This is a genomic window from Roseinatronobacter bogoriensis DSM 18756, assembly GCF_004366635.1.
GTDB classification, from domain to species: Bacteria; Pseudomonadota; Alphaproteobacteria; order Rhodobacterales; family Rhodobacteraceae; genus Roseinatronobacter; species Roseinatronobacter bogoriensis.
Genome location: NZ_SORN01000006.1, coordinates 112,499 through 170,169, shown reverse-complemented (window position 1 = coordinate 170,169; position 57,671 = coordinate 112,499). Strand labels below are relative to the sequence as shown.

The following is a 57,671-nucleotide window of genomic DNA, read 5'->3' as shown; positions in this document are numbered from 1 at the left end:
ATAGGCGGTTGACAGTGACAGTCGCAGGCAGTGACCGGCAGGCAGATGGTAGGCAATGTCATTGAACGCGAATTCCACGTTCATCGGTGTGCCCGGTGTCATTGGGGAAACGGTTTCATGCCCGTCTTGGTGGGTCAGGTTCAAAACCCCCATTGTGATGAAGGCAACACTTCCATCGGGGCGCAAGTCGCATAGCCGGGCGACGACAAAGCCGCTGGACTGATCGGGTGTCAGCCGCAGGCGCAACCGTGCAGCACCGACAATGTCTTTGCCCGCCTCCAATGGGGCTGTGTCCAATGTCAGGCACAGCGCATCATCTGCACGCTGGTCGTCCGCCAGTTCATCCAGACTGCGCATTCCGGGGCAAAAGCGCTGCCCCGCCAGCCCCACAGTTTGCGGGTTGGATACGACAAGGGGGGCTTTGCCCGGCTCTGCCCCTAGGCCACTTTCCGAAAGGTGCAAAGCCTCGCGCCCAATACGGGGGGAGGGCCAGCTTGGCTCGGATATCCAGCGGCCCTTGCGGGCCAGCATCCGGCGCGCGGGTGACTCCGATTCGATGACATACATCCGGTAGGACATATCTGGCGCTTCGCCTTCGCCTTTCAGCCAGTGGTCGAACCAGGCCTTGACCTCTGCCAGAAAGCCGATCGAGGGTTCGGGCCATGCAACATTGGGGTATTTATGCGCCCAAGGGCCATTCAGGCCCGCCACAGGCGATGACAGCCCCGCAATGGTGCGCGGCACTGCGTTGGAATAGGCATCCGCCCAGCCCCCAACAGCAAGGATGGCCGCCTTGACCGCCCCGTAATCTTCACAGACAGAGGCACGCTTCCAATAAGCATCGCGGCGCTGGTGGGCCAGCCATGTCTCGATGTGCAGGGGCTGGTTCCGCAGCCGGTCCAGCCAGATGTCGCGCCATGCCTCGCCCACGATTTCCGGGTCAGGCGGACGCGAGGAATAGGCGAACATCTGTGATGACCAGCCCTTGTTTTCCGTCAGCAGGCAGCCGCCCATATAGTGGATGTCATCGGCGTAGCGGTCATCAGTGAAGCAGATCGTCACCGCAGCCTTCAGCGCGGGCGGGGCCAGTTGCGCCAGTTGCAACCCGTTGAAGCCCCCCCAGCTGATTCCGATCATGCCGACGGACCCGTTGCACCAGTCTTGTGCCGCCAGCCATTCAATGACCTGCACGCCGTCATCCAGTTCCGCTTCGGAATATTCGTCGCTCATATGGCCGTCAGAATCGCCATTGCCGCGAATATCGACGCGAACACCGACATATCCGTGGCGCGCCAGCCATGCATGGGTCAGCTCGTCCCTGGGTAGGGTTCCATCGCGCCTGCGATAGGGAAGATATTCAAGCACCACGGGTGCAGGTGAAAGCCGCGCGGATTCAGGCATCCAGATACGCGCTGCAAGCCGGGCACCATCGCGCATCTGGATCCAGACGGGATCCAGCACTTCGACAGAGTTTTCCGCGCTCAATCTGTTTTCGGTTTGCAGCATCAGTGCCCCTCCTGTTTTGCTGTGATTAGAGGGGGGGCGGGCAGCAGAGACAATCGCGCGACCTGCGTCTGACTGGCGCGACTAGACGCGAATGGCGACGCGAATGGGGCTTTTACTACGGGTGCCGGGGGGTAGGTCAGGTATGCGCCTGGATTTCACCGCATCCGTTTGAATAGCAGCATATCTTCATAAAACCGCTCCATCCTGGCCAGTCTTTCGCGGGTTTCCTGCCAGTTGCGTTCCTGTATAGCTGAAAGAAGCGCCTCCACCAGTGCAACCATCGGAACGATTGTGTCCCAGGCAGAAGGGACTTCGACATGGCTGGTCAGGATATGCTGTGCGACACCTGCGCTGGGCGAGATCCAGCGGTCTGTCAGCAAGACAATTTCGACGCCCTGTGCGTGGGCGAGTTCGGCAAATTGCATGATCGACGGTTCATAGCGCCGGATGTCACATATCACCAGAACATCACGTTCGGACATTTCCAGCAGGGCCGGGGGCCATGTGTTGGGAAGGCTGGGCAACAGCGTCACATCGCTGCGCATGACATGAAGCGCAGTTGTGAAATACTCCGCGACCGAGCGCGTTAACCGTCCGCCCATCAGATGCACCGGGCGCGACTTGTCGGCCAGAATGCCTGCAACCGTGTCAAATACCCGCAGATCCTGTTGGCTGAGGGTTTGGTTCAGGTTGTCGATCACGCTTGTTGCAAAACGGTTCAACGGGTGGTCAGGCTGCGAGTTGTCTGCCCATTTTTCGTGCTTTGCGATGGGAGAGGCAAGACGTTCGCCCATTTCTTCATGCAATTGCATTCGGAATTCAGGGTAGCCAGAGAACCCCAGTTTCCGCACCAGTCGCACCACAGTCGGCGCCGATACGCCAGCATCCTGTGCAATTTCAGAGACTGACCCCAGCACGGAAAGCGGGAAATTACCCAGCATATGGCTGGCAAGTTGGCGTTCTGCACGCGTCATGCCGGACATGGCCGCGCGCAACTTGTCTTCCAATGTCTGAAACTGTGTCATGACGCCCTGCACCGCGATTGCCTGCAAAATAGACTTTTCATTCTGTAATAAAATTTTCAAAAAAGAAAGAAAAGAAATATACTTGACACAAAAACCTTAACCAGTGCAGCCTGTGACGTGTGCGCAGCTTTGCGCGTTTGGCAGCGGTCAGGGATGTAACGGATGACTCCGCAAGGTGCAGTGGCAGATTGGGCGGGCAGCTTGCTTGGCTGGGATGAATCTGGCGCTGCGGTCCAGCCTGATGCGCCGCCCGCTGTCATTCTGGTTTGTGAACATGCGTCAAACCGTGTCGTGGACCCGTGGATGAATGCGGGCGCGGATTTGCTGGCTTCTCATGCGGCCAGCGATCCCGGCGCGCTGGGGCTTGCGCTGGCGCTTGGTCCGCATCTGGCGCGTGCCTGCGCGGCGGTGGAGTTGATCCACGCCCCGCTGTCGCGCCTGATCTATGACCTGAATCGCAGCCCGGACCGGCCTGATGCCTGTCCGACACAGTCCGAAATTCATCACATCGCATTGAACGAGGGCCTTTCCACGACTGAACGCCTGGAGCGGCTTGAACGCCTTTACCTGCCCTTTCATGGCCTTGTCCGTGCCCGGATCGCACGGGCGCTGGCGCTGGGGCGGCGGCCTGTAATCCTGACGATCCATTCCTTTGCGCCCATCTGGCATGGCGTGCCGCGTAAGGTGGAATTCGGGGTTATTCATGACGATCTGCCAGCGCTGGCCGAACAGATTGTCTTGCAAGCCGGGGGGCTGGGATTGGTGACCGAATTGAACGCGCCCTATTCCGCGGCCGATCACGTTACCCATACCTTGCGCCTTCATGCGCTGCCCTATGGTCTGGACAACGCCATGCTGGAATTGCGCAATGACCTGATCGCCACGCCAGAGTTGCAAGAGGCACTGGCCGCGCGCCTCGCGACTGTTCTGGCCCACGCGATTGACCGTGTGACGGAGGTGGAATGCCCCGCGCTGTGATCGCCTATCTTCGGTTTGTCGAGGCGCTGAATTACCGCGTCGGTCGGCTGGCGATGTGGAGCTTGTTCGTGCTGATGGCCGTGCTGGGCTGGGGCGCGATTGCGCGCGCAGGTTTCACCCCGCAAATCTGGACCGACGAGATGGCGCAATTCCTGCTGCTTGGCTATTTCATGCTGGGCGGGGCCTATGCGTTGCAGATGGGATCTGCGGTGCGCATGGACCTGCTGTATTCGCGATGGTCGGACCGCACCAAGGCCGCCGTCGATGCGATAACCATTTTCACACTGCTGATCTATCTGGGTGTTCTGCTGTGGGGCGGGATTGAAAGCACGCAATACGCGCTGGAATATGGCGAACGTCGGCGTGGGATGTGGCGGCCCTATATGGCCCCGATCAAGATCGTGATGTGTATCGGCATTGTGCTGATGATCCTGCAATGCACGGCTTTTCTGATCCGTGACATCGCCAAGCTGCGCGGGATCAAGATTGAGGAGCGCGCTGCCTGATGTCCTATGAAATGATCGCTGCGCTGATGTTTGGGTCCATGCTGATGGTCATGCTGACCGGCCAGCGCATGTTCGGGGTCATTGGTTTCGTCGCGGTGGTCGCTGCCATCGGGCTATGGGGCGACAGGGGCGGGCATGATCTGGCTTTTGCCCAGACCATCAAGCTGATGAACTGGTTCCCGCTGATGACGCTGCCAATGTTCATTTTCATGGGCTATGTGCTGTCGGAAAGCAGGTTGGCGGATGATCTGTATCGCATGTTCCATGTCTGGTTCGGCCCGGTGCCGGGGGGGCTGGCGATTGGCACAATTCTGTTGATGGTGCTGATTTCAGCCATGAATGGCCTGTCTGTGGCAGGCATGGCAATCGGCGCGACGATTGCGCTGCCGGAACTGCTGAAGCGCAACTATAACAAGCTGATGGTGACGGGTGTCATTCAGGCCGGGTCCAGCCTTGGGATTCTGGTGCCACCTTCGGTGGTTCTGGTGCTCTATGCCATGATCGCACGCCAACCGGTCAGCCATCTGTGGGCCGCAGGGCTGCTGCCGGGGCTTTTGCTGGCGACGCTTTTCATAATCTATATTTGGCTGCGCTGCCGGATGAACCCGGCCCTTGGCCCCGTAATCGACCCGGATGAACTGGCGCAGGTCACACGGTCAGAGAAGTACCGGTTGCTGCTGGCAGGGCTTATGCCGCTGGGCATCTTCGCGGTGATGATGGTGCCTTTCGTGCTGGGCTATACACGTCTGGTGGAAAGCTCTGTCGTGGGGGCGGTGGCCGCGCTGGCCGTCAGCGTTGCCAAAGGACGGATGAGCTGGGCTGTGCTGGAAACCTGCACCCGCAAGACGCTGGCCATCTCTTGCATGTTCCTGTGGATCATCCTCGCCGCCCTGGCATTCGGCGCAGTGTTCGACGGTCTGCGCGCAGTTGATTTCGTGCGCGCGCTGTTCATGGAAAATCTGGGCCTTGGCCGCTGGGAGATCCTGATCCTGATGCAGATTTCCTTTATCCTGATGGGTATGTTTCTGGATGACACAGCGATGCTGGTGATCGTGGCCCCCCTGTATGTGCCGATCGTGCGGATGCTGGAATTTGACCTGATCTGGTATGGCGTGCTGTACACGATCACCTGTCAGATCGCCTATATGACGCCCCCCTTCGGCTATAATCTGTTTCTGATGCGCGCAATGGCCCCGAACGAGGTCACTTTGGGCGATATCTACCGCTCTATCATCCCCTTTGTCGGTGTGATGATCGTGGGGCTGGGCCTTGTGATGGCCTTCCCGCAGATCGCACTCTGGCTGCCGGGGGTTCTGTTTCCCTGAAATCTACAGAAGGCGCGGCAAACGCGCCCCAATTCAACCCCAACCGGAAGGAAAAGACCATGACCACGACAAGACGGAAGTTTCTGACCACGGGTGCCCTTGGTGGTGCCGCCGCCCTTGCCGCCCCCGCCGTCAAGGCGCAATCGCCGATCCGCTGGCGGTTGCAGACCTATGCAGGTGCGGCCCTTGGCGCGCAGGTGGCCAAACCGGCCATCGACATGTTCAACGCCATTGCAGGCGACGAGATGCAGATCGACCTGTTCTATGCCGACCAGCTTGTGCCCACGGAAGAGCTGTTTCAGGCCATGCAGCGCGGCACGATTGACGCGGTGCAATCGGATGACGATTCCATGGCATCGCCCACGGAAGTCACGGTATTCGGCGGCTACTTCCCCTTTGCCAGCCGCTATTCGCTGGATGTGCCCGCGCTGTTTCATGACTGGGGCCTGAACGAGATCTGGGCCGAGGAATACGAGAAGGTTGGCGTCAAGCACATCTCTGCCGGGTCCTGGGACCCGTGCCATTTCATCACCTCCTCGCCCATCACCTCGCTGGCTGAATTGGAAGGCAAACGGGTATTCACCTTTCCGACAGCAGGGCGTTTCCTGTCGCAATTCGGTGTCGTGCCGGTAACCGTGCCTTGGGAAGATGTCGAGATTGCGCTGCAAACGCGCGAGATTGACGGGGTCGCATGGTGCGGGATCACCGAAGCCTATGAGGTGGGTTGGGCCGATATCTGTAGCCACTTCCTGACCAACAACATCTCTGGCGCCTGGATCGGGCATTTCTTTGCCAATATGGACCGCTGGAACGAGTTGCCCGAACATCTGCAAAACCTGATGGCCACCTGTTTCGAGCAGTCGCATTACTACCGTCAGCACTGGTATTGGGCCGGCGAGGCACGTCTGCGCACGGAAGGCGACAAGCTGGAACTGACCTCGATCCCGGATGCCGAATGGGCGGGCGTTGAAGCGGCTGCCCGCGATTTCTGGGAAGAGATTGCGGCGGAATCGGAAACCAAGGCGAAGGTTGTGGAAATTTTCCGCAACTACAATGCGGCGATGGACAAGGCCGGACGGCCCTATCGTTATTCTTGAGGAAAGGCCGGGGGGGCTGTCTGCCCCCCCGGACCCCCCCGAGGATATTTCTGCAAGGATGAATGAGGAAGAAGGGCGAGAGAGCGGCCATGATGACACTGCAAGAGTTGCGCGCGGCGTTTGACGCGCGCGAGATTGACACGGTTCTGGTTGCCGCGCCTGATATGCAGGGCCGCTTGATGGGCAAGCGCTTTCATGCGGCGCATTTTCTGGATTCAGGGTATCAGGAAACGCATTGCTGCAACTATCTTCTGGCGACAGATATGGAGATGCTGACGGTTGAGGGCTACGCCTCTACGTCCTGGGCGAAGGGCTATGGCGATTACGTCATGAAGCCTGATCTGGCGACCTTGCGACCTGTGCCATGGCTGCCGGGCACAGCGCTGGTGTTGTGTGACCTGCTGGATCATCACACGCATGAAGAAATTGCGGTTTCACCGCGCGCGATATTGAAGCGTCAGGTCGCGCGTGCACGCGAGATGGGCTATGCGGCGATGGCTGCGACGGAGTTGGAGTTTTTCATCTTCGAGCAGAGCTATGAGGCGCTGCGCGATGGCGGGACGGATCATTTGACGCCGATTTCAGGTTACAATGAGGATTATCATCTGTTCCAGACCTCGAAAGAGGAGCCGTTGATGCGGGTCTTGCGCAATGGGCTTTATGGTGCGGGCATCCCGGTCGAGAATTCCAAGGGCGAGGCTGAAGCCGGGCAGGCGGAGATCAATATCCGTTATGACGAGATGCTGAAGACGGCGGATTTCCATGTCATTACCAAACAGGCGACCAAGGAAATCGCGCATGGTCTGGGCAAGTCGGTCACCTTCATGGCGAAATATGACCACCGGCGGGCGGGGTCGTCCAGCCATGTGCATCAATCGCTCTGGACGCTGGATGGCCAGCCCGCATTTCTGGACAAGGGCGCGGAATATGGCATGTCGGCAGTGATGCGGCAGTATATGGCCGGGCAACTGGCCCATGCGGGCGAGATTACGGCGCTGCTGGCCCCTTATGTGAACAGCTACAAACGCTTTTGCGTGGGAATGTTTGCGCCGACCAAGGCGGTCTGGTCGCTGGATAACCGGACCGCGGGGTTCCGGGTTTGCGGCGATGGGACAAAGGCGGTGCGTGTTGAATGCCGGATTGGGGGCGCGGATCTGAACCCGTATCTGGCCTGCGCGGGTCTGCTGGCAGCGGGGCTTGCAGGTCTTGAGGGCGCGATGGAACTGGAGGCAGAAATGCGCGGGGACAGCTATCAGAATGCACAGGCGCGCGAAATTCCGAAGACCTTGCGGCATGCGGCGGATCTGCTGGAGGGCTCGGTGATGTTGCGCGCGGCCTTTGGTGATGATGTGGTGGATCACTATACCCGCGCGGCACGCTGGGAGATTGAGGAACATGACCGCGTAGTGACCGATTGGGAACGCAAGCGGTTGTTGGAGCGGGGGTAGGGGGCGCTGCCCTCCTTGGCCTGCGGCCAATTCCCCCCGGAGTATTTTTGGCAAGAAAATGCCTGATTGAGCAGGAGAGATGATGACGACCATCAGATTGATTTCACCCGTTGACGGGTCGGTCTATGCTGAGCGCGATGCCTTGCCGATTGCCGCTGCGCGCGACGCGGTGGCCCGCGCGCGTGCCGCGCAGAGCGCATGGTCTGCAAGGCCGCTGGAAGAGCGGGTTGCGACGGTCATGGCCGGGATAGACGCGCTTGAGGCAATGGCCCCGGAGATTGTGCCGGAACTGGCCTGGCAGATGGGCCGCCCGGTGCGCTATGGGGGCGAATTTGGCGGGGTGCGCGAACGCGCGGCCTATATGGCCGGGATCGCGGCAGATGTTCTGGCGGATGAGGTGATTGAGGAGAGTGCGCAATTCACCCGCCTGCTGGCGCGCGAGCCGCAGGGTGTGGTGTTTGTGATTGCCCCCTGGAACTACCCGTTCCTGACGGCGGTGAATACTGTTGTGCCTGCGTTGATTGCCGGAAATGCGGTGGTGTTGAAACATGCCAGCCAGACGCTGCTGGCGGGGGAACGGCTGGCGCAGGCGTTTTACAAGGCCGGTGTGCCAGAGGATGTGTTTCAGAATGTGGTTCTTGACCACACAACCACCGAAACGCTGATCGCTGAGCGGTGCTTTGATTTTGTGAATTTCACCGGATCGGTGGGCGGTGGGCGTGCGATTGAACGCGCGGCGGCGGGCACATTCACCGGGACCGGGTTGGAATTGGGCGGCAAAGACCCGGGCTATGTGCGCAGTGACGCTGATCTGGATGCGGCTGTTGACGGGCTGATGGATGGGGCGATGTTCAATTCAGGCCAGTGCTGTTGCGGGATTGAGCGGATCTATGTGCATGAAAGCCTGTATGATGCCTTTGTCGACAAGGCTGTGGCCTGGGTGCGCGGGCAGCGCTTGGGCAACCCGTTGGAACATGATACGACGATGGGGCCAATGGCGCATGCACGCTTTGCCGCGATCGTGCGCGGGCAGATCGCGGATGCTGTGGCCGCAGGCGCAAGGGCGCTGATTGATGTGGCCGAATTCCCGGCCGATGATGGCGGGGCCTATCTGGCGCCACAAATTCTGGTCGATGTGACCCATGACATGGCCGTGATGCGCGAAGAAAGCTTTGGCCCGGTGGTGGGGATCATGCCGGTCAGGGATGATGCAGAGGCCATCGCGTTGATGAATGACTGTGATTACGGGCTGACAGCCTCGATCTGGACAGCAGATGCACAGGCGGCGCGTCACATCGGTGGGCAGTTGCAGACCGGGACTGTCTTGATGAACCGCTGCGACTATCTTGACCCGGCGCTGTGCTGGACCGGGTGCAAGGATACCGGGCGCGGTGCGGCGCTGTCATCCCTTGGCTATCATGCGCTGACGCGCGTCAAATCCTATCATCTTAAAAAGGCGTGACTTATGGGACCGAGTGCAAACTGGAGTTATCCAACGACGATCAAGTTTGGCGCAGGGCGGATTTCGGAACTGGCCGCGCAGTGCAAGGCGGTGGGCATGGCGCGGCCCCTGCTGGTTACCGATCGCGCGCTGGCCAGCCTTCCGATTGCGGCACAGGCGCTGGATATTCTGGATGCGGCTGGCCTTGGCCGGGCCATGTTCAGCGAAGTGGACCCCAACCCGACTGAGGCGAATATGCTGGCCGGGCTGGAGATCTATCGCGCGGGCAACCATGACGGGGTGGTCGCTTTTGGCGGTGGGTCGGCGCTTGACCTTGGCAAGATGATTGCGCTGATGGTGGACCAGCCTGTCAGTGTCTGGGAGCTGGAGGATGTGGGCGATTGGTGGACGCGCGCCAACCCAGACACGATTGCGCCGATTATCGCAGTTCCGACCACAGCGGGCACCGGGTCCGAGGTCGGGCGCGCGGGTGTGTTGACCGACAGCACTACGCATCGCAAGAAAATCATCTTTCACCCGAAACTGATGCCCGAAGTCACCATTTGCGACCCGGAACTGACAGTCGGCATGCCTGCCTTCATCACTGCAGGCACCGGGATGGATGCGCTGGCCCATTGTCTGGAAGCCTATTGCAGCCCGCATTACCACCCGATGAGCCACGGGATCGCGCTGGAAGGTATGCGGCTTGTACTGGAAAACCTGCCGCGGGCCTATGCCACACCGGATGATCTGGAGGCGCGCGCGCAGATGATGGCGGCCGCCGCAATGGGGGCGGTGGCGTTTCAGAAGGGGCTGGGCGCGATTCACAGCCTGAGCCACCCGATCGGGGCGGTCTATAACACCCATCACGGCACCACCAACGCCGTTGTGATGCCCAAAGTGCTGGAGTTCAACCGTCCTGCGATTGAGGACCGGATCATCCGCGCTGCGGCTTATCTGGGGATAGAGGGCGGATTCGATGGATTTTTCGCGCATATCATGGCCTTACGCGCGTCCCTGTCCATCCCTGAAAACCTGACCGCGATGGGGGTTGAGGCCGCGAAGCTGGATGAGTTGACGGAAATGGCGCTGCTTGATCCGTCCTGCGGCGGCAACCCGGTAGAGATGACCCGCGACTACACGCGGGCGCTGTTCGAGGCCTGTATGTAAGTGATCGCACAGGTCTGCATCAACGGTTGAGTGGTAGTGACGTCTGGCCGCAGGGCCAGACGCCTTCCACATTTGATCGTCACAGAAGCGGACGAGGTTGCGGTGCCTCAAGATCGGTAAGGGCGATTTGTGCAAGCGCCTTGACCTCGTGGATCGACAGACTGTCATTGTCCCAGCAGACATAGGGCCGCAGCTTGGCGAGGGTCTTGTTGGTATGAACCAGCGACAGGCCCAGAGCGTCGGCCAGATCGCGTTGTTTGAACGGAAAATACGCAACGCCCTGCGGCGCGAGGCCCACCGCCGCGAGGCGCTTGTGTATTTTCAGCAAGGCCCATGCCATACGCTGCGCGGCGCTGCGCTGGCCCAGTGTGGCGATGGTTTCGCCAAGGAAATGTTCCTCCATCGCGGCAATCCATGTCAGGGCATAGGCGCGATCGGGGTTGTCACGAAACAGACTGGCCAGATCGCGTTTGTTGAATCGGCACAGCACCATGGGGCTGGCGGCAATCGCGGTTGCTGCTGCGGTCCCTGATACAATGGCTTGAAGGCCCACGACATCGCCGGGAAAGATGAAATTGACCAATTGGCGCTCGCCATTGGCCAAGTGCTTGAACCTTGCGCCTTGCCCCTCTCTGGCAGTGTAGAGGAATGGATGATCATCGCCTTCGTGGAACAATGCCTCACCTGCACGCAGGGTGATTTCACCCGCCCGGAACTCTTTCATGAATTCCAGGTCTGCTGGTGTGAAATCAGTGAACAGCTTGTGCTTTCGCAATGTGCAGGTTTCGCATGGGTGCATCTGTGACGTCTTCTCAGGTCGATTTTCTCTGCTCAGTGTCAGAACTTATGCGGCGCAATGCCTTGCCGTGGCCAGCGCCAGAAAGCTGACACGCACAGGTTAAGTATTTTCGGCACTACGGAACTGAATGCAAGTGCATTCGTTTCTTTCCAGACCGGGTGCGTGCCTGTATCTGGCGCAGTTTTACTGGCGCCGCTTCGCCCCGCGTTCTTTTGCCTTTGCCGTATGTGCAACATTGATTTGGTGCCACGTGCGCTAGGCTCTAGCCCACCCAAAGCCGTGAAAGGAATGACATGAAAGACCGCGCAGCCTTGCTTCTGGACAGCTTCATGGAGCAGATCAAACCGCGTCATGAAGGCGAGGACGAATTTCTGCAAGCTGTGGAAGAGGTCGCGCGCGATGTGCTGACCGTCGAGAAAGCCAGCAGCGAATTCACCCAGGCCCGCGCATTGGAGCGCCTGTGCGAAGCGGATCGCATCATCAGTTTTCGTATTACTTGGCGCGATGATGCGGGTGCAGTGCACATTAACCGGGGTTGGCGTGTGCAGCATTCCAACCTGCTTGGCCCCTACAAGGGCGGGTTGCGTTGGGCGCCGAATGTGTCGCGGTCGGTCCTGAAATTTCTGGCATTTGAGCAGGCTTTCAAGAACGCGCTGACCGGGTTGCCTCTGGGTGCGGCAAAAGGCGGGGCTGATTTCGACCCCCAAGGCCGGTCGCAAGCCGAAATCGAGCGCTTTGCGCAGGCGTTCATGGCGGAACTTGGCCCCCATATCGGCCCCGACCGCGATGTCCCGGCGGGCGACATCGGTGTGGGCGCGCGCGAAGTTGGCCTGATGGCGCGGGCATGGGTGCAACAAGCGCAGCGCTGGGGCGGGGCCTTGACGGGCAAGCCGCTGCCGCTGGGTGGCAGTGACAACAGGGCAGAGGCAACCGGCTACGGATTGATCCATTTCCTGTCTGCAATGCTGGCAGAGGAAGCGCAAGACCTGGAAGGCAAGCGCGTTGCCCTGTCGGGGCGCGGAAATGTGTCGCGCTATGCCGCGCGTAAGGCGATGACGATGGGGGCGCAAGTGATCAGCCTGTCTGGCCGCGCGGGCACATGGTATGCCCCCGATGGGTTCAGCACTGATGCGCTGGATTGGGTGCTGGAGGCGACAGGAGATGCGGCACAAACGCCACCCGCACACCTTGGGGTGGACTTCAGAGAGGGGGCGCGCCCCTGGGGCTTGTCGCCAGAGATTGCGCTGCCCTGTGCGACGCAAAATGAACTGGATATCGACGACGCTCGCGCGCTGGCCGATGGCGGATGCCGGTTTCTGGCAGAGGGCGCGAATATGCCCCTGACCGCCGCCGCCGAGGCGCAACTGACGCGTGCAGGGGTCATTCAGGCACCGGGTAAGGCGGCAAATGCGGGCGGGGTCGCTGTTTCGGGGCTGGAAATGCAGCAAAATGCAAGTTTTGCGCGCTGGTCACCAGAACGCGTGGAACGCGAACTGCGCGAGATCATGTGCGCGATCCATACCCGCCTGAAAGCCGAGCGCGCGAGTTGTTGCACAGCAGGGGGCGGCATCGACTATAGACGCGCTGCCAATGTCGCAGGGTATCGCAAACTTGCCCGCGCGGTTGTGGACGGGGGGGTGCTCTAGCGTTCAGAACGGCCTCAAACCAGCAATCGGGCATCTTTCCGCAAGCGCCGAACACTAGCTTCAAGGCGCTGGGTCATCCCTTGGCCCCATCAACGGCGGCCTGAACGTGCGCATTTTCGCTTAACTTTTCGTGACAAGGGAACTGTTTCGCGCTCTGGCACGTTTACAGCTTGTGTTCGCGTGCAAAGCGAAGAGGGGGGATGGATCAGAACGAAGATATGCTGATCTGGCGTTTTTTCCGCGCCGATCCTTTGTCGTATGTGCGACAAAGTGGTTTCGCGTCACTGCGGCTGAAGAGGCCGCAAGCGGCGCTTCGCCGTATTGTCTGTTCCGTCTGCGCGCTTCAACAACAGGAGATGAAGATGTCCCGTAAAAACTACAAGGCGACAACCGCATTGGGGCTTTGCCTTGCCATGCTCCCCGCCGGCGTGAATGCGCAATCATCAGATCTGGATGCTGACGCAGCCGAGATGTTCGTGCCAATGGTTCAGGACTGCGTTCTGGACACTTCTGATGAAGGGTGTCAGCAGGTCCGTACGGTCATCACCGAATGCGCGCAAGATCTGGATTTTGCACGCTGCCAATTGCTGTTCGAAGATGCCAATGCGGTGTTTGAAGATGCCGCGCAGCTGGAGCAGGCTCAGACCATGTTGTCAGAGACCAGTGACGCCATTTCACAGATTGATTTCAGTGATGTTGATGCAGACCTTGACGATCTGGCCGAAGCCGCCCGCGCAGATGCCGAGCGGACATTGCTACTTGGTGATGAAAACCTGATGACGCATTCCTCGCCCCCTTTGGCAGAGGGCGAACCGGACGAGATTGACGAAGACCTGCCCCTTGATGGCGATGATGTGCCGTCAGGCGAGGAAACGGAAGAAACCGGCGCGTCAGACTTGACAGAGGATGATAGCGAGTCTGCTCTCGAAGCCGAAGCCGAAGCCGAAGCCGAAGCCGAAGCCGAACAGCGCCTGCGAGAGGCGCTTGAGGCGGAACAGCGTGCAGATGAAGAAGATGCACAGGCTGATATAGATGCAGGCCCCGAGTTGGGCGCAGAAGAAACAGAGATCGCACCAGAGGGCGAGGCTGCTTCTGATGCAGAACCGGACATGCCAGACGCGCCAGAGCGCGACGAAGCCGCTGCCGAAGATGAGGCAGAGCAGCGTTTGCGCGAAGCGCTGGAAGCAGAGCGGCGCGATGCCGAAGCTGAAGAGGCCGCCGCGCGCGAACAGGCCGAGATTGATCTTGAGCGAGAGCGTGAGGAACTGCGCGCCGAAGCCGAGGCAATGGCAGAGGAAGCACCTGAATTGATCGTCGAGGAGGTGACAGAGGAAGAATTCGTCGCCCCCGATGATGCCCCACGCGCGATTGACGCGGAACAGCAAGCCATGATCGACCGCCTGATGGCCGATCCCGAAACCGCAGAGGCACTTATGCTGCTGGGTCAGATGACCCAACAGGATGAGTCAGACACGGGTGAAAGCGGCGGCGTTCTGGCTGCGGCACTCTCTGCCCTGCAACGCGAACGCAGCCAAGAGGTTGAGGAGGGCGTTGACGCTGTGGAAGCGGAAGAGGTCACCGAAGAGGAAATCACGGCAGCAGAGGTTCGCACCAGCCGCGATGATTTCGACTCGCGCTTTGCGCTGGATGTTGCCGCCGGGCAGGCGCGCAGCAGTGACCGCCGCGATCTGGAGCGCGCGGGGCTGGCCGCATTGGGCGCGCTGGCTGTCGGGATGATCGTCAATCAAAACCGCGTTGTGGCCCGGTCCGACGAACGTGTGGTGGTGCAGCGCGATGATGGTGAATATGCCGTCTGGCGCGATGACGATGTGATCCTGAGTCAGGACGGTTCCCAGCGCCGGATCGAGCGCTACGCAGATGGGTCAACCCTGACACGCTGGGCGCGCCCGGATGGGTCGGAAATCATTACCGTTCGCGACGCCACAGGCCGCGTGCAATGGCGTGAGCGGGTGCTGCCGGATGGCACCTCTATCGAACTGGTCGATGACATGCGCGAAGTTCAGGCTATCGATGTGTCCGTTCTGCCCCCGCCGCGCCGCCGCGAGTTGCGCATTACCCAGCGCACTGACCCGGAACTGGCGCTTGCATTGCTGCAAGAGGCAGAGGCTGACGCCCGCGCGCTGGATCGGGCCTTTTCCTTGCGTCAAATCCGTGAAGTGCGCGAGGTGCGCGAGCTGGTGCCGGTGCTTAGCCCCGATCCGATCACATTCGAGATCAACCGCGCCAATGTCCGCCCCGAAGAGGCCCGCAAGCTGGCGCAGGTCGGCCGCCTGATGGAACGGTTGCTTGCCGATAATCCGCGCGAGTTGTTTCTGGTCGAGGGGCATACCGATGCGACGGGTCCTGCGTCCTATAACCTTGCCTTGTCTGACCGGCGCGCGGAATCCGTTGCCTTGGCCCTGACAGAATTTTTCGAGATACCCCCGGAAAACCTGATCATTCAGGGCTATGGCGAACGCTACCTGCGTATCCCCACCGCTGCTGCCGAAGAGCGGAACCGCCGCGTGGCAATCCGGCGCATCACACCCCTGATGGGGCTTTGGTGAAGGTCTAGTGTTCGTCGCTTGACACAAGATACCCGATGACTGCTGGGGGGGACGTTGCGGACATTCAGTTGCGCGGAATCAAGGCCGAAGGCCGCCGCGCATCGCCGGGCCGCCCCCACGGCACGGCGATTGGGCTGCCCCAAGCGCAACGATCTGATCTTTCAGGGATTTGGCCAGCATAAAGCGCTACAGAATAAACCTTGGATCGCCGCACCGCGGCCCGACGCTGCGCGGCTTTGCACCTAGCTTTGCTATGTCCGCAAAGTCCCGCATAGCTGCCTCTCGTGGAAGCATCGCAGAGGGCGCGGGAACCTTTCGTCAGGTGACGAACACTCGCCCATGAAAACGCAGGCTTGATCAGGACACAATAAAAAAAGGCGGCCCGTTTTCGCGGGCCGCCTTTTTTTCGGCGCTATCGCCTGCTTGATGCGGTAACACAACAACTCCACCGCTCTGGGTGCCGGCGACGGTCCCGTCTGGCGTTTACGCCCTCGACAATTCAAGCGGGGGCAAAAGCGCTTCCAGTTCTGCGCGACGGGGTTCATGTTGCGGCGGCAGTTTCAGGCTTTCGCCAAGGCTGGACATCGGCTCATCCGCGTCGAAACCCGGTCCATCAGTGGCAATTTCGAACAACACGCCGCCGGGTTCGCGGAAATAGATCGCGTTGAAATACTGGCGGTCCTTGACCTCGGTCACGCGTTCCCCGCGTGCAAGCAACACGTCGCGCAATTCCTGCTGATGCGCATTGTCGCGCGCGCGAAAGGCCACGTGATGAATGGTCCCCGGACCCGGCCGCGCCTTGACCGGCGCATCCGACTGCCATAGATCGACAATCCGCCCCGGCGCGTCACCCGGCAGCGCATAGCGCGTGCGCGTTCCCTCCCCGTTGCGCTCTGTGCCAACAAAACTGTAGCCGAATACCTCTGTCAGGATGCGGGCGGTGGCGTCTGGTTCGGCCACCCATAGCGTAACAGAGTGGAACTCGCCCCAGGCGTTGGCCTCAGGGTCGGCCACAATCTCGAATAACTGACCATGCGGATCGGTCAGAACCAGCACCTCTGCGCCAAAGCGCGTTGTGATCTGGCCCCCCAGCGCTTGGTGCCACTGCTCAAGTGTGTCGGGCTTGGCGGCATAGGCAAAGGCCTGCGCGGCACCAGCCCCGGCGCGCCCCTGTTCGCGCGACTCGCGGTTGAAGAATGTCAGCACCGACCCGGGCGAGGCGTCCTGCGCCCCATAGTAAAGGTGGTACATTTCCGGCGCATCGAAATTCACTGTCTGCTTGATCAACCGGGTCTTGAGCGTGTGTGTGTAGTAATCCAGATTCTCTTGCGCGGGGCCTGATATGGCCGTGACATGGTGCAGCCCGGCAATGGGCGCATGAGTTTGCGATGTGGTCATGGCGTGCTCCTGTTCATTGACTTGATTTAGATATAGCGTGCTTCCTGCGGTTTCGCATGAAGCATAGGCCAACACTCGCTGTGCCAAGGTGCACAGCCAAGTCACACAAGTTCAGGTATCATAACGCGTGGCGCCCCTGCGTCGTTCATCGACAGGCGTTTTCAGCACACTGGCCTGATAGGCGCGCTGGTCGCAGCCCGCGCGCGGGCAGATGCGGCAGTTGATCCCGATCGGCGTGGCTGCCGCCCCTTGCAATGCGATCCCTTCTGCATAGCCGATTTCGGGCGCATGTTGAATGGTGCACCCCATTGCCACAGCCAGCCGGTTGTCTTGTCCGTAGCGTTCAAATGTCGGACGATCCACAGTGCGCGCAAAGACGAAATACTGCGAGGCGTCGGGCATTTCCACCAGTTGCGGGACAATCCGGCCGGGCAGGCGGAATGTCATATGCACATCCAGCTTGGGGCAGGCACCACCATATTCGGCCAGATGAAAATCGGTGGCGTTGAAGCGCTTTGTGACATTGCCAGCCTTGTCGAGGCGCAAAAAGAAAAAGGGCACCCCCTGCGCCCCTTCGCGTTGCATGGTGGTGGCACGGTGGCAGGCCTGTTCGAAACTGATGCCGAAACGCGTGGCCAGATGGTCGAAATCATATTTCGAGCTTCGCGCCTCGCGCAAAAAGGCGTCATAGGGCATAAGCACGGCAGCCGCGAAGTAATTGGCCAGTTCCACAAGGCAACGGGCACGCCCCTGAATGTCGTCAATCCCGGATACCTGCAAAAGCCCCTCGATCTTGTCGCGGCACTCTATCAGGCCAAGGACATGCACCAGTTGGAACACCCGGTTCGGGTGGTCAAGCGCTTCGGAGAGCAGAACTTGCGCGCGCCCTTGCTCATAGTGGCGCAATGCGCGCGGCAGATCATGAACGCGCACGACCTTGACCTGAATGCCATGCCTGTCGCGCAGCCGGGCCTTGAGCGCGGAATACATGTCATCGGGGGCCGGGGGGGCGCCGTCCCATACCTCGTCCGCGGCCTGTTCCAGCGTGGGAAAGTGGTTGCGCTGACGGCGGAAGAAGTTGTGCACGGCCCCTTCCGGCGAGGCGCTAAAAACTGGCCCGACTTCGCCCGGTTGGGCCGCCAGCGCCAGCAACTGGTCAGATGCGGAAAGATAGGCGCGATGCAGATGAAGAAAGGCTTCCATGAAGGTCGGGGCATGGGTTTGCGCCGCGCGTAATTCGTGTAAATCCGGGCGCGTGTCATCGAATAACGGATCTTGCAGCGCGCCTCGCAGATCGGCCAACCGTGCGCCCGCCCCATCTTCCGAGATGTCGTGCCAGTCCACACCATATTGTTCGAACAGCCGCAGCAGGATAGCAACAGAAACTGAACGCTGGTTGTTTTCCAGCAGGTTTACATAGGCTGCGCTGATGCCCAGCCTTTTTGCCATGCTGACCTGTGTTTCGCCTGCTTCCTGTCGCAAACGGCGCAAATGTGGTCCGATGAACGTCTTGCGCATGATGCCCCCGAAACGTACATTTACTTTGTTAAATTAACAATATTACATAAACTGAAACTTGTAAACTCTCGCATTTACAGCAGAACCCGCTTTCTCTCGCAGCAATGGCCCATCTTCTGGCATACCTCCGTCATCGAAGGAGGATTCGACATGATGACTGGAACCGCCCATCTGTTCATTCCCGGTCCGACCAATGTGCCTGCCGACATACAGCGCGCCATGATCGTTCCGATGCAAGACCATCGCGCACCTGAATTTGCGGAAATCCTGCAACCGGTTCTGGCAGGGCTGAAGCCAGTATTCGGCACAAGTGAAGCGCAGATTGCCTTGCTTCCCGGCTCTGGGACTGCGGCATGGGAAGCGGCCATCACAAACACGCTGTCGCCCGGCGACAAGGTGCTTATGGCGCGTCACGGTCAGTTTTCGGCGCTTTGGGCCGATATGGCACTGGCGATGGGGTTGAAGGTCGAGATCATTGATGTGGCTTGGGGTGCGCCTTGTCCCGTGCGCGAGGTGGAACGCCGCCTTGGGGCAGACCGGCATGGCGAGATCAAGGCCGTTTTCGTTACCCACAATGAAACCGCAACGGGTGTGACCTCTGACGTGGCGGGCATTCGCCATGCCCTCGACGCGAGTTTCCATGATGCGCTTTTGTTTGTCGATGGGGTGTCATCCATTGGGTCGATCCCGTTCGAGATGGACGCATGGGGCGTCGATATGGCGATTGCCGGCAGCCAGAAAGGGCTGATGTGCCCTGCTGGTCTTGGCATTATCGCCGCCAGCCCCCGCGCGCTTGCCGCGATGGACACCAGCACCATGGCGCGCAGCTTTCTGGACTTGCGCGCCATGCTGGCCGCACATCAGGCCGGATCGTTCTGCTTCACCCCGCCTGCGCAACTGTTGCATGGTTTGCGTGCGGCGCTGACACGGCTTCAGACAGAGGGGCTGGCCAATGTCTTTGCACGTCATCAACGCCTTGCAGAGGGTATTCGTGCCGGGGTCGCGGCAATGGGGCTGAAGATGGTGGCCGAGCATCAGATCTTCGCATCTGACACGGTGACGGCGATCCGCACGCCACAAGGTATCGACGCGCGCGACGTGATCGCGATAGCGCGGAACCGGTATAACACGCATTTTGGCGGTGGGCTTGGCCCGCTGGCAGGCAAGGCATTCCGCATCGGCCACCTGGGTGATCTGAATGAGGGGATGTGCCTGACCGCCCTTGGAATTGCCGAATTGTCGCTAAAGGCCGCTGGCGCACCCGTCGTCCTGGGCGCAGGTGTCACCGCTGCCCAACATGTTTACGCGGGCGTGGCACAAGCGCCCGCCCTCTCGATAGCTGCTGAATAAGGATACTTCATATGAGCCACTCTCTCTTCCCGCTGCGTATGCAGCGCCTGCAACGTTCGACGCTTGCTGTGCCCGCTTCTAATGTCACGATGATCCAGAAAGCTGCGGAAAGTGCGGCGGATGTGGTCTTTCTTGACCTCGAAGATGCCGTCGCGCCCCCGGAAAAGGCGCAGGCGCGCAAGAATGCCATCGCTGCGCTGAATGATATTGACTGGGAAGCCAAGGGCAAGACCGTCAGCGTGCGCATCAACGGGCTTGATACGCAATACATGTACCGCGATGTGGTCGATGTCATGGAGCAGGCGGGCGACCGCGTGCATATGCTGCTGATCCCGAAACTGGGCGTCGTGTCGGACCTCTATATGGTCGATGCGATGGTCAACCAGATCGAACAGGCTTGCGGGTTGACGCGCCGCGTCGGTCTGGAAGCGCTGATCGAGACGGCGCTGGGCATGGCCAATGTCGAGGAAATTGCGCGCTATGCTGCCACGTCCGACTCGCGCCTTGAAGCGCTGCATTTTGGCGTGGCGGATTATGCCGCATCAATGCGGGCGCGCACGGTCAACATTGGCGGGCTGAACCCGGCCTATCCGGGCGACCAGTGGCATGCCTCGCTGTCGCGGATGATTATTGCCTGCCGCGCCTATGGTCTGCGCGCGCTGGACGGCCCGTTTGGCGATTTCGCCGATCCCGATGGCTATATTGCCGCGGCCGAGCGTGCAGCAGCGCTTGGGTTTGAGGGCAAATGGGCGATCCACCCCAGCCAGATCGAGATGGCGAACAAGGTCTTCAGCCCACCCGAGGCCGAAGTCACCCGCGCGCGCCGCATCATCGAGGAATTGCGCAAGGCCGAGGCCGAGGGCAAGGGCGCTGCCGCATTGGATGGCAAGATGATCGACGCGGCGTCCGAGAAAATGGCGATGAATGTGCTGTCACTGGCCGATGCGATTTCTGCGCGCGGCGGTGCGGCAAAAGCCGCTGAATAAGGAGAGATTGTCATGGATATTCACGAACATCAGGCAAAGGACGTTCTCAAGAAAATCGGGATGCCTGTTCCGCGCGGCGGTATTGCCTTTGCGCCAGAACAGGCCATGCATGAAGCGCGCAAGCTGGGCTTTCCTGTTGTCGTCAAGGCGCAGGTCCATGCAGGCGGGCGCGGGGCTGCGGGCGGTGTGAAACTGTGCAAGACCGAGGCTGAAGTCAGCGCCTTCGCGCTGTCGCTTCTGGGACGCAATCTGGTGACCAAGCAGACGGATGCGAATGGCAAGCCCGTGCATCGCCTGCTGATAGAGGAAGCCACCGACATTGCGCAGGAAATCTATCTGGGCCTTGTTCTGGATCGTAAATCCGAGCGTATCATGATCGTCGCCTCGCGCGAGGGGGGCATGGAGATCGAGGAACTGGCCGAGGACCAGCCCGACGCACTGGTGCGCATGGTCATTGACCCGGCGATGGGGCTTTTGCCGTTCCAGTCGCGCGAACTGGCCTTCAAGCTGGGCTTCACCGGCAAGCAGGTCGGGCAATTCGCGACCGTGCTGCGCGCCTGCTACCGCGCGTTCCGCGATCTTGATGCCACGATGGTGGAAATCAACCCGCTGGTCGTGACCGGCACGGGCGATCTGATTGCGCTGGATGCCAAGATGAGCTTTGACACCAACGCGCTGTTCCGCCGCCCCGAGGTCGCTGCGCTGCGCGATCCCGGTCAGGAGGACCCGCGCGAAGATGCCGCCGCCGAACATGGGCTGAACTATGTGGGCCTTGATGGCGATATCGGCTGCATCATCAACGGTGCAGGGCTGGCGATGGCGACAATGGACATGATCACGCTTTCTGGGGGGCAGCCTGCAAACTTCCTTGATATCGGGGGCGGTGCCAGCCCAGAGCGGGTCGTCGCAGCCTTCCGCACCGTGTTGTCGGACCCGAATGTGTCGGTGGTCCTTGTCAATATCTTTGCGGGCATCAACCGATGCGACTGGGTCGCGTCTGGTGTGGTGCAAGCGTATCAAGAACTGAACCTGAGCCTGCCTGTCGTGGTCCGGCTGGCCGGCACCAATGTCGAGGAGGGCCGCCGGATTATCGACGAATCCGGCTTGCCGCTGATTTCCGCCGAAACGCTGGCCGAGGCAGCGGCCACCGCCGTCAAAGTCCGTCCTGCAATGGCTGCCTGAAGGAGCACGCAAATGTCCATTCTAATCCAGAAAGACACCCGTATCATCGTTCAGGGCATGTCAGGGCGCATTGGCCAGTTCCATGCCGAAGACATGATCAAGAACGGCACCAATGTCGTGGGCGGCGTAACCCCCGGTCGGGGCGGCGAAACCGTGCTGGGACGCCCGATCTTCAACACCGTGGCAGAGGCGGTCGAGGCTGTGGGGGCGCAAGCCTCGCTGGTATTTGTCCCGCCTCCCGGCGCCGCTGATGCGATCATGGAAGCGGCCGAAGCGGGGCTGGAATTCGCGGTTTGCGTGACCGATGGCATCCCGTCGCAGGACATGATGAAGGTCAAACGCTTCCTGCGCCGCTTCCCGGCTGCGCGCAAAATGCGCTTCATCGGGCCGAACTGCGCGGGCGTCATCTCTCCCGGCAAGGGGTTCATGGGCATCATGCCCCCCGCTATCTACCTGCCCGGTCGTGTGGGCATCGTGGGGCGTTCCGGCACCTTGGGCTATGAGGCCGCAAGCCAGATGAAAGCGCTTGGGATTGGCGTGTCCACGTCCGTGGGTATTGGCGGCGATCCGATCAACGGGTCGAGCTTCCGCGATATTCTGGAACTGTTCGAGAATGACCCCGAAACGGATGCGGTGATGATGATTGGCGAAATTGGCGGCCCGCAAGAGGCTGAGGCCGCCGCCTATGCGCGCGATCACATGACCAAACCTGTCGTGGCCTATATCGCGGGCCTGTCGGCACCCAAGGGCCGCAAGATGGGCCATGCGGGGGCGATCATTTCTGCCTTTGGTGAAAGCGCGCAGGAAAAAGTGGAAATCCTGTCTGCCGCAGGAATAACGGTTGCGCCGACACCGTCCGCGATGGGCGAAACCATTGCCAAGGTGTTGGGCGTGAGGCAGGCCGCATGAGCAAAACCGAAAGCGGCCTGACTGGTGACGCTGCCACGCCCGAACAGGCTTCGGCCTGGGTCGGGCGGGTGGAAACCCGCACAGGGGCCGTCAGTCCGGAATTCGCAGGCATGGTGATGGGCGCGCTGGGCCATCCCGCCGCCGCCCAGCCGCCCATTCACACCGGTGCACCCTTGCCGGTGCTGTGGCATTGGGTCGCTTTTCCTGAATTTGTGCCGATTTCGGAAATCGCCACGGACGGCCACCCCAAGCTGGGCGGTTTTCTTCCGCCCTTGCCGTTCAACCGGCGCATGTGGGCGGGGGGCAAGCTGTCTTTCAAGGGCCGTTTCGCGATTGGCGAGGTGATTACCAAGCGCTCTGAAATCCTGAGTGTTGATTTCAAGACAGGCCACACAGGCGATATGGCTTTCGTGCGCGTGGGCCATGACCTGCGCGGCGAGGGTGGCGCGCAAATCCGCGAGGAACAGGATATCGTCTATCTGCCGATCCCCGACAGTTTCCGCGCGCCGCGTGCCATCCCGGCCCCGGACGCGCCGATTTTCAGCGAGGCGGTCGAGGTCGGCCCGGTGCGGCTGTTTCGCTATTCGGCGGCCACTTATAACGCGCATCGCATCCATTACGACCGCGATTATGCGACCGGGGCGGAGCGCTATCCGGGCCTTGTCGTGCATGGGCCAATGCAGGCAACGCTGCTGATGGAAGCCGCGATGCGCCACACCGGCGCTGTGCCCACGCGGTTCAGCTTCCGCGGGGTGCATCCGATGTTTGACGGCACGCTCTCGCTTCAGGCTGAACAGGATGGGGCGGGCGCGCTGAAGCTTTGCACTGTGGCCGAAGCTGGCCATCAAGGGCTGCAAGCCCGCTTCGAATGGGAGGCATAAGGTTATGGGAATTCTCAAAGGTATGCGCGTGGTCGAGGGCTCTGCCTTCGTGGCGATCCCGCTGGCGGGCATGACGCTGGCGCAGATGGGGGCCGAAGTCATCCGCTTTGACCGGATCGAAGGGGGGCTGGATGCCGCGCGCTGGCCGGTCACCGAGGATGGGCAAAGCCTGTTCTGGGCAGGGCTGAACAAGGGCAAGAAATCCGTCGCGGTGGATATGAAATCCCCCAAGGGGCGCGAGTTGATCACGCGGATCATCACCGCGCCGGGCGAGGATGCCGGGCTGTTCCTCACCAATCTGCGCGTGCGCGGCTGGATGGACCATGAGACCCTTTCGCGCCATCGCGACGATCTGGTGATGGTGGCGCTCTTGGGCGACCGGCATGGGCGCGCGGCGGTGGATTATTCCGTAAACCCATCCCTTGGCTTTCCCACGGCGACCGGGCCGGAGGGTTCCACCGAACCTGTCGCCCATGTGCTGCCTGCGTGGGACTGCATCGCGGGCAATATGGCGGTGACAGCGCTCCTGGCAGCGGAACGTCACCGGCTGCGCACAGGGCAGGGGCAGGAAGTGCTGTTCTCGCTGAAAGATGCAGCGGCGGCGATGCTGGGCAATCTGGGGATTATCGGCGAAGTGGCGGTGAATGGCACCGACCGACCCAAATATGGCAATGCGCTTTATGGCGGCTATGGGCAAGATTTCATCTGCGCCGATGGCGCGCGCGTCATGGTGATCGGTCTGACTGACCGGCAATGGCGCGGGCTGGTGAAGGCCACCGGCATGGTCGAGGCGATGGCGGCGCTGGAAGCGCGTCTGGGCGAGAGCCTTGCGCGGGAAGGCGCGCGGTTCCGGCATCGCGCGGCGATCACAGAGGTGCTTGCGCCCTTCTTTGCCGCCCGCAAGGTCGAGGATTTCGCCAAGGCGTTTGACACAGGCGGGGTCACCTGGTCGCAGTTTCGCAGCTTTGCGGAAGCGGTGCGCGAAGACCCTGACCTGTCCACTGAGAACCCGATGTTCCACATGCTGGAACAGCCGGGGATCGGCAGCTACCCGACTCCGGCGTCACCGCTGTCATTTTCCGAGATCGCACGGCAGGCCCCAAACCCGGCCCCGGCGCTGGGCGCGCATACCGAAGAGGTGCTTGCCGATGTGGCAGGTCTGCAAAGCGGCGAAATCGGTGCGTTGTTTGACGAGGGTGTCGTCACGGGCCCTCGACGGCATCCTGCATGGGTAAAGGCAGCGGAATAAAGAACAGGGGGGGGCTATCCGTCTGTTGTCTTGTCGTGGAAGTCATATTGCTTGTGCGTGAAACGACCAAATGTGATGCGCCTATGCAACGGCAGTGTCACACAGCGCGCATGACGTTTTGTGTTATTGCAGGATGTCTATTCTGAAAAGCTGCCAGATACTGCGCGACAGCATCGCATCGGTCGTGAAGCTGTCATTGTCATCGAATGGAAAGATCAGCCAGAAAGGGCCTTTGTCCCGAACGGACATCAATGCGCCATTTCGTTCATAGGCGACGATCGGAATGCTTTCAGTCATCAGATCGGATGGCATTGTCACGACATAATCATTCACAGCCGTCAGGCGCAGTTCAAATGCGCCATCCATGTCGGGCAATAATGCCGCAAGCGGTACACCGCGAAATTCTTGCAGACCATCGGTCCAAGGGGTTGTCGTGTTCACGATGACCACTTGCATCGACTTCAATTCTGACAGGTCGTATGTCATGAAAGCAGAACTGGATGGTCCCGTCACGGTCAGCTTTCGAAAATCGGAAGCCGCAGGCAAGAAGAGCATTGCCAAAAAAAACAGGCAAATAGACTGAAGCCTCAGCGGCATGTGATTTTTCGCTATCCACGGCCCTCGCATGTCGCTGCATTCCTTTGATTCATCCTGACGAAAACATCGCCATAGATTATAGTGTCCCATATCTACACGTCACATGTTAATAATTCGGTGCCTCAGACAACTTTATATCTTTCACGTTATCTCAACACCAATGAGCGTATAAAGGTTAAAGCTTTCTGTTTCTGTCAATTTACGAATATTTTTCAAATTTGACATCCATGATTCTGGTATAGAAAAGTTAACGGCGGTTTTTCGCCACTAAGTTCTTTGTCAATTCCTGTTGTTTTCATGATATTTGGCTATCAAGCTGGGTATGTTGTCGCAGCTTGTGTTTGATGGTATATTCAAACATGTTGACGGTTGCGCTTAATATATGTTTCTATCAGTCAAGTTTATGAGTGAGTATGTTCTTAAACGATTTTCCCTGTTCGCTCTTATGTTCTTTGTTCTTCTAAAGTACCTTTCGCTGTTGCAGATAGATAGGTGTTGATGGCGACGCAAGCGAATGACAGGCCTGATCTGGCTGCATCGGTCATGTATGAGAAATCACATGAATAAACATGTCGCAGGCCTGCAGAGGATGAAACCGAGCAAACTGACAACGCTCGGCCTGTGGTTCGTTACAAGCGTTTTCTTGCTTTGCAGCGTGTTTGTTCTGATCTGGCTGGCCTATCAGATAGATGAAAGGTTCGCCGAGCTCAGGTCCACAGGGGCTGACAACGCCTATTGGTCTGCGAGCCAGGCTGAGGTGGATGTGCAGCGGCTGCGCATTGCCGTGATGACAGCGCAGAACGCCCCGTCTGAAGACAATCTTGCCGCGCTCCGGCTGCGTTACGACATACTTTTCAGTCGCAGTCAGGTCATGACCAATGGCGCAGTCGGACAGGCTATCCGGCATGCGCAGCAGCAAACCGCTAGTGTTTTTCCGGTGCCTGAATTTCTCGAAACATATCTGGACGTGATTGATAGCCCGGATGCTGACTTATTGGCCGTACTGCCCCGGATGGAAGAAGAACTGAGCGAGCTATCCGATGCGACCCGGGCATTCGCCCTTGATGTCATGCATTTCTTCAATGCAGACGCGGATGAAAAGCGCGAGGGGCTGGCAAGCTTGCAGCGCAACGCCACTCTTGTAACCTATCTGATGATTGTTGCCTTCTCGCTGATGACAACGGCCCTTGCTTTCCAGCTCTTGCGCCGAATGCGTGCAGAGTTGCTTTTGATGCAGCGTAATCGGCAGTTGGAAGTTTCTGAAAAGGAAACTCAAAAGGCCCGGATGCAGTTGCTGTCAGCGATTGAGGCGCTGGAGGATGGGTTCGTCATTTTCGATGCAGATGAAAGACTGGTGGCGGCGAATAGTCGTTATCATGAAATTTTTGCAGGGCTGTCTGATATCTTGCGTCCGGGCGTTTCCTTTCAGGAATTGATCAGGTTTGCGGCACATTCAGGTCTGGTCGCAGATTCAGCAGGACGAGAGGAAGAGTGGATCGAACAAAGGCTGGCGCAGTTCAGGCGCGCCGATGGTCCGGCAGAACACCGGACAGTTGATGGTCGCTACATACGCTACTACGAGAAAGCGACGCCAGATGGTGGGCGTGTTGGGCTGCGGACGGATGTAACAGCGATATATGCTGCACGTGAACAAGCCGAAGCGGCGAATAGGGCGAAATCTGCCTTTCTGGCCAATATGAGTCACGAAATTCGCACGCCGATGAATGGCATTCTTGGTATGGCGGAAATCTTATCGCAAACGAAACTGGATGAAAATCAGGTTCAGATGCTGGAAACGATCCGCTCCTCGGGTGATGCCTTGTTGACGGTGATCAATGACATTCTGGACCTTGCGCGGATCGAGGCGGGCAAACTGACCTTTTCTGAACATCCTTTCGTGCTTGCCGATCTGTTACAACGTCTGGAACGCTTGCATGGCGCGAATGCACGGCTAAAAGGGCTGAAGATGGAATTGTCCCTTGGTCCGGGGTTGGATCAGCCGCGCTTTGGCGATGATGGGAAATTGGCCCAGATCCTTGGCAACCTGATCGGGAATGCAGTCAAGTTCACCGATACCGGCGAGGTTCGCATAGACGCGGAAGCTTGCGATGCGCATACAGTTTTGTTTCGCATCAGTGATACAGGGCTTGGTATGACCGAAAGCCAGATTCAGCGCGTCTTCAACGAATTCGAACAGGCGGATAATTCGGTGACGCGCCGTTTCGGAGGGTCGGGGCTGGGGCTGGCGATTGTGCGTAAACTGGTGGAATTGATGGATGGTGATCTACATATCTCCAGCACGCCCGGAATTGGCACCGAGGTAGAGTTGCGCCTTCCATTTCCATATGCCGATCTGGAAACTGAACGGGCCGTTGGCCGCGCGGCCACGGTTACATCTTTGCGCAAAGGGCTGAAGGTGCTTGTGGCAGAGGATAATCGAACCAATGCCACAATTCTTGCGGCGATGCTGAAACGCCTTGGGGTGGAAGCTGAATTCGTGACCAACGGGCAAGAGGCCTGTGATATATGGCACCCTGGCAAGTTCGACGTGCTATTATTCGATATTTCTATGCCCGTCATGGATGGAATAGATGCATTGGGTGCAATTCGGGCGCGCGCCTTGCAATCGGGTGGCGCTGCGCCGCGCGCCGTGGCCGCGACGGCCAATGTGATGCAGGATCAGGTCGCGACTTATTTGCGATCCGGATTCAGTGCCGTGTTGAGCAAGCCCTATAAACTCGCTGAGTTGCATGACATTCTGAGTGCTTTGTCCGAGGATCAGGCCGCAGAGTGATGTCGGCATTGCAGGCAGATAAGGCGGGATGCCCGGCCCCTTGATCATAGGCATAAAAAAACGGAGGTGGCTTGCGCCACCCCCGTCTATTTTCGTCTTGGGAACTGAACTTACGTTCAGGCCAGAACGAGGTTCGTCGCGGATTCACGACCATTGCGGTCGCTTTCCAGATCAAACTGTACGGCCTGACCATCATCCAGCTGGCGAATGCCAGCGCGCTCCAGAGCGGATACGTGGACGAAAACGTCCTTCGAGCCATGCTCGGGCGCGATGAAGCCGAAGCCTTTAGTTGCGTTAAACCATTTCACGGTGCCTTTAGCCATCGTGATATCTCCTTATATATTGCCACCCGCTGAATTGCGGTGACTTGGCTCAGTGTCGTCAGAGTCGCAACTGAAGCCGAAAGGAGACAGAAGATCGAATGAAGAAGCTTTGCCCAACCTACATGACGTGCATCGCTCAATAATACAAGGGGGTCAGGAAAATAAAGCTGCGCCTATTTAGGGCGTGTCGGGATATGTGTCACGCTTTGCCGGTGTTCGCGCAGCAAGATGATGACACCGCTGAGCACAATAATCGCCGCGCCTGCGATTGTGGACACGCCCGGAATGTCACTCCAGATCAGCCAGCCCAGTCCAGTTGCCCAGATCAGCGCGGTATAGTCAAACGGTGCCACGACTGCCGCAGGGGCCAGCCGGAACGCCTGCCCGATAAGCGTAAGCCCAAGGCTGCCAAAACAGGCGATTGCCAAGAACAGCCCCAGATCGGCGGGTTGGAGCGGTTGCCAGAATGCAAGCGCCAACGGTGCAGCGTATAGCATGGGGAACAGCATGGCGAAGAGCATCATGGTCCACAGTCTTTCGCCCCGTCCTATCCAGCGCGCGGTCATCATGAAAATCGCATAGCACAGCGCCGTGCCGACAGGCAGCATCGAGGCCATTTGAAATGTCGCCCCGCCCGGCTGCACGATTACCAACACACCGACAAACCCCAACAGCACAGCACTCCACCGTTTCCAGCCCACGCGTTCGCCCAGAAGCGGTACCGAGAGCGCCGTTATGAAAATCGGCGCAGAAAAGACGAGCGCGGTTGCCTCTGCCAGTGGCAAGTAGATCAGGCCGGTAAAATACAGCCACGCCCCGATGACCATCAGCAAACCGCGCAGCGCATGGAGCCGGATGTGATTGCTGCGCAAGGCTTGCGGACCCAGCAGCCCAAAAATCAGCGCGGCTATGATTGGCACAGCGATCAGGTTTCGCAGGAAGATGATCTGGATCGGGGGGTATCTGTCGGTCAGCACCTTGGCCACGGCATCATTGGCCACAAGAAATGCGACACCTGCGCAGATGGCCAGAATTGCCAAAGGTAATTCTCGGGCGTTCAAGGGGGCGGTGGGGTGCATTTCTGCCTCTGGTCTGAGTCTTGGTAGCACCCGACTATCAGATGGCGCATCCGAATTCGAGTGCAGCACATGACTCTGGCCTGCTCAGAAACAGCGGAACCGGGCGCGCGGCACGGCGTTATTGAAGTAGACTTGATTTGAAAAGGAGAGTTGCATGAACTGGGACCAGATTGAAGGTAAATGGAAGCAGATGAAAGGGTCAGCCAAGGACCAATGGGGCAAGCTGACTGATGATGATCTGGATCAGGCTGAAGGCAAGCGCGACAAGCTTGTCGGCAAAATCCAGGAGAAATACGGGATTGCCAAGGAAGAGGCCGAAAAGCAGGTCGAAGACTGGTCATCCAAAAGTTAACAATAAAGGGCGCTGCCAATGGCAGCGCTTTTTTTTGATCTAGTGCTCTGCACCTGATGAATGGTTCCCGAGCCCATGCGATGCGTTTGCCAGTGGCGGTTATGCGGGGCTCTGCAGACGGTCAGTTGCGCGGAATCAAGGCCGAAGGCCGCCGCGACTCAAAGGGCCGCCCCCACGGCACGGCGATTTGGCTGCCCCAAGCGCAAATATCTGATCTTTCGCGGATTTGGCCAGTATAAAGCGCTACAGATTTGACCGTGGATCGCCGCACCGCGGCCCGACGCTGCGCGGCTTCGCGCTAACATCGACCGTCCGCAATGCCCTCCAAGCAGTCATAGGGTATCTTGTGTAAGGCGCAAAAACTAGCATCTAAGTTAAAGCGTCAAAATGTGGCTCCCAGGAACTTGCTAGCCTACTTCTCGCGCTTGGTGCCTTTCAATCCGCCTTGCGCGCCCCCTTGATGACACGCACAGGATCACCCGACAAAAGATTTGCAAAGATGCGCCATTGCGGAATCTGCTCGGCTATCACCCGCAACGCAACCAGAATGGGCACGGCTATCAGCATCCCCAGAAACGACCACATCCACGCCCAGAATGCGACAGACAGGAAAACAAGCGCTGTATTCATGCGCAGCCTGCGCGCCAGAAAGGCGGGCGTGATCAACTGCCCCTCAATCGATGTCAGCAACAGATACACGCCTGCGACCAGCAGCATGCTGGACAATGTGTCAAACCACAACAACGCCACCAGTGATGCCAGAATGATGCCCATCACTGCCCCCAGATAGGGGATGAAATTCAGCAAGAAGGCGAGAACGGCGAAAAGCAGGGGCACAGGCATGCCCAGTGCCCACATCGCAAGGCCAATGCTGACCCCGAGTCCCGCATTGATTACCGCCACCGTCCCTAAATAGCCGCCAAGGTTGCGCTCGACCTCTCGCAAGGCGGTCAGGGCCGCGCGCTTTCCGGCAAAGCCGTCGAAACTCTGGATGATCTTGAGGTAAATCAGGTCGCTGGAAGATAGCAGAAAGAACAGCAGAACAAGCGCAAAGATCACCTGCGCGACGATGGCTGGTGTCTCGGTCAGGTATAAAAGAGCACCGCTCAGGGTGTTCATTAGCAGGTCATCTTCTTCCTCTTCGCCATTGGTCGCCTCTTCAATCGCAGAGGCGGGGCGCAGTTGGGGGATGTCATTTTCAGCACCAGCGCGGAAATTCTGGATGATGGCCAGAAATACATCGCGCGCCGCTTCTATCCGTGCGGTAAGGTCACGCACGATTTCGGGAAGGTTATTGGCCACTTCCATCACTGGCCCGCTGAGCAGGAAGAAGATGGATGCAATCCCGACCAGCAACCCCAGCACCAGCGCCGCAGCGGTAAGCGAGCCGGGTAACCCGATGCGCAAAGCGCGCCTTTGCAAGGGAACAAATACGAAGAACAACAGTAGAGCGACAACGACCGGCAACAGAAACTCGCGCGCATATTGGATGGCTGCAAGCAACAGAATGATGAAAATGCCAACTATGGCCGTAGTCGGGGCCGCAGGTTGCTGTATTGTGCCGCCTGGGTCGGATCGACTGAGTTTCGGCGGGACAGGGGGCAAGATTTCATCCGGATTTAGGGCAGGGCCAACGTGTGGGAAACGCGCGGCTCCGCTTGCGGTTCCATGATGCCCCGTAGCGGGAACCGCGCAGGCGGATGGGCGTTTATAGTCAGTTGTTTCCCAAAGCGAGTGCCTTTCATGCCGCGCCTGCCGCACCGGTTCCGTCGAAAACTGCGCGCGACTGTCGCCGCGATCCTCGGGGTTTTTCTATTCTGGTTCTTCCTGATCGCGCTGATGCCCTATCGGCGAGAGTTGCGCCGACCGGTGCCGCCCGGCGCGCCCACAGACAGCCCGCAATTCGCGCGCGATATGGCGGGGCTGTATGGAAGCCCCATTTTGCGTGGCAACCATATCCAGACGCTGGTCAATGGTGACGCAATTTTTGAGGCGATGTTGCAGGCAATCGCACAGGCGCAGCACTCCATCACCTTTGAAACCTATATCTACTGGAGCGGAGAGATTGGCACCCGGTTTTGTGACCTTCTGATTGCGCGCGCGCAAGATGGTCTTGCGGTCAAGGTTCTGATCGACTGGGTGGGTGGGTTGCCAATGGATGACGACCTGATCGAGCGGATGCATCAGGGCGGCGTCGAATTGCGCATGTTTCGCCCAATGCGCCCGCGTACATTGTCGCGGCTGAACAACCGGACTCATCGCAAGGTGCTGGTCATTGACGGCAAGACCGGATTCATCGGTGGCGTGGGCGTGGCAGATGTCTGGATGGGCAATGCACGCAACCCCTCCGAATGGCGCGACACACATTACCGTGTCACCGGGCCAGTTGTGGCGCTGATGCAAAATGCCTTTGCCCATAACTGGGTTGAAGCCAGCGGAGAGGTCTTGCGCGGACGCGAATTTTACCCGCCACTCGAACCTGTCGGCACCTCGGACATCCAGATGGTCAAAAGCAATACAGGCAGCCGGAATGAAATTCATCTGATGTTCATGACGGCCATGGCGTCGGCGCAGCGTCATATCCGGATCTCAACGCCCTATTTCGTGCCGGACAAGGTTGCAATCGCGCAGCTGCTTCAAGCACGTGAACGCGGGGTTCAGGTTGATTTGCTGATTGCTGGCAAACATACTGATTCATGGCTGGTGCGCCGGGTCTCGCGCCTGCCATGGCGTCAATTACTGGCGGCAGGTGTATCTATCCACGAATATGCGCCGACATTCCTGCATGCCAAGATGGTGATCGTCGATGACGCTTGGGTTTCTATCGGTTCGGCCAATTTTGATGAGCGGTCATTTCGCCTGAATGACGAAGCCAATCTCAATGTTTATGACCCGGCTTTTGTGGCCGAACAAATCCAAATCTTTGAAGCAGATTGCGCGCAAGCCTCGCGGGTGAGTGAGGCAGATCTCGATCGGCTAAGCTGGCTTGACCATGCGCAGTCATCGGTTCTGGGGTGGCTTCGTCCACATCTGTAGCGCTTTGTCGCTCTGCCCCATCCAGTTGGCGCAGCAATCGTGCAAGGTTATCCGGCAGCGCCGCTGATTGATCGGTCTGATAAGAGCGACGCAGATTGTCGTCTATGTCGTGCGTCTGAGCATGTGTAAGAGTCATTTTTTTTCTCGGTGTGTTGTTGCGTAGGTGTTGCCGATGAAATGCTTGGACCCCCGGTCGGTTCCGCAACTTCTTCGCATTTTGCACAAGCTGCGACACTGTTGCCACGCTTGGCGTAAGGAACCTGATCGCCATGCGCACGTTGAATAGGCGAATGTCAAAGTTATCAGGCAGGTACTCTGCGCGGGTTGTCGCTTTGACGCGGAAGTAAAAGATAGCGAAAGGACGAGTTATGACCGCTCCTGACACAAATTTGAAAAAACAGAAGAAACGCCATAAAGGGCCGCTTATCGGCATGGCTGTCGCTGTGACCGTTGCGGTCGTGTTCCTGTTGTGGATGTTGTCGCAAAATCTGGTCACCGATACACCAGATACAGATGATCCAACGCCTGCGCAGGCTGGCGAGACGGTTGGACCACCAGCAGAGGGGACTGTGTCTGGTCCTGATGATACTGGGGCACCACAAGTGATAGAGCCTGAACCGGCGCCCGAACCGGCTGATTAAGACGGGGAAGCGCTTTAGAAAAGTTTTTGGCCAGCCCTCGTCAGTCCGACGAGGGCTGTTCACGTTCTGAGAAAAAAACCAGAATTCTGATTTTTCCGGGGAACCAAAGGCAAAAACCATGCGTTTCACAAGTGTTCCTGTCCGGTATCTGGTTTCAAATCCCTCCCGATACCTCTCAGACCTCTCTGCCCGCCTTGTCCGCTCCCTCGTGGCAAGGCGGGCTTTTTCTTTCAGCAGCTGGTTATTATGACAACCGGGAACAGGGTGAATGCGGTCGCAACCAGCCCTGTCCATGTTGCAAGTCTGGGTAGGCGGTCATGCCGCGCTGCCCCTGGACGGGTCAGGCGCAGCAGCGGAATGAAGGCAAGCAGCCCCAAAACCCAAACCCCGATCAGCATTGATTGAGAGAGGGGGGGCAAACCTTCGGGCCCGGGCTGGCCTGCACAAGCCCAGCCGTGCAGCGCATAGACAAGGCTGAAGATCAGCGCCCATAACATCGGGCCAGCGATCAGTTTGCCCAGCCAAGTCATGACAGACCCGCCTGCGCCGCCAGCACCAGAACCGAGATCAGCACCACCACCGACGTGAACCGCTGCCACATCCGCCACGCACCGAATGCGCCTTGGGTTTGCGGGGTAATCTCTTCACGTCGAAACTGGTCAAGAACGAAGGCGGCCATGCAGGCGGCGACCAGAACATGCAGCCCGGCATAGCCCGCAAGCGCTGCGCGCAAGGCGTCGCGCGCATGGATTGTGGGGTCATCCATTTGCGTTATGGCCAGCCATATCAGCACCAGCAGGGAAAGCAGGTTTGACCCCAGACCAATAGCAACGGCGCGCGGTGTATTCGTCTGTGCGCATCTGGCGGCCAGAACAAGAGCGACGCCAATGGCAGCCAGCCCAATTGCACTGTGCAGGCTTTGCGCCGTTGCAACAGGTGGGGCAACGCCGGATGTGACCACCGACAAGAAGGCGACCCCGAACATGAGCGAGGCGAACAATGTGCCATCAGCCACCAGAAATGCGGTCAGGCCGCTCCTGCCAAGGCTTTGTGCGCTGCGGTGATGGACCGGCAAGTGGACCCCCGGCGAGGCTTCGACTTCCCCCAGAACCCCAGCCGGTGCCATGCCTCTGGCCCAAATCCAGATCAGCACTGCCACAGGCATCAGGGAAAGGCCCGCCAATAGATACTGGCTGGCCAGCATCATCAACACAAACACCCCGATACTGGCTGATAGCCAAAGCGGCAGGGCTGTGTTGCCGGGCAGAAGTGCCACATGATGTGGCCGCGCATCGCCCACAGACGTTACCAGCAATTCCCGCCGCCCCCTTGGCGCACCGGCCAGCGCCCCTTCGCCGCGTGCCAGTGCCAGCATTATGTCGCGCGCAGGTTTACCAAGATGTTGCGGTATGGGGAGAGAGGCGAAATTATAGCTGGGCGAAGGGATGGGCATGGCCCAGTCCAGCGTCGGTGCGCGCCACGGGTCGCGGCTTTCGCGCTTTCCAAGCGTGACTTGCAGGATCAGGTCCAGCACGAACATTGCAAAGCCTATGGTCAGTACGAAACTGAAAATGGATGAGGTCAGGTTCAGCCAGACCCATTCGGGGTTGTCTGGATAGACATCCACCCGGCGCGGCATTCCCAACAGTCCGGTCAGGTGCATGATGAAAAACGTGCCATGAAACCCCAGCAGGATCACCCAGAACGCGGCCTCGCCCAGCCCTTTGACGCGGCGTTTGCCGGTGATCAGCGGCAGCCAGTAGGTTGCTGCCGCCATCATCGGGAACACGAAGCCGCCAATCAACACGTAATGCAGATGCGCGGTAACAAAGGCCGTGTCATGGGCCTGCCAGTTAAAGGGTACGATGGCCAGCATCACCCCGGTCAGCCCACCCATCACGAAAGTCAGGAAAAAACCAAGGATATGATACATCGGCAGGTGGAATTGCGGGTGCCCTTTCCACATGGTGCCGATCCACGCAAAAACCTGCACCGCCGTTGGCACCGCCACAAGGACAGAGGCCGCAGAAAAGAACGCCAGCGCCATATGCGGAATGCCCACAGTGAACATATGGTGCACCCAAAGGCCGAAAGACAGGAATACCAGCGCCAATATGGCCGCGACAATCGCCCCGTAGCCCAGAATTGTCGTGCGGCACATGACCGGAATGATCATCGACATTGCACCCGCAGCAGGCAGAAAGATGATATACACCTCCGGGTGGCCAAACAGCCAGAACAGGTGCTGCCACAACAGCGGATCGCCGCCGCGTGTCGGGTCGAAAAATGGCCAGCCAAAGGCGCGCTCCAGCTCCAGCAGGACCGATCCTGCAATGAGGGGTGGAAAGCCCACCAGCATCATGACGCTGGTGCCCAGCATATACCACGCAAATAGCGGCATTTCGGTCAGCCGCATTCCCGGCGCGCGCTGGCGCAGGATGGTGACAGTAATCTCGACCGCCGCCGCAATAGCCGAGATTTCGACAAAGGTTACGCCCAACAGCCAGACATCGGCATTGATGCCGGGGGAATGAGTGGCGTCCGATAGCGGCGTATACATGAACCAGCCGTCATGCGGGGCGACCCCGAACAAAAGCGCGGTCAGCATGATCAGCCCGCCAAACAGATAGCACCAATACCCCAGCGCCGTCAGGCGTGGGAATGCCATGTCCCGCGTGCCCAGCAATTTGGGCAACAGCCATATCCCCAAGCCTTCCAGCATGGGAATGGCAAACAGGAACATCATGATGCTGCCATGCATCGTGAATATCTGGTTATATAGTTCCGTGTCCAGAAACGCGCCCTGATGGGTCGCAAGCTGCGCGCGGATCAGCATGGACAGAATGCCGCCAATGGCAAAGAAAACCAGCGCCGTGCCCATGAACCGCAGGCCCAGCGTGGTGTGGTTCACCGCCGTGATCTGCCCCCATAGCCCGCGGTCATTGCGCCAGACGCGTGTCAGTTCCCGGTGCAGTGCCAAAGCGCGACGGGGAGGGGTGCGCGAGATGGTGAGGGGGGCTGCACGCTCTGCTGCTTCGGGGTCAATCGTGGCATCGGTCATGGTTGGCCCTCCTGACTTGTGGCCCCTTGATCAGACAGGTCTGGGGGCCAGTCTTCGTGGGCCTGCACGGAAAAGCGCATACGCGCATGTCCGGTGCCGCAGAATTCGGCGCAAAGGCCCTCGTATATTCCGGGCGCATCTGCCTCGATACGGGTGCGGTTGGTACGGCCGGGGATGGCGTCCATCTTGCCTGCAAGCTGTGGCACCCAGAAGGAATGGATCACATCCTCCGAGGTGATCAGCACATCTACGGGCTGGCCTGCGGGAATGTGCAGCACGTCAAATGTCCGCTCTTCCTGCGCGTCTGCGCCAGTATGCGTAAACTCCCAGCCCCATTGAAACGCGTGGGCCTGCACAGTCACCGCGCCATCATCACGCGGCAGAATACGCTCTCCGACCCATAACCCCGCGCCCAGAACCGAACTTAGAATCGCCATCGAGAACCACAGGCCCAGCCCATGTGTCCAGAAACGTGCTTGCACCTGACGCGGCTTGCCAAATGCCAACACAAGCAAGACCAGCACGAAGACCGTAATGAACACAGAGCCCACCAGCATTGCCCACCATAGCCATGCAATCTCGGTGGCAATCGGGCCTGATGGGTGCAAGGTCGAAAGCGGGCCATCGCAGGCGGCCAGCGTCAGGGCTGCGATCAGGATCAGGGCAGGGCGGGTCATAGGGGGTCAAACCTGGCCGGGATCTGGTTGCCGCGCGGCTCTAGCAGGAAGGCAGGAAACAGCGCGACAGCGTCTTCAAACGCGGGTTTTGCTAATACCAACCACAGCACCAGACCGATCAAGGGCACCAGCGCCAGAAGTGACAAACCCGCCCTTGGCGTTGCATACATGCCGCGCCCTTCGCCGGCCTGCACGATCAGATGTCCCAGCCATGCGTGCAACAGAACCATGCCACAGACGGCGATCAGCTTGGCAAGCATCCATGCGTCGAGAATTTCCAGGGCAAAGATCAGAATGGTCCCGACGGCTACCGCAATCACGGCGGCAGGCGTCACCACGGCAGTGTAGCTGTAATGTGTCAGCCAGCGAAACTCGGAATATCCAGCTTGCGTGCGCACTTCTGAGCGGCGTCCGTAGATGTGCAGCAATATCGGTAGCAGGATCAGCCCGGCACACCATATTGACAGGGCAATGATATGGGCGGCTTTCAGTATTGCGATCATATCCCCATTTCCCGACGCAAGATCCGATGCGCCATGATCGCGGCCAGGACTGCCACCGGGATCATGCCGGGAACCCACATGATCAGCCCTGCAAGCTGTTGGTCTGCTAGCGCAGAAAGCCCGAAGCGTTCCGCATAGGTCAGATGTTCAAGGTAAAAGGGCCGCTGTGCGAAGGTCAGCACGGCACCCAGCAACCCCATCTGCCCGATCAGGGGAATAAGCCAGATCACATGGTCCAGCTTGCTGCGCCCCAGAACGACTGACCAGAACGCCCATGCCGGAAGGATCAACGCCGCCTGCATCCCCCAATATATCACAGCGCTATCCCATGCCGCACTATAGACCTGAGGCAAGTGCCAAAGCCAGAGCGCGGCTGACAGGGCGATAAAGCTGGTCGAGATTCCGATCTTGCGCAAAGGAAAGGCCACGGCCAATGCCGGTGCCAATACACCAAATACCAGCAGGTGATGAAATGTGCGCGCTGCAAAAAGCGCAACAGTCAAGGCACAGAGCGGTGAAATGAACGCCACAACCGCCGCCCCTGACGCGACGGAAAAGGCTTTTTTCCTGTTCGCGGGTTTGCTGCGCAGCGCATAGGCACCCGTCAGGCCGAGAGCCAGCAGCATAGCGATAAGAAATGGATCAAGATTCCAGGCGGAATACCAATCCGACCATTCCGGGGCGGGGCCGCAATATGGGGACGCCTCACTCATGCCGGATTACGCGTTCCGGGTGTTCTGCGTAGCCAGTCTGTTCCGTGACTTAGAGCCATTGTCACCACGTGTGAGGAATAAAGCCGGGTTCAAAACATTTTGTCGATCACAGAACGCCGAACAGAAACAAAAGAATGATAACGGGAATAGGAACCCCGACAAACCAAAGCAGTATCCCGCGCATTTTGGTACCTCTCCTGTCTTGAGGCGTTCTTACCCCTATCACAGCGACACAACGCGAAAGGCTTGCTCTGGTTCCGCAGCGGATAAAAATTTCCGATGCTGGTCGGGTTGAAGGGTGTACAGAGCTGTGTCTTGCGGCGGGGGATTTATAACCTTGCACCTGACCAAGCTGCCATCCTGAATGTGAAACACCAGCTTTCGGGACAAAGGAGACATAGAGGAGCGCGGAACAAAGGCCGAAGGCCGCCGCGCATCGCCGGGCCGCTCCCACGGCACGGCGATTTGGCTGCTCCAAGCGCTCAGATCATATCTCGCAGGGACTTGGCCAGCATAAAGCGCTACAGATTATGCGGTGGATCGCCGCACCGCGGCCCGACGCTGCGCGGCTTACTGAAACCATCCACCGTCCGCAACGCCCTCCAAGCCGTCCTTGGGTGGCCTGCTTCTGGTCATGCACTCTCAAAACTGTGCATCAATCTGCAACAGGTCAAAAAAGACCCGCCATTCTGGCGGGTCTTGGTACTCGTTACGCAACTTCGGCAACAAGCAAGATGAGATCAGCTTTCGTATTCTGGCAGGCTTTCCATCTCTTCCTGTGTCATGGGCAATTGCACGCGCACATTCCCGTCTTCGTCGTTCCACAGGATGTCGATGTCATCGATTTCCAGTGCGACAGTGTGTTCGCCAAGGCCAAGGAAGCCGCCAACATCCATCACCGCATGAGTTACCGACCCGTCATCGCCCATCACAAGATCATCGACCGTGGCAATATTGTCGCCCTCGCGGCCATATACATCTGCTCCCAGCAGGCGGTCGACGGTACGCTCTTCAGCGCTCAGCACCTCATAGCCTGCGGGAACATCTGTGCGGGCTTCGGCCTGTGTCGCCATGTCGTCATTGCCTTGCATTCCGTCTTGGGTCTGCATCTGGGCAGAGTCGCTTTGCGGATCATCCATCGAGGTTGTGTGACCTGCACCCATTGTCGCGCCTGGTTCGGCTTGCGCGCTGTCATAGCTGCGCTGTTCAAACCCTGTGCTTAGCTGGTCCTCACTCCATTCCGGCAAGGCTTCCAATTGTTCTTCCGTCATCGAAGCAACGACGAAGAAATCATCGATACCTTCTGCGTCAGCATCGTCACGCACGAAGTACAGGTCGTCGATGTCAACCATCACGCTGCGTGCACCGATCCCCAGAAAGCCGCCAACGTCAATCAGAATGCCGCGGATTTCGCCATCCATCGTGACAATCATGTCGTCAATATTGCCCACGTTTTCCCATGAATCTCGGTCGGCTGTGAACACATCACTGCTTTCCCACCCGGTGCCGTGACCTGCCTGGCCGCGCTGTTCGGAAAGCGTCCGTGCCTCATCACTGTCCAGCGTATACAGGTTCTTGCCCGTGAAATCGGTTGCAAGGAAGGCGGGAACGTTCTCTCCGGCCTGCGCCGCACCAGTCTCTGTCGTCTGTGCGGCTGCACCCATCGAAGTTACAGCGACAATCGCGGTTGTAAGCATTAGCTTGTTCATAACAATACTCCTGTTATTCATGTGGCTCGTTATGAGCTCTGGTAGATAAAACAGTTGAGGAGTGATTGGGTTCCTGTAAAAATAATACAAATTATTTTATTTTATATTGCTCACGAAAAAACCGCCACATGCAGTTTAAATGCACGCGACGGTTTAATTTAGAAGGGGTTTTCGCTTTGGTTTGGCGAATAACGGAACCCAGTATCAGCGCTGTTTATCTGCGTTCTCTGGACCGTTCCCGCGAAGGTTTTTCGCCAACATCGTCTAGCGCGCCAGAAGGGGCCTGATCGATGTGTTCAATGCGTTTCATACCCAGACCCGGTGTCTTGTCCGTCGGGTAAGGCACTTGTTTCATTTGACTATCTTGCTTGAGCTTGAGGGCCTCTTTTGACCGCGCCTCTTGCGATGTCATTCGGGAATTCTTTGGGTTGGCCATGATGTCTCCCTTCGTGATCTGTCTTTACAACGGCGACACAGCATTTCCGTTCCATTTTTTTTGGCTTTCAAGATAAATAATCCGTCAGTTCAGTGCGGCGCGCTTCGAAATTGAAAAAATTTATAGAGTTTGGGCAAATTTCTGTAAATAAGGATAAGCCGTCTGAAGGAACTGCCCGGCAGGTTTTCCTTATTATAGCGTGCTTTTTTATTGGCGCAGACGCATCATCTGTGCTGCCTGTGAAATGGCTATGGCACCGCGCGCAAATGTCACTCTGGCCGCTCATGAATCGTTACTTGCACAAAATTCGGTTGTTTCACTTTGTCTTAAGTGTTGTTACTTATTTGTGGGTGTATGTTTGATCCGGTTTGCAGTGCAAGAATTCCAAGATCGTGGCCATGTTGTGTCTGGGGGTCATGACTCATGCTGAGAGGGTAGCATTGTGTGTGGCAAAGAACACGGCCCCGTGAGGGGGGCATGGTAAACTCTGCTTTGGCGATACGCCCTGCTGCCTCGGCAGAGGGGCAAGACATCCAGATTCATGCACTGGTCATCGACATTCTTGGCGCTTTGGTCCGTGCTCCGCTGTCGCAGACAGATGCCGCAATCCATCAGGTGCTGTCGCAACTTGGCGAATTCTTCATGATGGAGCGCGCCTATGTCGTGCGCATCCAACTTGACGGCGAGGCAGAGCGCGTTGACGCAACGCATATCTGGCAGAGCGCCGAAAGTGACCTGGCGTTGTCGCAGATCAAGGACGCGTCGCTGTCAGAAATTGTTTACCCGTTGCGCATGTTGGCTGGGGATGACGAGACAACGGATATCCCCGATGTTGATGCCTTGCCTCAAACCGTACCCGAAAGAGCGCATCTTCTTTCACATGGGGTCCAAGCGCTTTTGACCCTTCCAATGCAGGCAGAATCGGGTTGCGCAGGGTTTATCGGTTTTCATTCTGCCACACCTCGTCAGGCATTTGACAAATCGCGGCTAGAGCTGATCAAGACGGTCGCCGATGCCGTGGGCAATCTGCTTGCGCGCGCCGATGCCGAAGCCGAGATTGAGAGAACGCGCGAGTCACTTTCTGCTGCGCGCAACCGTCTGCAAGCAACACTGGATGCCGTTCCGGACCTGATCCTTGAGGTTGATGCGCAGGGCCGATATCGAAGCGTGCACACCCGAGATACCGGCCAGATGATGCTCTCTCCTGACGTCTTGCTTGGCCGCACGGATGAGGAATTGATGCCGCCTGAAATCGTGGCGCTGAACCGTCAGGCGATGGATGAGGCACGGATCAAGGGGCGATCGGGGCCACACCCGTTTGACATAGACACACCACGCGGACGCCGCCGCTATGCCCTGACGGTGGCGACCCGGGCCGCTGACAAACCCGGGGAGGCGCCGGGATATGTGTTTATTTCGCGCGATATAACTCAGGAATGGCTGCTGCAACGCGAGACGGAGCGCCTGAGCCTGATCGCGCGCCATATGACCAATCTTGTCATCATCACGGATACCGAACAGCGCATCGACTGGGTAAACCCCGCCTTCACGTCCCGCACCGGCTGGGCGCTGGATGATGTTCGTGGCAAGCGGCCCCAACAGGTGTCGCGCGGTCAGGACACGGACGAGGCGGCGAAAAAACGGATTGACCGCGCGATTGCTGCATTGAAACCCGTGAGGGATGAAATCCTGAACTACACACGCGACGGCGAACCTTATTGGGTTGATGTGCAGCTTTATCCGCTGCGCGATGCCGAAGGGCGGCATGTCGGCTATGTCTCGATCGAGACGGACATAACCGAACGCAAGCGGCAGGAGGCTGAATTGCAAAACCTCGCGCTAGAGGCCAACGAGGCGCGCGCAAGGTTGGAAATGGCGGTTGAGGCCTTGCCAGATGCATTTGCCTATTTTGATGCAGATGATCGACTCGTATTGTGCAATCAACGCCACCGCGACCTGCACCCCGCATCCTATATGGTGCCTGATGTGGCTTCGCCCACGGCAGAAGACGCGGTCACACGGCAAGAAGAACTGGTGGCCTATTCTTTGGGCCAAGACCCTGAATTCGAGCACGCTTTTGCACGAACGCGCATGGCTTCGGGGCGGTGGTTGCGTGTGATCGAGCATGCAACGCCCGATGGCGGGCGTGTGGCGATGGAAGTTGATATAACAGAGTTGAAAGAGGCCGAGCGCAGACAGGCTGACATCATTCATGGCGCACAGGCCGGAACCTGGGAATGGAACCTTCTGACTGGCAGCAATCTTGTGAACTCGCGCTGGGCGGAAATCGTGGGCTATGACCTGCAAGAGCTGGGCGCGTTTGAAATCAGTGTCTGGCGCAGCTTGGTTCACCCCGAGGATCTTGCTTCTGCGGAAGAAAAGCTGGCGAAAGTATTCGCAAAAGAGATGGACAGTTTCGAATATGAATTGCGCATGCGCCACAAGGCAGGAAACTGGGTGTGGGTCTTGTCACGTGGCCGCGTTGCCCGCTGGACGGCTGATGGCGCACCAGAGGTCATGGCAGGTGTCCATATCGATATTACTGCCCTCAAACGCGCGGAAGAGCGTCTGGAGCAGATTATCGATGCGGCGTCTGCCGGGACTTGGGAATACGATGCCATCAGCGGTGTGCAGCATGTGAATGACCGCTGGGCAGAGATGCTGGGCTATAGCCGTGCAGAGCTGTCGGCGTGGCCTGATTGCGGTTTTAACGCGCTGACGCATCCATCCGATCTGGCACTGTTGAAAGAGCAGCAGGGCCACTCGTTAAGGTCGGGCTGCGAGACGTTCGGAAATGAAATTCGCATGCGGCACCGCGACGGCCATTGGGTCTGGATATTGTCACGCGGGCGTGTGGTGCAACGCGACAGTGACGGAAATCCGCTCAGGTTGGCAGGGATTCATATTGATATCACCGAGCGTAAGCGGCTTGAAGCGCAGCTTGTGATTGAACGCGACTACCTTGCCCGACTGATGGACACCTCTGCTTCGGGTATCATGGCGCTGGACAAGGAAGGCCTTATCATTTTCGCTAATCGCGAGGCAGAGCGCATTCTTGGGCGGGGCGCAGATGACGTATTGGGCAAACGCTGCGACATGCCGGAGTGGGAAATCGAGGCGCTGGACGGCGGGGCGTTCGACCCGCGTGCCTTGCCGTTCCAGCGCGCCATCACCGAACAGCAAATCGTCCGGGATGTGCGTTTCTCCATCATGCGCAGTGACGGAACGCGCCGCGCGCTGTCGGTCAATGCGGCCCCGATCAATGCCGAAGGGCTGGCCGCGCATGTTGTCGTGTCGATCAGCGATATTACCGAACAGGCCGCCGCCGAAGATGATCTGCGCGTTGCCGCGCAACAGGCCGAAGCTGCGAACCAGGCGAAATCACGTTTTCTGGCCAATATGAGCCACGAAATCCGCACGCCGCTGAATGGTGTGCTGGGAATGGTTCAGATTCTGGAAGATGAATTGTCAGAGCCGGTTCACAGGCGGATGCTGGGCATCATTCGCGATTCTGGCGAGACATTGCTGAGCATTCTGAACGATCTGCTGGACATGTCCAAGATCGAAGCTGGCAAGCTGAAGCTTGAAAAAGTTGCTTTCGCGCCAACAGAGGTGATGTCCCGGATCGAGGGGATGCACAAGCTGATTGCCTCGGAAAAGGGCTTGGGGTTCCACCTCAAGCTTGGGCCGGGAACGGAAGTGCTGCGCAAGGGCGACCCCAACCGTCTAAGCCAGATCATGCATAATCTGGTCGGAAATGCGGTAAAATTCACTGAAGCAGGGCATGTCGAGCTTGAATTGACGGTTAACATGCAGGACCAGCTTGAAATCCGGGTGCAGGATAGCGGCATCGGCATGTCGCCCGAACAGCAGTCGCGCATGTTCGAGGATTTCGAACAGGCGGATGGAACTGTCACGCGCCGTTTCGGGGGGACCGGGCTTGGAATGTCCATTGTGCGCCGCCTTGTGACCCTGATGCGCGGCAAGATCAGTGTGGACAGTACCTTGGGGCAGGGCACAACGGTACATGTCATCTTGCCGCTGTCACGCGCGGAAGAACAGCCACAGACCGCGCCTGACGCGCAACACCGTTCGTTGCAGGGAATGCGGGTTCTGGTGGCAGATGATAATGCGACCAATATGCTTATCCTCAGATCAATGCTGTCCAGCCTTGGGGTTGAGGCTGTATCGGTCAGCGATGGTCGCTCTGCGGTCGAGGCATGGGAACCGGGGCGCTTCGATGCGCTCCTGCTCGACATCTCGATGCCGGAACTGGATGGGATAAGCGCCCTTGCCCAGATTGCAGCGCGCGCAAAAGCCGCAGGCGTGGCCATGACACCAGCACTTGCAATTTCGGCCAATGCGATGACCCATCAGGTTGCCGAATACAAGGCAGCAGGCTTTGCCGATCATATCGGAAAGCCCTTCAAACGCGCCGATCTGGAAGCGGGCTTGTCTGGGGTTCTGTCACAAAGCAGCTGATCGCGAGCTTGTGAGTGCGGAAACTGAAACCAAGCGGCATAGATGCCGTAATGCTTTATGATATCTACACCATATCCGGAGGCAGCATGACCCTTTCGCGCAGAGATTTCCTGACAGCTTCGGCTACGGCTTTCGGTGCAACTGCGTTTTTGCCCGCCGTGGCCGGGGCGAATACTGTTGCGTTCGACACTGCATGGGACCATCTGACGTTTCGGCGTCTGACACCTAATCGGTTCGAGTTGCGCCAGAATTCGCTGACCGTCATCTCGGAGGGAACCTCGTCCATCCTGTATCGAATTTTACCAAGCTCCTTGCGCGGCCAGACGCGCGCGTCCTGGACATGGGAGGTGGAGCGCACCGCGCCACCCTCGGATCTGTCCGAGATCGGCAATGATGACAGGAATCTTGGGGTGTTTTTCGTCAGCATGCCCGAACAGGACGCCGCCAGCGTGCGCGAGGGGACAAGTATTTCACGCCTGCTGCGCAACCGCTCGGCGCGGGTGCTGATGTATACTTGGGGCGGCAACCAACCCCCCGGAACTGTCGTTCCCAGCCCCCATGCACCAGACAGGTTGCGCAACCTGATTACCCGGCGCCCTGAAATTGGGCGTTATTCTGAAGCTGTCGATCTGACGCAGGATTTCCCCCGCGTCTTTAATTCACCCCTTGAGCGGTTGGTCGCTGTCGCGGTTTCATCAAATAGCGAGAATACACCGACCCGTGTGGTCGCGCATGTCCAAAACCTGACGCTCGGATAGTCGCACGGCCCTGTTCACCCTTGTGGCGCGGGGGGGCGGTCATCTGCGCGCTTTTGCCATGAATACACCGCCCAAGGCAGCGCGCCAAGCAGGGCCGCACCTGCAACCGCCGTCCCGAAAACAAGGCTGGCCGCAACCGCACTTTGCGCGCCAATGCCGACAACAGGCCAGAGAAACGCAGCCGCCCCTTCGCGCAGGCCCCAACCATTCAGGGAAACCGGGATCAGCATCACCATCAGCGTCACCGGCAGGATGAAAAGTGCAAACTCCAACGGTATTACAATGCCAACGGCACGCGAAGCCGCCCAGAACCCGAACAGGTTGCACCCCAGAATGGCCATGCTCAGCCCCAGTTGCGCGGGCCAGACCTGAGGCGCAAACCAAGCCCGGCTTATGATGTCCAGCAGTCTTGGCGCGACCTGTCCCAGCGCATAGGCAATGCCAACCAGCCCGATGCCCGCCCCCAAGAGCGCCAGTGCAACACCCGGCCCATACCACAAGCCAATGCCGACGGCCGCAACTGCGGCAAGCGCGATCTGGCCCGCAAGCCGTTCAATCACGACCGTTGTCGCCACCATTTGCCAACTGCGCATATGGCGCATACGCAGCACGCGCCCAAGATCGCCCAGCACGCCGCCGGGCAAAAACGTGTTCACAAGGACCGACAGTCCGTATTCGCTGAGTGCCAAGGCGCGGGGCAGGGGCACGCCCAGAGCCTGTGCGGTCACGCGCCAGCGCAGGGCTGACAGCGGAATTTGCAGTGCCAAGGCGAGGCAGGCCACGACCAGCCAAGGCACGGACAACCCCCGCAGATCGGCAAGGATGTCACCCGCCCCGAAATGCCAGATCACCGCCACGATCAGCCCTGATGAGGCCAGCGCGCGGGCTATGAGTTTCATTCGCGCTGTCATGGTGCGCCGGTGCTCAACCGTTCCAGCAGCAGGTCGCGCAGGCGGTCCATGCGCAGTGCGGGCAGGTCCGGTGACGGGATCATCCCGTCGCTCCAGCCGATTCGTGCAAATTGTTCGACCAGATCCTCGGGCCCGATTATATGCACAGGCACGTCGTAGCCCTGCACACCAGAAACAAAGCGCGCAGGCTCGTGATCGCCCAGCATGACGATCAGCGGCGGGTCTTCGGCATGGCGCGCGGCCCAGGCCCCCACGGCCTGCAAGCTGTAGTCGATGGCCAGCCGGAACTGGTCACGCACCCGGTCATGGTCACGCCATACGACCTCGGGCGGATCGCCGGACAAGGCCCATTGGTTGAAGATCGTGCCATCACCAATGTCATCCCACGCCACCAGTTCGGGAATGGGCACCCAGGGCGCGTGGGAGGAAACCAGCGCGACCTGAACAACCTGTGGGCCACGGTCGGGCCGGTCACGTTCCAGCCTGTCCAGCGCATGCAGGGTGAACTGGTCGGGCATGGTGACCCAGTTGAACGGCGCGCCCTGATAGCCCAGATCAGCCGCGTTATAGATCGCGTCAAAGCCGAAGTAATCGCCTTCGGGCCAGGGAAAGATATGCGCGGGCTTGATCGCTACAGTGCGGAACCCATGCTGTTGTGCATAGTGAAAAAGGGTACGGCGCGGGCTGGCAAGAAGTGCGCGGTAGCGCCCTTGCGTGTTCAGCCACATACCCGATGCAACCGATCCATGCGCAAGCCAGCTTTGTCCGCCGACCATCGGTGCCGTGGCCCAGCTGGAGCGCATGGACAAGCCCCGCGCGCGCAGGTCTTCCTCGATATCGCGCAGCGTGCTGGTATGGGTTGGAATATAGAGCGGGTTCTCAAAGCTCGACCGGCCATAGCTTTCGACATAGATCACGATCATGTCGCGCCCTTCAAGCCTGTCCAGCAATGGCGTGACGCCCAGCATCGGGTCTTTCATCGCGGCCTCGCGAAAGGCGGCAAGGTCAAGCCGTGTGTCGCGAAACAATTCGACCCGCTCGACTGCGACACGCGCCGTAAAGGCCGCACCGGGCAAAGCACTGCGCACGGTGTCTGGCAATGTCCAGGCGCGCCGCGCCTGACCGATTTCAGCCACCGCCGCCGCCGCAGTTGGCAGCAATGCAATGGCGGCAATCACACGCCCCGTCCGTGTGACCGGCACCCCGGCCCAGACACCGCCCGCCCACCAAAGCGCAGCAATCAGTGCCACGAAACCCGCCAGCGCGCCAGTCGCCGCCAATGCCGCCAGCGGCAGGCCTATGCTGCCTTGCAACAGGGTCCAGCCAGCATGGACAAGGCCAAGGTCCACCAACAGGTTAAACCCCCGATTAAAGGCGATGAACGTGCCGAAATCCGCAAGCTTGAGCAGTACAATAAGGCCAAGTGCCCCCACCAGAGCACCGCGAAACGCATAGCCCGGAATGCTGCGCCTGAACAATATCAGCGCGGCGATGATAAAGGGTAGCTCCAGCGGGAAAAGACGCAGTGCCCCCCATGTCATGGCCTGCGGGTGGTTTGGCTGGATCAGGACCAGAAACAGGATCGCGGTTGCAGCCAGATAGCGCAGAAGCGTCATTTCGACAGGTCCAACTGGCGCCACTGCCAACGGATATCGACAGCAAAAGACAGGATCATGACAGACAAAAGTGTCGCAGCGATAATGCCAGAGAACGGCGGCAGCACAACCGGGGTCAGCAAGGCGACCTGTATGCTCATCTGAATGGCCGCCATGCATTTGCGCCAATACGCGTCCGGCAGGGGTATACGCAGCGCGGGCAGAAAGATGCTTGCAAACAGGTAGGCTGGCCGCAACAGGCCGATTGCGACAAACCAAAGCCCGACCTTGTCAGCCTGCCACAGCAACACCGCAAGAACGATCGAAAACGCCACGTCGGATTCGACATCAAATCTTGCCCCAAACCGCGAATGCAGGCCACTACGCCGGGCCAGCCACCCGTCCAGCCCGTCCAGAAACAGCGTGAGCGTTGCAAGCGCGACAAGGGCCCAGCCCAATTCCAGAACTGCGTTGGGCACAAGGGTCAGCCCTGCCAGAACGCAAATACCTGCCCCGCGTATGGCTGTTGCCACATTGCAAAGACCCAGCCGGTCATGCGGATATGCCCCGCGCCATAACCCTGCCAGCAAAGCGATGCAGCCCATGCCCATCAGAGCGGCAGTCGCCAGCGCTGCGCCATACGGCGCATCCGCGCCGACAACCTCGGCCATGAAGTAGGTTAGCAAGACCGACAAGGGCACCAGCACCACGAACAGCCCCACGGCCTGCGAAAGCACGGCACGCAATGCAACATCAGCAGCAAGTTTCGAGGTGAAGGATATGTGCGTCATCGACATTATCTTAGTGCCTGCGCTGCAAGGTCAATCAAAATTCAACAAAACACACGTTTTCATGAAGACTGGGCAGGGCTTGCCTTGGCCGATTATGCGCTAATCTTTATCAGGCAACTAATGGTGGACAGGTGCGGCGATGAAGAATGTGGCGATGTCAGGCGCAAAATATGCCGTTGGAACGCGGCTGTTGCATTGGGTCAGCGCAATCATGATCGTGGGCATGATCCCGATCGGGGTCATCATGCAACAGGAGGGGATGCAAAGGTCCACGCAAGACCTGCTGTTCATCATGCACAAGAATGGTGGGGTCATTTTGTTTGCTCTGGTTGCCCTGCGTCTGATCTGGCGCGCAGCCAGCCCTGCGCCCGTGTTGCCCGCGCATATGCCCGCTTGGCAGGTGAAAGCGGCCTCTGGTGTGCAATGGGGGTTGTATATCATGCTGCTGGTGATGGCCGTCAGCGGATATGTGCGCGTGCGTGCGGGGGGCTTTCCCGTCGAGATGCTGGATGCCGTGAACGCGCCCGCTTTGGTGCCACGATCCGATGCATTGGCCGAGGCTGCACAGACGATCCACTCCAACGCGCGCTTCGTTCTTGTCGCTCTGATCCTTGTCCATGTCGGCGCGGCCTTGCGTCACGCATTTGCGCGTGACGGGGTCTTTGGCCGAATCTGGCCCCCATTGGGTCGCGGATGATGCATCTGCTGACCCCTTTGCGCCGCAAACATCTGTATGTGACAGCGGTTATCACACTGGGTTTTGGGGCCTTGCTGCTTGTCGGGCTGGACTTGGGCGCAACCCATCCGGCACTTTCAGCGCTGGTTCTGGCGCTGTTCATGTGCAACGGCTACATGCTGTTTTCCGCAGCCGGTGTGGCCCTTGCTGGCCTTGAGCGGGGGTCTGCGCGGCAGCCACAAGCTGCCCTGCCGCAGGATTCTTGCGCTGTGCTGTGGCTGTTATGTGGAGAGCCGCCAGAGCCTGTCGCCCAAAGGGCGATGGCGCTGTCGCGCGAGTTGGCGCAGTCGCCCATCGGGGCAACTACGCGGATATTCGTGTTGTCCGACACAACTGACCCGCATTCACTGGCGAAGGAGAAAGCGGCCTTTGCCGGGCTTGAAGATCAGATCACCTACCGCGTCAGGGAAAACCCCGCAGGCCGCAAGCCCGGGAACCTGCATGACTGGCTGTCAACGCATGGCGCAGATTTTGATACGATGCTGGTGCTGGATGCCGATAGCGGTTTCAGCCTCGCGCGGCTGATCGAATTGCGCCAGCAGATGGAACAGGATCCTGAGCTTGGGCTTGTCCAGTCGGCGATCAGCTTGCGCCCTGCCAGCACCCGTTTCGGGCATATGCAGCGGTTATCCGCGCGCCTGTCCGGGCCTGTCTTTGCCAAAGGGCTGGCGCGGCTCAGTGGGGACGCAGGAAATTACTGGGGGCATAATGCGCTGCTGCGTGTGCGCGCATTCCGGCAGGTGGCCACGCTGCCGCCCTTGTCGGGGCGTCCCCCTTTCGGTGGACCTGTGCTGAGCCATGACTTCATCGAGGCGGCCTATCTGCGCCGCGCTGGCTGGACAGTCATCATTGAGCCAGACCATCGCGGCAGTTTCGAGGATGCGCCCGAAACCTTGGCTGCGCATCTGCGCCGCGACCGGCGCTGGTCGCAAGGCAATCTGCAACATCTCAGGCTGATTGGCGCGCCCGGGCTGCACCCCTCCAGCCGCCTGCATCTGCTGGCAGGTATTCAATCTTATCTTTCGGCCCCGATCTGGCTGTTGCTGGTTGTTCTGACCGGTTCTGGTGCTGTCCATGCCACAGCGGCTGTTATCGTGCCGCTTTTGGGTATCTTGCTGGCGTTGCTGGTTCCGAAATTCGCGGCAGTGCTGGCCCGCCGTGATTTGCGCCGCCATCGCTGGCGCCGCCGTGTTGTGCTTCGGGCCTTGTGGGCGGAGTTGGCGCTGACAACCCTGTTTGCGCCCATCAGCATGGTGCGGCGGACTGGCTTTGTGCTGGCCATCCTGTCAGGTCGGTCGCAGGGCTGGGTTCCGTCTGGTCTGGCGATTGCGCGCCAGCGCTTGCAGGGTGGGGCAGAGATGCTGGTGGGCGTCGCCATCATTGCCATCGTAACGCTGCCGCAACTCACGATCAGCTCGGTTGCCGCTGCAAAAATGTCGGGGCTGCTGGTTTTGCCAGTCGTGTTGCCACTGTTGTTTGCGCCTTTACTCTATCGGTGGTTCGATCACAGCATGAGCCGGAATTCAGTGTCGGCATATTACGATGCCAGCACGCGGCGATTCCTGAAAACGGGCGGCAGTGGTGCGGCACTTGCCATTCACAGGCCGCTTTGGGCCGAGGGGGTGCGTGATGTGGAACAGGCCTCTGGTCACGTCAATGATCTGATCGCACAAGCCGTAGAGGCGCGCCTGGGGCGCGCGCCGGAAACTGTGCGTGACCTGGGGTGCGGGGTCGGAGGCAGTGTGTTCCAGCTTGCGCGGCGTTGGCCTGATACAGAATTTTGCGGTATCACGATTAGTGCGCAACAGGTGCAGATCGCACAGCAGATTGCTGTGGAACGCGGTCTGGGCAGACGTTGCAGTTTTATCCGGTCGGATTTCACGCTTCCCATGACCTTGCCCGGGGCAGAGTTGGTCGTTGCGGTTGAAAGCCATGTCCACGCCCGCACCGCGGCGCAATTCCTTGCCGCTGCGCGGCGGCATGTCTTGCCCGGTGGGCTTTTGGTGGTTGTCGATGACATGCTGGCTATGCCGCCAGACAAACTTTCCGGTCCCGATGCCGCGCGTCTGGATGCGTTTCGCCGCGGCTGGCGTCTGGGGCACGTTCCCGCGCGCAGCAGTCTTGTTGATTTGGCTGGCAAGAATGGCTTTGAAGCGCTGCATAGCCGTGATCTGACGCCGCTGCTGAACCTGAACCGGCTGCGTGATCATGCCTTGCGGGTCGTTGGTCCGGCAGCGGACAGGATGGGTCTGGCGCAACTGCCGCTTTTCGGGAACATGATCGGGGGCAACGCTCTGACCGAAGGCTACCGTGCCGGGGTCATGTGTTATACTTTTCTTGTCTTGCAAAGGCATGACGCAAGTTTTGCCGCAGATATGGATACGAAAATCACCGGGTCAGGTATCCCCGCCTGAGGTCGTATTCTGATCGCGTATGAATTCCCCCGGCTTTCAGGGCAATGCCGTGGCTTATCCGGCCTGTGGTATATTTCCGGGGGCGGCATCGGGTGCAGTTGCACTGTCTAATTCATCTGTTTCGTTTACGTTCACGCTGTCGGTGCCCACACGAAACCGCAGGCGGGCCAGCGTCCCGCCTACCGCGCCCGTTTCCAGCGTCAGTTTTCCATCCAGCGATGTGGCAAACTGGCTTGCCACGGACAGCCCAAGGCTGTCTGCCTGCGCAAGGTCAAAGTCATCTGGCAGGCCCGGTCCATCGTCAAGAATTTCCAGCGTGGCCTCGACCGGGCCTGTTTTCAGGGGCGCGATGGATTTCAGGCTGATCGTTATGGTGATTGGCCGGTCAAGCGTTGCGCCATGCTCGATGGAGTTCATCATCAATTCACTGGCAATCAACCCCAAGGGCACCGCTACGTCATTGGGCACCACAAGCGGATCTGCTTGTATCCTCATATCCACAGGCTTCTCCAGCTTTGCAACATCAAGCGTGTCCTGCAAAACTTCGCGCAGATACTCTGCCGCATCGACCGTCTGTATATCGACCGAATGCAAGCGGCGTTGCAGCCGCGAGATGGATTTGATCCTAGCCTGTGATGCAGTCAGCGCCCGCCGCGCGCCATCGTCCTTCGTCTGGCTGGATTGCAGTCGCAACAGGGCCGCAATCGTCGCAAGGTTGTTTGAAACCCTGTGCTGCAATTCCGAAAACATGAGGCTGCGCGACTGGGCAAGCTCATGCGCCTTTAAGCGAGAGACATCAAGCTCTCGCAAGGCCCAGACAGCAGCGGTCACGAACAGCACATCCGTTGTCGTGATGAGCATGTAAAATCCGATGGCCAGAAACGCGCCATGCGTCATCCCAAATTGTCCCGCCGGTTCAATGAACCAGAACCAAGCAATCAACCCGCATGCCACAGCCACGGCAATTCCGCACCGGATAGAGCCGAAGATTAAGGACAGCATGACTGCTGGGAAGAAGGTCAGAAATGGAAATCCCGGTGGCAAGACACCGTCAAGACCAAAGCGCAGTGCCGTCGCGATAGTCACGGCCCAAAGTCCGAAAGCCGCTTGGTAACGGACACTGCGCTGCGCCATCAGCGCAGCACTCAGTCCGTTCATGAACCGCCCAAAATACCCGCGATTTTGAAAAATGCTCGTATCTGTGTCGGAACTCAAGCGACGTCCTGTCCAAACCTATGACTCTACTGGCAGAGGCGATAGTCGGCCACGCTGCGTTAGCTAAAAGGTGCCTGAGTTTCATAATATAGGCAAGCGCTTTGTCCCCGTGCCGTAGCGGCAGCATGGATTCAGGCGGTATATCGCCATTCTGCTGTGCAGGGGCTGTGTTTTTGCCAATCGAGGGGCCGCTTGGCGTGCTGGTGCGTGGAAATCCTCAACTTGCAAGGCCGGGCATGCCACGACACAGGAACCATATAGCGCCGGCCGCGTTACACATGAAAGCAACCTTTTTAATGCGTCGCTGTCCGTTTTTCTGCCGGTAGGCGCGGTTTTCGCAAGTAACGGGTTTTCAGACGAATGACAGCGATACCTATTCAACCAAGCGAGCAGAGCAGACTGCGCGCGCAGAGGAGATAACATGGCTCGATCAACAACACAGAATTCGAACAATGGCGCGGAATCGGATATCAGCGACAAGGCGGCGCAGGCCAAGAAAAACGCGGCACGCACTGCGCAGGATGTCGAAGAACTGGCAGAGCTGAGCTATGACGAATTGCAAGATCAGCTGGAACTGGTGAAGGCCGATCTGGCCGAACTGACTGCCGCAATGAAGCGCGCAGGTCAGCAGACCGCGCGCCAGGCTGCAAGACGTGCGCGGCGCACGGGCCGCAGGGTCGTGGAAACGGCAAGCGACGGTTATGATTATGCGGTAGATGAGGTGGAAGACGCACTTGGCACCGCTGAAGATTTTGCCAAGGAGCGTCCCGCTGTGGCCCTGGGACTTGCGGCAGGCGCAGGGTTCCTTCTGGCGCTGGTCATGTCGCGCCGCTGATGCTTGTTCCTTACCAACACATCCGCCTGAAAGTGCAATGGCAGATACGTCAAATTGTCCTCGCCGTCATCGGCGGGGCATTTCTTGCGGCTGGGGGCGGGTTCTTTGTTGCCTCTGGCTGGATGGTGCTGGCGCGAGAGTTTTCGCCGCTGATCGCCAATCTGGCATGCGGTGCTGTGTTGTGCGGGTTTGGGCTTATCCTGCTGGCCTTTCGCGGGCGGGACGAGCCGCGCATCCCCACTGTTGACCAACGGCTGCGCGCGCGTGCTGCACGCGGCGAGAATTATCAGCCCAAGGGCGAATTTCCAGCACTGATGGAAGCTTTTCTATTTGGTGTCAGTGTTTACTCTCAGGTCAAGAACCGCAAAAAAAGTGACGATTGCTAAACCTGTCGTGACCGTGTCGTCAAAAGCGACACGGTTTTTTTGTGTCAGCGTCCCAAGGAGTGGCCGACAGTTACGGAACCGCAAACAGAGCCGCTAGTGTCACAGCCAGAGCGGTCAGAAGAACAGCAAACAACAAGGCCAGTTTCGTGCGCATTTCAGACCAGCTCAAATATTTCATTGTCGATATGGCGAGGTTTGACACCCAGCTTGTCCAGTTCCCGGCGCAGGGCATGCACCATCGGTGCAGGGCCACATAGCAGATGCGGCCAGTTGCGCGTGTCGGCGGGTAAATGCCGGATCAGCGTTTCCCGGCTTACCCTGCCGCTTTCCCCATCCCAGTTGTCAGGCGGGTTCTCGACAACATGAACAAGCGTCAGGTTCAGCTTGCGCTTCATGGCGGCCAGTTCTTCGCGAAAGCTTGCCTCTTCCCAAGTGGAATTGGCATAGATCAGGATAATCGGCCGCCTGTCGGCGCGTGCTTCCAAAGCGTGCAGATTGGACAGGATCGGCGTAATGCCCACCCCGCCAGCGATCATGACCATACCGGGGGCTTTTGCCATCCGGTCAATCGAGAACGCGCCGTAAGGGCCGTCGATATAGGCGCGTGCGCCGACCGGGGTCTGGGCCAGTTCAGATGAATGATCCCCCAACGGTTTGATCGAGAAGGAAAGGTTTGGGCCTTTCTCGGGTGCGGTTGAAATGGTGAACGGATGCTCGATCAGTGAATAAGGGGAGCGTTCGACCTTCAGCCAGGCAAATTGTCCCGGCTTCCAGCGGTGCAGTGCACGACCTTCGGGGGCCAGTTCCAGCGTATGAACCCCGCCGCGTTCTTCGGTATTTGACACCACGCGCCAGGGATTGCGCGCGGACATCCAGGGGCGGTAGAGATGCGTGTAAACCAGCACTGCCACAAACCCGAATGTCGCGCCCAGCCAAAGCGCGCGCTTGGCGGCAGTATCAGTCAGGTTGCCCACACCCAGCACATGCGCGGTTGCGGCAAGCATGCCCATGACAGCAAGTCCCAGATGCAGTGCCCGCCACCATTCATGGCGAAGATGCAGCCGCTTGCGGAATTCCGATGTGATGATCAGCAATAGAAAACACCCCAGCCCCACGCGCCCTGCCGTCAACTCCCAGCGTGCTTCCAAGGGATTCAGAACGCCCAAAGCAGGTTGGTGAAAGACATAAAGCAGGGCAAAATGCGCCAGCATCAGCGCCACAGCGCCCCAGCTAAGATACCGATGCGCCAGATAGACAATATCGGCCCCGAAAGGGTGTGTAATCCAGCGCAACCGCCCGGTCAGCGCAAATTGCAATGCCGCCAGCCCAAGTGCTCCGAACCCCAGCCCCATGCTGAAATCCCAGATCACGCCACCAGAAGGGGTCGGCCCTGTGAAATGAAGGATGGCAAAAGGGGCCGCCACTGCCGCCACCCCCATCAGCAACACTGCTGTGGCATGTGTCAGGACATTTGTCGGGCGATCGGCTGCTGGTTGGTGCGCGCGCGCCTTGCGGGTCATGGTCTGCGATGATGGTTCCATCGCAACTTAACGGATAGTGCGCGGTGTCGGTTCCATCATTTATCTGGTGCACCGGGCATCAGGGCTTTTCATCCGGCATCTTGGTGCCGATCTGATAATCAAAGACCAGTTTGCCGCCATGCCACCCCGTCACAGCGGTCAGCCCCGCAGCGATTGCTGAAAGGATCAGGCCGAAAGGCAGCACGGCCGCCACATAATCGCCGATGCGATGTGCCCAATTCGCGCCCATGATCGACAACAGCATTACGGCGAGAATGAAATGCGTCCAACTTGCAGAGCGGTTGCGGATGCCGCGGACGACAAGCAATTCGACAGTGCCGGTGATCCCCGCGATCACACCCATCAGAAAACCGCCAAAGGCTGCCCACCCCGCTGCGCGCGCCCAGAATGCATCACCTGTCCACCAATATAGCAAATCGGTCCCGAAAACCGACATGGTCAGGGCAATCGGAAAAGCCACAAGCATGGCATGAAGCGGATGGCCCGCAAGTGCGATGCGCGACTCTGTTTCATGCAGGGCGCGGTGTTCGTCCACCGGGTCGTTCAATTCGATTTTGCGATCTTGCAATGGTAGCCCCTTTCGAGTGTTCACCCCGCAAGAGGGCTAGGCGGTAACTGCGTCAGGTCCATCTTCATTCAGGCCAGCATCACCCAGGCGCAGGCGCATTTCCCATCCCGCGCCGTTGTCATCATGGACTGCGCCAGATTCAAACTCTCCATGCACTTGCAGTGCAAAAGCGGTCATCAATTCCTGCCCCAGACCGTAGCTGACGGCCTCGTTGCCCGTGTCAGATACGGAGTTGCGCACCCGCAATTCTGCCTGCCCATCGCGTGCGGCGAAACTGATCCTGAGCAAGGGGGGCGCGTCGGCCCGAGGGGGCTTTGCATGCTTGAGTGCGTTGGTCAGCGCTTCAGCAAACAGCAAGGCCACTGGAATGATCTTGTCTGGCGGCAGGATGACAGGTTCAAATTCTGTTTCAACCTTCAATCCTGACTGTTTGGACTGTGCCAAGGTCAGGGTTTCGCGCAAGATGGTTTCAAAGAACTCTGTCGCATTCGAGTTCGAGATACGGTCCTGTTCATACAGGCGGCGGTGGATTGACGC

48 protein-coding genes and 1 pseudogene (2 of these 49 running past the window's edge) are annotated in these 57,671 nt (G+C 58.9%); 25 read left to right on the top strand and 24 right to left on the bottom strand.

The genetic code is table 11. The annotated features are described in order from the left end of the window. On the bottom strand, window positions 1-1,506 hold the 5' portion of the coding sequence (locus tag EV660_RS13670) for a CocE/NonD family hydrolase (RefSeq protein ID WP_071478929.1). It extends 504 nt beyond the left edge of the window; 1,506 of the gene's 2,010 nt are visible here — the first part of the coding sequence; the start codon lies at window positions 1,504-1,506; its stop codon lies beyond the left edge, outside the window. A 155-nt stretch (window positions 1,507-1,661) separates the two neighbouring features. Further along, complete coding sequence (locus EV660_RS13665) at window positions 1,662-2,531, bottom strand: MurR/RpiR family transcriptional regulator (RefSeq protein ID WP_071479075.1); 870 nt, start codon at window positions 2,529-2,531, stop codon at window positions 1,662-1,664. A 162-nt stretch (window positions 2,532-2,693) separates the two neighbouring features. Between EV660_RS13665 and EV660_RS13660 the strand changes: the two genes are divergently transcribed. The 7 genes from EV660_RS13660 (at window position 2,694) to EV660_RS13630 (ending at window position 10,496) form a co-directional block, all read left to right on the top strand. Beyond that, window positions 2,694-3,509, top strand: coding sequence for an N-formylglutamate amidohydrolase (locus EV660_RS13660; RefSeq protein WP_071478930.1), 816 nt, complete (start codon window positions 2,694-2,696; stop codon window positions 3,507-3,509). After that, the gene (locus EV660_RS13655) at window positions 3,494-4,015 is read left to right on the top strand and encodes a TRAP transporter small permease subunit (RefSeq protein WP_071478931.1); all 522 of its coding nucleotides are present in this window, start codon (window positions 3,494-3,496) and stop codon (window positions 4,013-4,015) included. The genes EV660_RS13660 and EV660_RS13655 overlap by 16 nt, the downstream gene beginning before the upstream one ends. After that, the gene (locus EV660_RS13650) at window positions 4,015-5,340 is read left to right on the top strand and encodes a TRAP transporter large permease (protein ID WP_071478932.1); all 1,326 of its coding nucleotides are present in this window, start codon (window positions 4,015-4,017) and stop codon (window positions 5,338-5,340) included. Before EV660_RS13655 ends, EV660_RS13650 begins: the two co-directional genes overlap by 1 nt. A gap of 59 nt (window positions 5,341-5,399) precedes the next feature. Beyond that, on the top strand, window positions 5,400-6,437 hold the full coding sequence (locus tag EV660_RS13645; protein ID WP_071478933.1) for a TRAP transporter substrate-binding protein: 1,038 nt from the start codon (window positions 5,400-5,402) through the stop codon (window positions 6,435-6,437). A gap of 89 nt (window positions 6,438-6,526) precedes the next feature. Then, window positions 6,527-7,885 (top strand): glutamine synthetase family protein, encoded by a 1,359-nt coding sequence (locus tag EV660_RS13640; protein WP_071478934.1) that lies wholly within the window; start codon window positions 6,527-6,529, stop codon window positions 7,883-7,885. 79 nt (window positions 7,886-7,964) lie between these two features. After that, window positions 7,965-9,347: an aldehyde dehydrogenase family protein gene (locus EV660_RS13635; RefSeq protein ID WP_100319106.1), complete on the top strand. Its 1,383-nt coding sequence runs from the start codon at window positions 7,965-7,967 to the stop codon at window positions 9,345-9,347. A 3-nt stretch (window positions 9,348-9,350) separates the two neighbouring features. Next, window positions 9,351-10,496 (top strand): iron-containing alcohol dehydrogenase, encoded by a 1,146-nt coding sequence (locus EV660_RS13630; RefSeq protein ID WP_071478935.1) that lies wholly within the window; start codon window positions 9,351-9,353, stop codon window positions 10,494-10,496. Between the two features lie 79 nt (window positions 10,497-10,575). On the opposite strand, the gene EV660_RS13625 is transcribed toward EV660_RS13630, so the two are convergent. Then, window positions 10,576-11,220: a Crp/Fnr family transcriptional regulator gene (locus EV660_RS13625; RefSeq protein WP_084634568.1), complete on the bottom strand. Its 645-nt coding sequence runs from the start codon at window positions 11,218-11,220 to the stop codon at window positions 10,576-10,578. Window positions 11,221-11,588: 368 nt separating this feature from the next. Here EV660_RS13625 and gdhA point away from each other — a divergent pair, with 368 nt between their 5' ends. Both gdhA and EV660_RS13615 read left to right on the top strand, forming a co-directional pair. Then, window positions 11,589-12,941: an NADP-specific glutamate dehydrogenase gene (gene gdhA, locus EV660_RS13620; protein WP_071478937.1), complete on the top strand. Its 1,353-nt coding sequence runs from the start codon at window positions 11,589-11,591 to the stop codon at window positions 12,939-12,941. A gap of 362 nt (window positions 12,942-13,303) precedes the next feature. Continuing rightward, window positions 13,304-15,508, top strand: a complete 2,205-nt coding sequence (locus tag EV660_RS13615; protein ID WP_157798912.1) for an OmpA family protein — start codon at window positions 13,304-13,306, stop codon at window positions 15,506-15,508. Between the two features lie 483 nt (window positions 15,509-15,991). Here the strand turns inward: EV660_RS13615 and EV660_RS13610 are convergent, their stop codons facing one another. Both EV660_RS13610 and EV660_RS13605 read right to left on the bottom strand, forming a co-directional pair. Further along, entirely contained in the window at window positions 15,992-16,906 is a 915-nt protein-coding gene (locus EV660_RS13610; protein WP_071479077.1) for a ring-cleaving dioxygenase, read from the bottom strand. Window positions 16,907-17,017: 111 nt separating this feature from the next. Continuing rightward, entirely contained in the window at window positions 17,018-18,424 is a 1,407-nt protein-coding gene (locus EV660_RS13605; RefSeq protein WP_071478939.1) for a helix-turn-helix domain-containing protein, read from the bottom strand. Between the two features lie 153 nt (window positions 18,425-18,577). On the opposite strand from EV660_RS13605, the gene EV660_RS13600 reads away from it, so the two are divergent. The 6 genes from EV660_RS13600 to EV660_RS13575 are packed head-to-tail and all read left to right on the top strand — an operon-like array spanning window position 18,578 to window position 24,981. Next, window positions 18,578-19,774 carry a pyridoxal-phosphate-dependent aminotransferase family protein gene (locus tag EV660_RS13600; protein ID WP_071479078.1) on the top strand — a complete coding sequence of 399 codons (1,197 nt, stop codon included), beginning with the start codon at window positions 18,578-18,580 and terminating at the stop codon, window positions 19,772-19,774. Between the two features lie 11 nt (window positions 19,775-19,785). After that, complete coding sequence (locus EV660_RS13595; protein WP_071478940.1) at window positions 19,786-20,760, top strand: HpcH/HpaI aldolase/citrate lyase family protein; 975 nt, start codon at window positions 19,786-19,788, stop codon at window positions 20,758-20,760. Between the two features lie 12 nt (window positions 20,761-20,772). Continuing rightward, window positions 20,773-21,942: a malate--CoA ligase subunit beta gene (locus EV660_RS13590; protein WP_071478941.1), complete on the top strand. Its 1,170-nt coding sequence runs from the start codon at window positions 20,773-20,775 to the stop codon at window positions 21,940-21,942. 12 nt (window positions 21,943-21,954) lie between these two features. Further along, complete coding sequence (sucD, locus tag EV660_RS13585; protein WP_071478942.1) at window positions 21,955-22,851, top strand: succinate--CoA ligase subunit alpha; 897 nt, start codon at window positions 21,955-21,957, stop codon at window positions 22,849-22,851. Continuing rightward, a complete protein-coding gene (locus EV660_RS13580; protein ID WP_071478943.1) occupies window positions 22,848-23,732 on the top strand; it encodes an HTD2 family dehydratase in 885 nt (294 codons plus the stop codon). The genes sucD and EV660_RS13580 overlap by 4 nt, the downstream gene beginning before the upstream one ends. A gap of 4 nt (window positions 23,733-23,736) precedes the next feature. Beyond that, a complete protein-coding gene (locus EV660_RS13575; RefSeq protein WP_071478944.1) occupies window positions 23,737-24,981 on the top strand; it encodes a CoA transferase in 1,245 nt (414 codons plus the stop codon). A gap of 123 nt (window positions 24,982-25,104) precedes the next feature. Here EV660_RS13575 and EV660_RS13570 read toward each other — a convergent pair whose 3' ends face one another. Then, window positions 25,105-25,467, bottom strand: coding sequence for a putative pterin-binding protein (locus EV660_RS13570; RefSeq protein WP_134014019.1), 363 nt, complete (start codon window positions 25,465-25,467; stop codon window positions 25,105-25,107). A gap of 700 nt (window positions 25,468-26,167) precedes the next feature. On the opposite strand from EV660_RS13570, the gene EV660_RS13565 reads away from it, so the two are divergent. Then, the gene (locus EV660_RS13565) at window positions 26,168-28,372 is read left to right on the top strand and encodes a hybrid sensor histidine kinase/response regulator (RefSeq protein WP_168800316.1); all 2,205 of its coding nucleotides are present in this window, start codon (window positions 26,168-26,170) and stop codon (window positions 28,370-28,372) included. A 116-nt stretch (window positions 28,373-28,488) separates the two neighbouring features. Here the strand turns inward: EV660_RS13565 and EV660_RS13560 are convergent, their stop codons facing one another. Both EV660_RS13560 and EV660_RS13555 read right to left on the bottom strand, forming a co-directional pair. Further along, window positions 28,489-28,695, bottom strand: a complete 207-nt coding sequence (locus EV660_RS13560; RefSeq protein WP_071468711.1) for a cold-shock protein — start codon at window positions 28,693-28,695, stop codon at window positions 28,489-28,491. A gap of 173 nt (window positions 28,696-28,868) precedes the next feature. Beyond that, the gene (locus EV660_RS13555) at window positions 28,869-29,774 is read right to left on the bottom strand and encodes a DMT family transporter (RefSeq protein WP_071478947.1); all 906 of its coding nucleotides are present in this window, start codon (window positions 29,772-29,774) and stop codon (window positions 28,869-28,871) included. 154 nt (window positions 29,775-29,928) lie between these two features. Here EV660_RS13555 and EV660_RS13550 point away from each other — a divergent pair, with 154 nt between their 5' ends. After that, the gene (locus tag EV660_RS13550; protein WP_071478948.1) at window positions 29,929-30,126 is read left to right on the top strand and encodes a CsbD family protein; all 198 of its coding nucleotides are present in this window, start codon (window positions 29,929-29,931) and stop codon (window positions 30,124-30,126) included. A 435-nt stretch (window positions 30,127-30,561) separates the two neighbouring features. Here the strand turns inward: EV660_RS13550 and EV660_RS13545 are convergent, their stop codons facing one another. Then, window positions 30,562-31,731: an AI-2E family transporter gene (locus EV660_RS13545; RefSeq protein WP_157798913.1), complete on the bottom strand. Its 1,170-nt coding sequence runs from the start codon at window positions 31,729-31,731 to the stop codon at window positions 30,562-30,564. Between the two features lie 138 nt (window positions 31,732-31,869). Here EV660_RS13545 and EV660_RS13540 point away from each other — a divergent pair, with 138 nt between their 5' ends. Continuing rightward, window positions 31,870-33,162: a phospholipase D-like domain-containing protein gene (locus EV660_RS13540; RefSeq protein WP_168800314.1), complete on the top strand. Its 1,293-nt coding sequence runs from the start codon at window positions 31,870-31,872 to the stop codon at window positions 33,160-33,162. Window positions 33,163-33,184: 22 nt separating this feature from the next. Here the strand turns inward: EV660_RS13540 and EV660_RS19100 are convergent. Continuing rightward, window positions 33,185-33,298 (bottom strand): annotated as a pseudogene (locus EV660_RS19100) (NepR family anti-sigma factor); the annotation flags it as partial. A 232-nt stretch (window positions 33,299-33,530) separates the two neighbouring features. Between EV660_RS19100 and EV660_RS13535 the strand changes: the two are divergent. Next, a complete protein-coding gene (locus EV660_RS13535) occupies window positions 33,531-33,803 on the top strand; it encodes a hypothetical protein (protein WP_071478950.1) in 273 nt (90 codons plus the stop codon). Window positions 33,804-34,033: 230 nt separating this feature from the next. Here the strand turns inward: EV660_RS13535 and EV660_RS13530 are convergent, their stop codons facing one another. From EV660_RS13530 to EV660_RS13495, 7 genes are all read right to left on the bottom strand, one after another. Continuing rightward, window positions 34,034-34,333: a hypothetical protein gene (locus tag EV660_RS13530; protein ID WP_071478951.1), complete on the bottom strand. Its 300-nt coding sequence runs from the start codon at window positions 34,331-34,333 to the stop codon at window positions 34,034-34,036. Further along, entirely contained in the window at window positions 34,330-36,864 is a 2,535-nt protein-coding gene (ctaD, locus tag EV660_RS13525) for a cytochrome c oxidase subunit I (RefSeq protein WP_071478952.1), read from the bottom strand. Before ctaD ends, EV660_RS13530 begins: the two co-directional genes overlap by 4 nt. Beyond that, the gene (gene coxB / locus EV660_RS13520; RefSeq protein WP_071478953.1) at window positions 36,861-37,541 is read right to left on the bottom strand and encodes a cytochrome c oxidase subunit II; all 681 of its coding nucleotides are present in this window, start codon (window positions 37,539-37,541) and stop codon (window positions 36,861-36,863) included. The genes ctaD and coxB overlap by 4 nt, the downstream gene beginning before the upstream one ends. Beyond that, a complete protein-coding gene (locus EV660_RS13515; protein WP_071478954.1) occupies window positions 37,538-38,044 on the bottom strand; it encodes a CopD family protein in 507 nt (168 codons plus the stop codon). The genes coxB and EV660_RS13515 overlap by 4 nt, the downstream gene beginning before the upstream one ends. Further along, window positions 38,041-38,757: a cytochrome c oxidase assembly protein gene (locus EV660_RS13510; protein WP_071478955.1), complete on the bottom strand. Its 717-nt coding sequence runs from the start codon at window positions 38,755-38,757 to the stop codon at window positions 38,041-38,043. The genes EV660_RS13515 and EV660_RS13510 overlap by 4 nt, the downstream gene beginning before the upstream one ends. A gap of 740 nt (window positions 38,758-39,497) precedes the next feature. Beyond that, window positions 39,498-40,466 (bottom strand): PRC-barrel domain-containing protein, encoded by a 969-nt coding sequence (locus EV660_RS13500; protein ID WP_071478956.1) that lies wholly within the window; start codon window positions 40,464-40,466, stop codon window positions 39,498-39,500. A gap of 214 nt (window positions 40,467-40,680) precedes the next feature. Next, window positions 40,681-40,902, bottom strand: coding sequence for a hypothetical protein (locus EV660_RS13495; RefSeq protein ID WP_134014012.1), 222 nt, complete (start codon window positions 40,900-40,902; stop codon window positions 40,681-40,683). A 477-nt stretch (window positions 40,903-41,379) separates the two neighbouring features. Between EV660_RS13495 and EV660_RS13490 the strand changes: the two genes are divergently transcribed. Together EV660_RS13490 and EV660_RS13485 are read left to right on the top strand one after the other, a co-directional pair. Continuing rightward, window positions 41,380-45,384, top strand: coding sequence for a PAS domain S-box protein (locus EV660_RS13490; RefSeq protein ID WP_071478958.1), 4,005 nt, complete (start codon window positions 41,380-41,382; stop codon window positions 45,382-45,384). 86 nt (window positions 45,385-45,470) lie between these two features. Continuing rightward, window positions 45,471-46,142 carry a DUF3047 domain-containing protein gene (locus EV660_RS13485; RefSeq protein ID WP_071479080.1) on the top strand — a complete coding sequence of 224 codons (672 nt, stop codon included), beginning with the start codon at window positions 45,471-45,473 and terminating at the stop codon, window positions 46,140-46,142. A gap of 14 nt (window positions 46,143-46,156) precedes the next feature. Here EV660_RS13485 and EV660_RS13480 read toward each other — a convergent pair whose 3' ends face one another. From EV660_RS13480 to EV660_RS13470, 3 genes are read right to left on the bottom strand one after another with little or no spacing between them, the layout of a single operon-like run. After that, the gene (locus EV660_RS13480; protein WP_157798915.1) at window positions 46,157-47,041 is read right to left on the bottom strand and encodes a lysylphosphatidylglycerol synthase transmembrane domain-containing protein; all 885 of its coding nucleotides are present in this window, start codon (window positions 47,039-47,041) and stop codon (window positions 46,157-46,159) included. 8 nt (window positions 47,042-47,049) lie between these two features. After that, window positions 47,050-48,669, bottom strand: coding sequence for a sulfatase-like hydrolase/transferase (locus tag EV660_RS13475; protein ID WP_071478960.1), 1,620 nt, complete (start codon window positions 48,667-48,669; stop codon window positions 47,050-47,052). Then, on the bottom strand, window positions 48,666-49,439 hold the full coding sequence (locus tag EV660_RS13470; RefSeq protein WP_157798916.1) for a CDP-alcohol phosphatidyltransferase family protein: 774 nt from the start codon (window positions 49,437-49,439) through the stop codon (window positions 48,666-48,668). Before EV660_RS13470 ends, EV660_RS13475 begins: the two co-directional genes overlap by 4 nt. Window positions 49,440-49,578: 139 nt before the next feature. Between EV660_RS13470 and EV660_RS13465 the strand changes: the two genes are divergently transcribed. Both EV660_RS13465 and mdoH read left to right on the top strand, forming a co-directional pair. Beyond that, window positions 49,579-50,136 (top strand): cytochrome b, encoded by a 558-nt coding sequence (locus EV660_RS13465; RefSeq protein ID WP_071478961.1) that lies wholly within the window; start codon window positions 49,579-49,581, stop codon window positions 50,134-50,136. After that, entirely contained in the window at window positions 50,136-52,589 is a 2,454-nt protein-coding gene (gene mdoH, locus EV660_RS13460; protein WP_211116224.1) for a glucans biosynthesis glucosyltransferase MdoH, read from the top strand. The genes EV660_RS13465 and mdoH overlap by 1 nt, the downstream gene beginning before the upstream one ends. Before the next feature lie 54 nt (window positions 52,590-52,643). Here mdoH and EV660_RS13455 read toward each other — a convergent pair whose 3' ends face one another. After that, on the bottom strand, window positions 52,644-53,747 hold the full coding sequence (locus EV660_RS13455) for a sensor histidine kinase (RefSeq protein WP_071478963.1): 1,104 nt from the start codon (window positions 53,745-53,747) through the stop codon (window positions 52,644-52,646). A gap of 478 nt (window positions 53,748-54,225) precedes the next feature. Here EV660_RS13455 and EV660_RS13450 point away from each other — a divergent pair, with 478 nt between their 5' ends. Continuing rightward, window positions 54,226-54,639, top strand: a complete 414-nt coding sequence (locus tag EV660_RS13450) for a DUF883 family protein (protein ID WP_071478964.1) — start codon at window positions 54,226-54,228, stop codon at window positions 54,637-54,639. Then, the gene (locus EV660_RS13445) at window positions 54,639-55,025 is read left to right on the top strand and encodes a hypothetical protein (RefSeq protein WP_071478965.1); all 387 of its coding nucleotides are present in this window, start codon (window positions 54,639-54,641) and stop codon (window positions 55,023-55,025) included. The genes EV660_RS13450 and EV660_RS13445 overlap by 1 nt, the downstream gene beginning before the upstream one ends. Window positions 55,026-55,180: 155 nt before the next feature. Here EV660_RS13445 and EV660_RS13440 read toward each other — a convergent pair whose 3' ends face one another. The 3 genes in view from EV660_RS13440 to EV660_RS13430 are tightly spaced (at most 58 nt apart) and all read right to left on the bottom strand, a layout consistent with a single transcriptional unit that may run on beyond the window. Next, entirely contained in the window at window positions 55,181-56,566 is a 1,386-nt protein-coding gene (locus EV660_RS13440; protein WP_084634558.1) for a ferredoxin reductase family protein, read from the bottom strand. Window positions 56,567-56,624: 58 nt separating this feature from the next. Further along, window positions 56,625-57,134 carry a DUF2231 domain-containing protein gene (locus tag EV660_RS13435; protein WP_071478966.1) on the bottom strand — a complete coding sequence of 170 codons (510 nt, stop codon included), beginning with the start codon at window positions 57,132-57,134 and terminating at the stop codon, window positions 56,625-56,627. Window positions 57,135-57,170: 36 nt separating this feature from the next. Beyond that, window positions 57,171-57,671, bottom strand: the 3' end of a protein-coding gene (locus EV660_RS13430; protein WP_071478967.1) for a sensor histidine kinase. Its footprint extends 1,173 nt past the window's final position; only the last 501 of its 1,674 coding nucleotides appear in the window; the start codon falls outside the window, past its right edge; its stop codon occupies window positions 57,171-57,173.

Bases quoted from the DNA above. Each gene is read 5' to 3' on its own strand.
- EV660_RS13665 (WP_071479075.1), bottom strand. From the start codon at position 2,531: ATGACACAGTTTCAGACATTGGAAGACAAGTTGCGCGCGGCCATGTCC.
- EV660_RS13660 (WP_071478930.1), top strand. From the start codon at position 2,694: ATGACTCCGCAAGGTGCAGTGGCAGATTGGGCGGGCAGCTTGCTTGGC.
- EV660_RS13655 (WP_071478931.1), top strand. From the start codon at position 3,494: ATGCCCCGCGCTGTGATCGCCTATCTTCGGTTTGTCGAGGCGCTGAAT.
- EV660_RS13650 (WP_071478932.1), top strand. From the start codon at position 4,015: ATGTCCTATGAAATGATCGCTGCGCTGATGTTTGGGTCCATGCTGATG.
- EV660_RS13645 (WP_071478933.1), top strand. From the start codon at position 5,400: ATGACCACGACAAGACGGAAGTTTCTGACCACGGGTGCCCTTGGTGGT.
- EV660_RS13640 (WP_071478934.1), top strand. From the start codon at position 6,527: ATGATGACACTGCAAGAGTTGCGCGCGGCGTTTGACGCGCGCGAGATT.
- EV660_RS13635 (WP_100319106.1), top strand. From the start codon at position 7,965: ATGATGACGACCATCAGATTGATTTCACCCGTTGACGGGTCGGTCTAT.
- EV660_RS13630 (WP_071478935.1), top strand. From the start codon at position 9,351: ATGGGACCGAGTGCAAACTGGAGTTATCCAACGACGATCAAGTTTGGC.
- EV660_RS13625 (WP_084634568.1), bottom strand. From the start codon at position 11,220: ATGAAAGAGTTCCGGGCGGGTGAAATCACCCTGCGTGCAGGTGAGGCA.
- gdhA (WP_071478937.1), top strand. From the start codon at position 11,589: ATGAAAGACCGCGCAGCCTTGCTTCTGGACAGCTTCATGGAGCAGATC.
- EV660_RS13615 (WP_157798912.1), top strand. From the start codon at position 13,304: ATGTCCCGTAAAAACTACAAGGCGACAACCGCATTGGGGCTTTGCCTT.
- EV660_RS13610 (WP_071479077.1), bottom strand. From the start codon at position 16,906: ATGACCACATCGCAAACTCATGCGCCCATTGCCGGGCTGCACCATGTC.
- EV660_RS13605 (WP_071478939.1), bottom strand. From the start codon at position 18,424: ATGCGCAAGACGTTCATCGGACCACATTTGCGCCGTTTGCGACAGGAA.
- EV660_RS13600 (WP_071479078.1), top strand. From the start codon at position 18,578: ATGACTGGAACCGCCCATCTGTTCATTCCCGGTCCGACCAATGTGCCT.
- EV660_RS13595 (WP_071478940.1), top strand. From the start codon at position 19,786: ATGAGCCACTCTCTCTTCCCGCTGCGTATGCAGCGCCTGCAACGTTCG.
- EV660_RS13590 (WP_071478941.1), top strand. From the start codon at position 20,773: ATGGATATTCACGAACATCAGGCAAAGGACGTTCTCAAGAAAATCGGG.
- sucD (WP_071478942.1), top strand. From the start codon at position 21,955: ATGTCCATTCTAATCCAGAAAGACACCCGTATCATCGTTCAGGGCATG.
- EV660_RS13580 (WP_071478943.1), top strand. From the start codon at position 22,848: ATGAGCAAAACCGAAAGCGGCCTGACTGGTGACGCTGCCACGCCCGAA.
- EV660_RS13575 (WP_071478944.1), top strand. From the start codon at position 23,737: ATGGGAATTCTCAAAGGTATGCGCGTGGTCGAGGGCTCTGCCTTCGTG.
- EV660_RS13570 (WP_134014019.1), bottom strand. From the start codon at position 25,467: ATGACATACGACCTGTCAGAATTGAAGTCGATGCAAGTGGTCATCGTG.
- EV660_RS13565 (WP_168800316.1), top strand. From the start codon at position 26,168: ATGAAACCGAGCAAACTGACAACGCTCGGCCTGTGGTTCGTTACAAGC.
- EV660_RS13560 (WP_071468711.1), bottom strand. From the start codon at position 28,695: ATGGCTAAAGGCACCGTGAAATGGTTTAACGCAACTAAAGGCTTCGGC.
- EV660_RS13555 (WP_071478947.1), bottom strand. From the start codon at position 29,774: ATGCACCCCACCGCCCCCTTGAACGCCCGAGAATTACCTTTGGCAATT.
- EV660_RS13550 (WP_071478948.1), top strand. From the start codon at position 29,929: ATGAACTGGGACCAGATTGAAGGTAAATGGAAGCAGATGAAAGGGTCA.
- EV660_RS13540 (WP_168800314.1), top strand. From the start codon at position 31,870: ATGCCGCGCCTGCCGCACCGGTTCCGTCGAAAACTGCGCGCGACTGTC.
- EV660_RS13535 (WP_071478950.1), top strand. From the start codon at position 33,531: ATGACCGCTCCTGACACAAATTTGAAAAAACAGAAGAAACGCCATAAA.
- EV660_RS13530 (WP_071478951.1), bottom strand. From the start codon at position 34,333: ATGACTTGGCTGGGCAAACTGATCGCTGGCCCGATGTTATGGGCGCTG.
- ctaD (WP_071478952.1), bottom strand. From the start codon at position 36,864: ATGACCGATGCCACGATTGACCCCGAAGCAGCAGAGCGTGCAGCCCCC.
- coxB (WP_071478953.1), bottom strand. From the start codon at position 37,541: ATGACCCGCCCTGCCCTGATCCTGATCGCAGCCCTGACGCTGGCCGCC.
- EV660_RS13515 (WP_071478954.1), bottom strand. From the start codon at position 38,044: ATGATCGCAATACTGAAAGCCGCCCATATCATTGCCCTGTCAATATGG.
- EV660_RS13510 (WP_071478955.1), bottom strand. From the start codon at position 38,757: ATGAGTGAGGCGTCCCCATATTGCGGCCCCGCCCCGGAATGGTCGGAT.
- EV660_RS13500 (WP_071478956.1), bottom strand. From the start codon at position 40,466: ATGAACAAGCTAATGCTTACAACCGCGATTGTCGCTGTAACTTCGATG.
- EV660_RS13495 (WP_134014012.1), bottom strand. From the start codon at position 40,902: ATGGCCAACCCAAAGAATTCCCGAATGACATCGCAAGAGGCGCGGTCA.
- EV660_RS13490 (WP_071478958.1), top strand. From the start codon at position 41,380: ATGGTAAACTCTGCTTTGGCGATACGCCCTGCTGCCTCGGCAGAGGGG.
- EV660_RS13485 (WP_071479080.1), top strand. From the start codon at position 45,471: ATGACCCTTTCGCGCAGAGATTTCCTGACAGCTTCGGCTACGGCTTTC.
- EV660_RS13480 (WP_157798915.1), bottom strand. From the start codon at position 47,041: ATGAAACTCATAGCCCGCGCGCTGGCCTCATCAGGGCTGATCGTGGCG.
- EV660_RS13475 (WP_071478960.1), bottom strand. From the start codon at position 48,669: ATGACGCTTCTGCGCTATCTGGCTGCAACCGCGATCCTGTTTCTGGTC.
- EV660_RS13470 (WP_157798916.1), bottom strand. From the start codon at position 49,439: ATGACGCACATATCCTTCACCTCGAAACTTGCTGCTGATGTTGCATTG.
- EV660_RS13465 (WP_071478961.1), top strand. From the start codon at position 49,579: ATGAAGAATGTGGCGATGTCAGGCGCAAAATATGCCGTTGGAACGCGG.
- mdoH (WP_211116224.1), top strand. From the start codon at position 50,136: ATGCATCTGCTGACCCCTTTGCGCCGCAAACATCTGTATGTGACAGCG.
- EV660_RS13455 (WP_071478963.1), bottom strand. From the start codon at position 53,747: ATGAACGGACTGAGTGCTGCGCTGATGGCGCAGCGCAGTGTCCGTTAC.
- EV660_RS13450 (WP_071478964.1), top strand. From the start codon at position 54,226: ATGGCTCGATCAACAACACAGAATTCGAACAATGGCGCGGAATCGGAT.
- EV660_RS13445 (WP_071478965.1), top strand. From the start codon at position 54,639: ATGCTTGTTCCTTACCAACACATCCGCCTGAAAGTGCAATGGCAGATA.
- EV660_RS13440 (WP_084634558.1), bottom strand. From the start codon at position 56,566: ATGGAACCATCATCGCAGACCATGACCCGCAAGGCGCGCGCGCACCAA.